Consider the following 55851-nt stretch of genomic DNA (forward strand, 5'->3'; position numbering starts at 1 on the left):
AAAACGCCCCGGCTTTTCCCCCCGTAGTCCGTGGTGAGCGCGAAGCCGAACTGCGGCCCTCAGCGCTTGCGAAGGCCCAAGGCCACCACCGCCCCGACCACCAGCAGCGCCCCACCGACCTGCACCGGCGCGATGCTCTGCCCGAGGATCAGCCAGGCCAGCACCAGCGCGAACACCGGCTCCACGTTCATGATCGCGGAGTTGCCGACCACGCCCAGCCGCGGCAGCACCGTGAACATGATGGTGAAGGCGGTGCCGTAGAGGAAGGTCAGCGCCGCCAGCCCGCCCCAGCCTGCAGGGGCGGTGGGCAGGTGGAAGCCGCCTTGCAGCGCCACGGTCACCAGCGCCACCAGGCTGGCCATCGTCATCGTGGTGGCGGTCCGCACGCGGCCGTCGACGTCGCCCGCTTCGTGCTGCGTCAGCACGAGCGCCAGGCCGAACGTGCCCGCGGCCGCCAGCGCGAAGGCCACGCCGGCGCCGATGCGCGCCCACTGGCCGGACGCGCCCAGCCCGGAAGCCGCGCCGAACACGTCGAGCGCCAGCGCCAATCCGACCAGGATCACCGGCATGGCCACCAGCATCGGCTTCTCCGGCTGCTGGCGGTACACCACGAAGGACCAGAGCGCCGTCCAGATCGGATAGGTGTTGAAGGCCAGCAGGGCCAGCGCCACCGGCAGGCGCGCCACGGCGGAATACAGGCACAGGCTCTGCACGCCGATCAGCAGCCCGATGACGGGCAGCACTTTCCTGTGGCGGGCACTGAATTTCACGCGCACGCCTTGCGCCGCCAGCAGCGCGACGATCACCAGCGCCGTGACCGTGCTGCGGAACACCACCGCCGTCGCGACGTCGGCGCCGTTGTTGAAGGAGATGCGCGCGGCGACGTGGTTCGCGCCCATCATCAGCGCGATCAGCAGCAGCGTGGCAAAGGCCGTGCCGGTGATGGCGCGCGCCGGCGCCGGGATGGCCGCCATGCGCTAGTACAAGCCGTGCACGCGGGCGTGCAGGCGGCTCAGGCCCAGCAAGGCGTCGGTGAAGGGCGTGGCGACGCCGGTCAGCGTGCCCAGCTCCTTGACCACCGTGACCAGCGCATCGAGTTCCACCGGCTTGCCGGCTTCCACGTCCTGCAGCATCGAGGTCTTGAAGGCGCCCAGCTTGCGCGTGATCTGGTGCCGGTCTTCCGGCTGCTGCGCGATCGGGATGCCGATCCGGCCCCCAATTTCCCGCGCCTCCAGCATCACCGCGGAAATGAAGCCGCGCACCAGGTCGTCGTTGAGGATCAGGTCGGTGGTGGCGCCCGTCATCGCGCTGACCGGGTTCACGGTCATGTTGCCCCAAAGCTTGTACCAGGCGTCCTTCTGGATCTGCTCTGAAAGCTCCGTCTCGATGCCGGCCTTCTGCAGCAGGGCCACCAGGTCGCGCACGCGCTGCGTCTTCTCGCCGGAAGGCTCCCCGACGATCAATTTGTTGCCGAAGTGGTGCTGCACGAAGCCGGGCTCGCGCAGGGCAAAGCTCGCGTGCACCACGCAGCCGACCACGCTTTTGGCGGGAATCGCCTCGGCGATGCTGCCCGAAGGGTCCACGGCCTTCAGCCGCGTGCCCTCGTACGCGCCGCCGAAGCCCTGGAAGAACCACCAGGGCACGCCGTTCATGGCGGTCAGCACGATGGTGTCGGGGCCCAGCAGCGGACGGATCGCCGCGGCCACGTCGGCCATCGCCGGCGCCTTTACCGCGACGATCACCAGGTCCTGCACGCCGAAGTCCGCGGGCGAGGCGCTGGCCTTGACCGGTGCCGCCAGCGTTTCGCCGTTGGTATGCAGGCGCAGGCCGTGCGTGCGCAAGGCGTCCAGCGTCGCCCCGCGCGCCACCACGCTCACCTCGCAGCCGGCCTGCGCCAGCCGCACGCCGATCCAGCCGCCGATCGCGCCGGCGCCGTAGATGCAGGCCTTCATGACTTGTAGTCCGTGCCGCTGCGCTTTTCCATCAGGCGTGTCATCGCGTCGAACACGTCCTGGCCCGCGCCGAACTGGGCGTCGAACTGGAAGGAGTCACGCGTGGTCTTGATGGCCACCGGCTCCGGAATGGGGATCGCGCGGCCCAGGGCGGCCTGCGCCACCTGCACATCGCAGGCGCGCTGCAAGGTCCACAGGTTGACGAAGGCCAGCGGCACCGTCGCGCCCAGGCCCAGCAGGCCGTGGTTGCGCAGGATCATCAGTGGCTTCTTGCCCATGCTGGCGAGCAGGCGCGGCGCCTCCTCGGCGTGGATGGTGATGCCCTCGAAGTCGTGGTACGCCACCATGTCGTGCAGCTGCGCGGAATAGAAGTTGTTCTGCGCCAGGCCGCCTTCGGAGCAGGCCACCGCGAGGCCGTTGGTCGTGTGGGTGTGCATCACGCAGTGCGCGTCGGGCACGTGCTCGTGGATGGCGGCGTGGATGGTGAAACCGGCGGGGTTCACCGGCCACGGGTTGTGCTTGTCGAGCTTGTTGCCCTGCACGTCGATCTTCAGCAGGTTGCTGGCGGTCACCTCGGAGTAGTGCAGCCCGAAGGGATTGATCAGGAAGTGCTTGGCGCCGCCACTCACGCTTTCGGGCACGCGCACGGTGATGTGGTTGTAGATCATCTCGGTCCAGCCGAGCATGTCGAAGATGCGGTAGGCGGCGGCGAGTTCGACGCGGGCCTTCCACTCGTCGGGATGGAAGTCGGGCGCGCGGGGTTGCATCACGGCGTTCATGGCGATTCCTCAGTAGTTCTGCGGCTTGGCGGCCGCCGCGGGCTGGGCGCCGCCCTTGAATTTGGCGAGCAGGCCGCTGGTGGCCTTGACCAGCAGGTTGCTGTCGGTGCCCAGCGCGATGAAGTTCGCGCCCATCTCGACGTGCTTGCGCGCCAGGGTTTCGTCGAGGGTCAGGATGCCCACGCCCTTGCCGGCGGCGTGGATGCGGCCGAAGGCGTCGGCGATGATCTCCTGCATCTCCGGATGCCAGGGATCGCCCACGTGACCGAAAGCCGCTGACAAATCGGACGGGCCGATGAAGACGCCGTCCACGCCTTCGGTGCTGGCGATGGCATCGAGGTTCTTCACGCCCTCGCGCGTTTCCACCTGGACCAGCAGGCAGACCTCGCGGTTCGCTTCCTTGGCGTAGTTGCCGTTGCGGCCCCAGCCCGAGGCGCGCGCCGCCGCCATGCCGCGGATGCCCTCGGGCGGATAGCGCATGCAGCGCACCAGCTCGCGCGCCTGCTCCGGCGTATCGACCATGGGCACCAGGATGGTCTGGATGCCGAGGTCGAGGTATTGCTTGATCAGCGCCTGGCCGACGTAGCCGTGGCCCATGGGCACGCGCGCCACCGCGTGCGTGTCCGGGTAGGCCGCGATGCACTGCGCCTGCAGCATCAGGTTCATCGGATCGTTGGGCGTGTGCTCGGCATCGAGCAGCAGCCAGTCGTAGCCGGCGGCGGCGCAGATCTCGGTGGTCAGCGGGCCCAGCAGGCTGCACCACAGGCCGTAGACGGTGCGCTTGTCGGCCAGCGCCTTCTTGAAGGGATTCATGGGGGTCTTCATGCGGGGTCCTAGACGAACTTGAATTCGAAGCGCCCGAGCGGGCCGTAGTCGGCGTCGAACAGGTCGCCCTTCTTCGCGGCAACGGGACGGGTGAAGGAACCGGCCAGCACGACCTCGCCCGCCTCCAGGTGCTCGCCCCAGGGCGCGAGCTTCTTCGCGAGCCAGGCGACGCCGATCGCCGGGTGGCCTTGCACGCCCGCGGCCAGGCCGGTCTCTTCCACCGCGCCGTTCTGCCGCAGGATGGCGCCGCACCAGGGCAGGTCCACCTCGCGCGGGTGCGCCTTGTTGCCGCCCAGGATGATGCCGGCGTTGGCCGCGTTGTCGCTGATGGTGTCGTAGACCTTGCGCATCGCCTTGCTGTGGCGGTCGAACTGCTCGATGCGCGCGTCGATGATCTCGATGGCGGGCGTCACGTATTCGGTGGCGGCCAGCACTTCGTCGACGCTCACTTCGCCTTGCAGCTTGCGCTTGAGGACGAAGGCCAGTTCCACCTCCACCCGGGGTGCGATGAAGCGGTCGGCCGGGATGTCGCCGGGCGCGAAGAACATGTCGTCCAGCAAGGTGCCGTAATCCGGCTCGTCGATCTGGCTGGACAGCTGCATGGCGCGCGAAGTGAGGCCGATCTTGTGGCCGCGCACCTTGCGGCCTTCGGCGATCTTCATCGCGACCCAGGCGCGCGAGATCGCGTAGCCGTCCTCGATGGTCATGCCGGGGAAGCGCTTGGAGAAATGCTCCACCTGCACGCGCGACTTCTCGCTGGCGTGCAGTTCGGCGGCAAGCTGCTGGATGAGTTCTGGATTCATTTGTTGAACAAGGGGTGCAAGGTGCTGTGCTTGGCGTCGTAGACCTGGCCGGGGCTTTCGTCGATCTGCAATGTGACGCCGACCAGTTCCTTCTCGAACATCGGCGCGACGTGCGCCTTCACCACCTCCAGCAGGCGGTCGCCGGCGTTCTTCTGCACTTCGGCGCTGCGGCCCGCACCCATGCGCACGTTGATGTAAATGAAGCCGTAGTCGTCCTCGCCGTCGGCCACGGCGTAATGCGCGGCCGGGTAGGCCAGCACGCGCGTGCCGCCGGTGGGGAAGACCTGCTTGCCGGCCTCGTCCTTGATGGTCAGCATGCGGTCCGCCAGCTTGCGGCACAGCGCGCCCACGTCGGTCTTCGTCTCCAGGTTCGGCGTGTAGAGGATGACGCAATGGGGCATGGAGATCCTCAGGCCGCCAGCGGCGTGACGGGAAAGATGGCGTTGATCTGGCCGGTGCCGGAGCTGCCGAAATAGGGCGTGACGATTTCCACGGGCGCGCGGTAGTCCTTCCAGCCCAGCAGGCCGAGCAGCATGGCGGTGTCGTGCATGTCGCCTTCGCCCCAGCACTTTTCGGCGTACATGGGCAGCATGCCGATGAAGGTCTTCCAGTCGCCCTGCTTCCACAGTTCCACCACGCGGTGGTCCACCTGCTCCAGGAAAGGGTCGTAGACCTTGTGCATGAACTCGGGCGCGCGGCCGTTGTCGGCGAAGTGGTGAGACAGCGACCCGCTCGCGAACACGGCGACGGTGCCGTCGTACTTTTCCTCGATCGCCCGCCGCACGGCGAGGCCGAAGCGGGCCGACTCCTCGAGGTCGTGCCAGTCGCACCAGCCGCTCACGCTGATCACCTTGTAGTGCTGGTCGGCGTTCATGTAGCGCATGGGAACCAGGGTGCCGTATTCGAGTTCCAGCGTGGTGTCGGAGTGCGCGCGGCTCTTCACGCCCATGGCGTTGGCCATGTCGCCGATCAGGTGCCCCAGCGCCGGATTGCCAGGGTACTCGTAAGGCATGTTCTTGATGAAGTGCGGCAGCTCGTTGCTGGTGTAGATGCCGGAGAACTTCGGCCCGCAGTTGATGTGGTACTCGCTGTTCACCTGCCAGTGCACGTCGAACACCACGATGGTGTCCACGCCCAGCGCGCGGCAGCGGCGGTTGATCTCCTTGTGGCCGTTGATCGCCGCATCGCGGCAGCCGAAGTTGGGCCCCGGGAACTCCGACAGGTACATCGAGGGCACGTGGGTGATCTTGGCCGCGAGGGCGAGGGTGCCCATCTCACACTCCCCAATGAGGAATATGGTGCGGCGTGATGGAGACCGCGATGTTCTTCGGTTCCAGGAATACCTCGTAGCTCCAGGTCCCGCCTTCGCGTCCGGTCCCCGACGCCTTGGTGCCGCCGAAGGGCTGGCGCAGGTCGCGCACGTTCTGGCTGTTGACGAAGCACATGCCGGCCTCGACTGCCGCGGCGACACGGTGGGCCTTGCCCAGGTTCTCGGTCCACACGTAGCTGGAAAGCCCGTACTGGATGTCGTTGGCGATGCGGATCGCGTCGGCCTCGTCCTCGAAGGGGATCAGGCAGGCGACCGGGCCGAAGATCTCGTCCTGCGCGATCTTCATGCTGTTGTCCACGTCGGCGAACACGGTCGGCGCGACGTAGTTGCCCTTCTTCACGCGCTGCGCCACGGTCGGGGCGTCGAGGCCGCCGCACAGCAGCGTGGCGCCCTCCTGCGTCCCCAGCTCGATGTAGTGGCGCACCTTGGCCAGGTGCCCCTGCGAAATCATCGGCCCGATGATGGTCTTCTCGTCCAGCGGATCGCCCACGGTGATGCGCTTGGCACGCGCCACGAACTTGTCCACGAAGGACGCGTAGATGGACTTCTGCACCAGGATGCGGCTGCCGGCGGTGCAGCGCTCGCCGTTGTTGGAGAAGATCATGAAGATCGCGGCATCCAGCGCGCGATCGAGGTCGGCGTCGTCGAAGATGACGAAGGGCGACTTGCCGCCCAGCTCCATGCTGAACTTCTTCAGGCCCGCTTCCTTGACGATGCGGTTGCCCGTCGCCGTGGAACCGGTGAAGGAGATGGCGCGCACGTCGGGATGCCGCACCAGCGGCTCGCCGGCTTCCTTGCCGTAGCCATGCACCAGGTTCAGAACGCCGGCCGGGATGCCGGCTTCGAGCGCCAGCTCGCCCAGGCGCGCCGCCGTCAATGGCGACAGCTCGCTCATCTTCAGCACCGCGGTGTTGCCGAAGGCGAGGCAGGGCGCGACCTTCCAGGTGGCGGTCATGAAAGGCACGTTCCAGGGCGACACCAGCGCGCAGACGCCCACCGGATGGAACAGCGTGTAGTTCAGGTGCGTGGGCGTCGGGTAGGTGTGGCCGTCGACGCGCGTGCACATCTCGGCGAAGTAGTAGAAGTTGTCGGCCGCGCGCGGTACCAGCTGCTTGCCGGTCTGCGCGATCACCTGGCCGGTGTCGTTGGTCTCGGTCTGCGCGATCTCCGGCACGTTCTTCGCGATCAGGTCGCCGAGCTTGCGAATCAGCTTGGCGCGCTCGGTGGCGGGCAGGGCGGCCCATTTCGGGAAGGCGGCTTTCGCCGCTGCGACCGCGGCGTTGACTTCCGCTTCGCCGCCGGACGCGACCTCCGCCAGCACTTCCTGCGTGGCCGGATTGACCGTCTCGAAATAGTCCTTGCCGGCGACCTTCTCGCCGTTGATCAGGTGATCGATCCGCATGCTCTAGCCCTGGATGGTGTTCATGAGGGCGCCCAGGCCCTCGATCTCGGTGACGACCACGTCGCCCGGCTTGCAGTCGACCACGCCGTCCGGCGTGCCGGTCAGGATCAGGTCGCCGGGCTGCAAGGTCATGAAGCTGGTGAAGTACTCGATGAGGAAAGGCACGTCGAAGATCATGTCCTTCGTGTTGCCCGACTGCGTGACGTCGCCGTTGACGGTGGTCTTCAGTGCAAGCGCCATCGGGTCCGGCACGTCGGCCCGGTCCACCAGCCACGGGCCGACCGGCGTCGCGCCGTCGCGGTTCTTCACGCGCAGGTTGGGCCGGTACCAGTTTTCCAGGTAGTCGCGGATGGCGTAGTCGTTGGCGACGGTGTAGCCGGCGATGAAGTCGTAGGCGTCGTCGCGCTTCACCTTGCGGGCGGTGCGGCCGATCACCACGGCGAGCTCGCACTCGTAGTGCATGAACTCCACGCCCGCGGGCCGGCGGGTGAACTGGCGGTGGCCGGTCAACGCGCGCTCGCCTTTCAGGAACACCAGAGGCTCCTTCGGCGGCTCCTTGAAGGCCAGCTCCTTGGCGTGGTCGGCGTAGTTGAGGCCCAGCGCCAGGATGGTGCGCGGGCGCGGCTGCGGCTTCAGGGGCGGCAGCCAGGTGACGGCGTCGGGGGAGACCAGCTCGCCGTTGTCCAGCAGCAGGCGCCAACCGTCCTGCTCGGTGGCGGCATGGGTCACGCCCTGGTGGATCACGCGTGCGTGCTTCATGCGGCCTCCGCCACGAGGGTGTTGGTGAGCGTGCCCAAGGCGGGCATGAAGATGTCGATGCGGTCGCCCACCTTGGCGCGCGGGCGGTTCGCATCCACGCCCAGCATCAGCATGTCGCCGGTGCCCAGCGTCATGAACTCGCTGACGTCGGCCAGCAGCTGGTCGGCCGAGCGCACCAGCTGCGAGAAGCGCACCGTCTGCTTCAGCTCGCCGTTGATGCGCACCTCCAGCTTGAAGACGGCCGGGTCGCCGGCCTCGTTGCGGGAGCGCACGCGCTCGCCGATGCCGAGGAAGCCGTCCAGGCAATCCAGCTTCACCGGCGGGCGGAAGAAGCTGTCGTGCGGAATCATCAGGTCGTTCATCAGCACGTAGCCCGCGATCTCGGTGGCGGACTTCATCACCATGGCGACGGTGGCACCCACCGCGACTTCGGTGACGCCGGCCGGCACGGGAATGGCGGCGCCGTTCTCGCTCCAGGTATTGGCCGGCTTCACGTACAGCACCGGCGCCTTGGGCGGCGCCTTGTACGGGGCCTCGTCCATCTTCGCGCCCAGTGCGTCGAGCTCGCCGCGGAAATTCATCAGCGTGCCGTACACCGTGCCTCGCGCAACACCGTTCATGGCTGCTCCAGGTCTATGAGTTGATCGAGCAGCTCGTAGAGCTGCGCCAGTTTCTGCTTGCCCAGCGACTGTTCCAGCCACTGGTAATGGGTTTCGATGGTGTCCGACAGGCGCGCGACCATCTTGCGGCCCTTGGCCGTGGCCTCGACGACGGTGCGGCGCTGGTCGGCCGGGTCGCGCTCGCGCTGGATCAGGCCGTCGCGCTCCATGCGCGCCAGCACGCCCGTGAGGCTGGGGCCGAGGATATAGGCCTCGCTCGCCACGCGGCCGGTCTCCACCGCGCCGTGCTCGCCCAGCACCCGCAGCACGCGCCACTGCTGGTCCGACAGGCCGTGCTCGCGCAGGCTGGGCCGCGTGTGCGCCATGACGGACTCGCGCGCCTGCAGCAGCAGGCGCGGCAGGTTGCGGTGGACGAAGGTGGTGGAGGACATGGCCAGTGCTTGCCGTTATTTAACATGTTAAATGACGGCGACGCCGGCCGCAAGCGGGACTTCCAGTCCGCGGTCTACCGCCGAGCTACCCAGTAGATGGCGCCGGCGTCGCCGTAGCGCTCGGCATGCGGCGTTCCGCGCGCCACCTCGAAGCGCCCGCCGGGCAGCAGGTGCTGCGTGCGCCCGTTCACCGTCAGCCACATCTCGCCGGCCACGACCAGCGCATGGGCGTCGAAAGGATGGCTGTGCAGGTCCAGCACCTGGCCCGGCTGCCACTTGCGTTCCAGGACTTCGGAATAACCGAGCTCCCGGGACTCGGACTCGAATTCGGCGTAGCTTGGAAGGGTGTCCATCGTCTCATCTTAGACTCGCCCCATGGCCAAGGACAAGACGATTTACAGCTGCACCGAATGCGGCGGCAGCACGCCCAAGTGGCAGGGCAAGTGCCCGCATTGCAATGCCTGGAACACGCTGGTGGAAAGCGTGGCGGAGCCGGCGGCCAATGCCCGCAACCGCTTCGCCGCGCTGGCGCCGGCTTCCGAGGTCGCCGTCCTCGCCGACATCGAGGCCGCGGAAGTGCCGCGCACGCCCACCGGCATCCCCGAACTCGACCGCGTGCTGGGCGGCGGCATCGTCGAAGGCGGCGTGGTGCTGATCGGCGGCGACCCCGGCATCGGCAAGTCCACCCTCTTGCTGCAGGCGCTGGACGGCCTGCAGCGCGGCGGCGTCCCCACGCTCTATGTCACCGGCGAGGAAAGCGGCGCGCAGGTGGCGCTGCGCTCGCGCCGGCTCGGGCTGGACCGCTCGCAGGTCAGCGTGCTGGCCGAGATCCAGCTGGAGAAGATCCTGGCCACCATCGCCGCGCAGCAGCCGGCGGTGGCGGTGATCGACTCGATCCAGACCGTCTACAGCGACCAGCTCACCTCCGCGCCCGGCTCGGTGGCGCAGGTGCGCGAATGCGCGGCGCACCTCACGCGCGCCGCCAAGGCGGGCGGCACGACCATCGTGCTGGTCGGCCACGTGACCAAGGAAGGCGCTCTCGCCGGGCCGCGCGTGCTGGAACACATGGTCGACACCGTGCTCTATTTCGAGGGCGACACGCATTCCAGCTTCCGGCTGGTGCGCGCCATCAAGAACCGCTTCGGCGCCGTCAACGAGATCGGCGTGTTCGCGATGACGGAGAAGGGCCTCAAGGGCGTCTCCAACCCCAGCGCGATCTTCCTCTCGCAGCACAGCGAGCCGGTGCCGGGCAGCTGCGTGCTCGTGACGCTGGAAGGCACGCGCCCGCTGCTGGTGGAGATCCAGGCGCTGGTGGACAGCGGCGGCCCCAGTCCGCGCCGGTTGTCGGTGGGCCTGGACCGCGATCGCCTGGCGATGCTGCTGGCGGTGCTGCACCGGCACGCGGGCGTGGCCTGCATGGACCAGGACGTGTTCGTCAATGCGGTGGGCGGCGTGCGCATCAGCGAGCCGGCCGCCGACCTGGCCGTGATGCTGGCCATCGCGTCGTCGCTGCGCGGGCGGGCCTTGCCCAAGGGCTTCATCGCCTTCGGTGAAGTGGGCCTGGCCGGCGAAGTGCGGCCGGCGCCGCGCGGCCAGGAGCGCCTGAAGGAAGCCGCCAAGCTGGGCTTCTCGGTCGCGATCGTGCCCAAGGCCAACGCCCCCAAGGGCGGCGGCGGGCGCGACCTCGAGGGCCTGACGATCCATCCGGTGGAGCGGATCGAACAGGCGCTGGAGGTGGTGCGGGGGTTGGCCTGAAGGGCGGGCCGGGGCTGAGACAATCACGCCCCATGAACTTCCGGAAATTCATCCCGCCCATCGTGGGCGTCGTGCTCATCGTCGTGGCCTGGCGCAGCTACGGCTGGATGGGCGTGGGCCTGGTGGTGACGGGCATCGTCACCTGGATGCTGCTGCACTTCACCCGCATGATGAAGGTGCTGCAGCGCGCTTCCAACCGGCCGGTGGGCTTCGTCGACAGCGCCGTGATGCTCAACGCCAAGCTGAAGCCGGGCGTCAACCTGCTGCACGTGATGGCCATGACCAAGGCCATCGGCGAGCAGCTGAGCGAGAAGGAAACGAATCCCGAGATCTACCGCTGGACCGACGGCTCGGCCTCCTCGGTCACCTGCACCTTCGACAAGGGCAAGCTGGTGAAATGGGAGCTGTCCCGGCCCGAAACGCCCGCGCCGTAAAATCGGCGGTTTCCGCGACCCGGTCGCGACCACCCCCCATAAGGAACTCTCATGAGCCCGGTAGTACCTTCGATGGCCGACCGCGACGGCAAGATCTGGATGGACGGCGAGCTCGTCGACTGGCGCGACGCCAAGATCCACGTGCTCACCCACACGCTGCACTACGGCTGCGGCGCCTTCGAGGGTGTCCGCGCCTACAACACGGTCAACGGCACGGCGATCTTCCGCCTGCAGGAACACACCGACCGCCTGTTCAACAGCGCCAAGATCCTGCGCATGCAGCTGCCCTTCTCCAAGGAGCAGGTCAACGAGGCGCAGAAGCAGGTGGTGCGCGCCAACAAGCTGGAAAGCTGCTACATCCGCCCGCTCACCTGGATCGGTTCGCAGAAGCTGGGCGTGAGCCCCAAGGGCAACCAGATCCACCTGATGGTGGCGGCCTGGGCCTGGGGCGCCTACCTGGGCGAGGAAGGCATGCAGCGCGGCATCCGCGTCAAGACCTCCAGCTACACGCGCCACCACGTCAACATCACGATGACGCAGGCCAAGGCGGTCAGCAACTACAGCAACTCGATCCTGGCCAACATGGAAGCGCTGGACGACGGCTACGACGAGGCCCTGCTGCTGGATAGCAGCGGCTTCGTCAGCGAAGGCGCCGGCGAGAACGTGTTCGTCATCAAGGACGGCGTGGTCTACACGCCCGACCTGTCGGCCGGCGCGCTGAACGGCATCACCCGCAACACCGCGATGCACATCTGCAAGGACCTGGGCCTGGAGCTGGTGCAGAAGCGCATCACCCGCGACGAGATCTACATCGCCGACGAGGCCTTCTTCACCGGTACCGCCGCCGAAGTGACGCCCATCCGCGAACTCGACCGCGTGGAGATCGGCATCGGCCGCCGCGGCCCGATCACCGAAAAGATCCAGAGCGCGTTCTTCGACATCGTCAACGGCCGCAATCCCAAGTACGCCCACTGGCTGACCAAGGTCTGATCGCCATGAACACCACTGCGGCCCGCAAGGAAACGGTCATCGAGCTGACCGCCAAGGACCTCAATTCGAACGGCGGCGTCTTCTGCCCCAGCGCCAAGGCCGACATGAAGCTGTGGAACAACCACCCGCGGGTGTACCTGGACGTGGCCGGCAGCGGCTCCGCCAAGTGCCCTTACTGCGGCACCGTCTACAAGCTGAAGGAAGGCGAGCATTTCGGCTCCCACCACTGAAGGCCGCTCCCTCGTCATCGCGCCGCAGTGGATCGGTGACGCGGTGATGACCGAGCCGCTGCTGCGCCGCCTGCGCGCGCGCGGCGAGCGGCTCACGGTCGGCGCGTTGCCCTGGGTGGCGCCGGTCTACCGCGCGATGCCGCAGGTGGACGAGGTCATCGACTTTCCCTTTGCCCACGGCGGCCTCCAGCTCAAGGAGCGCCGCCGCATCGGCCGGCAGCTGCAGGGCCGTTTCGACACGGCCTACGTGCTGCCCAATTCGCTCAAGAGCGCGTTGCTCCCCTTCCTCGCGAGCGTGCCGCGCCGCGTCGGCTACTTGGGCGAAGCGCGCGTCGGCCTGCTGACCCACCGCCTGAAGAACCCGAAGAACAAACCGCCGATGGTCGCCTTCTATTCGGCCTTGAGCGGCGAGGGCGGACTCGAGGCGGACGTGCCGCGGCTCTCGCTGCCCGCGGGCGACATCGATGCCATCCTCACGAAGCATGGACTGGCGCGCGGCGGCTACGTCGTGATGGCGCCCGGCGCCGAGTACGGCCCGGCCAAGCGCTGGCCGCACTTCGGCGCGCTCGCGGCCTTGCTCGATCGGCCCGTGCTGCTGCTCGGGTCGGGCAAGGAATCGGATCTTTGCGAGGACATCCGTTCCCAGGCGCCTGAGCGTTGCCGCAATCTCGCCGGCCACACCTCGTTGCTCGAAGCTTTCGCGCTGATCGCCGGCGCCGGCCACGTGGTCAGCAACGATTCGGGGCTGATGCACGTGGCCGCGGCGTTCGGGGTGCCGCAGGTCGCCTTGTATGGCTCGTCGAGCCCGCTGCACACGCCGCCGCTGAACGAGCGCGCGCAGGTCGTGTGGCTGAAGCAGGACCCCGACTACCAGCCGCCGCTGGATTGCGCGCCGTGCTTCCAGCGCGAGTGCCCGCTGGGGCATTTCCGCTGCCTCACCGATGTGAGCGCCCAGCGCATCCGCGCCCTGGTGTGAGCCCGCACCGCGGACTCATGGAATTCCCGTAGGGTGGGTTCGCGCAAGCGACCTCACCATCCATGGCTCGTACACGGAGACAAGCCATGCCTTTGCACCAGGACCCGCGGCTCGACCTCACCATGGTCGGTGACTGGGGAACCGCCAACTTCCACACCATCTGGGGCTGGGTGTCGGCGCACCTGCGCTGGCGCTCGGCGCGCCTGTCCAAGTTCACCGTGCGCACCGGCAGCGCCTACCGCGACAGCGTGGAGCTGGTCGGCATGGGCGAGGCGGACCTCGCGGTGACGACGCCCATCCACGTCGGCGTGCGCTGGGCGCGCGAAGGCAAGCACTTCTACGGCGGCAAGGCCTTTCTCAACCTGCGCACCCTGGGCCACCTGCCGCAGGACGACCGGCTCACGCTGGCCGTGCGCGCCGACACCGGCATCCGTTCCTTCGCCGACATCCGCGAGAAGAAGCCGGTGCTGCACATCGCCATGCCGCCGCGCGACGACGACTGCCTGTGCAGCTACGTGATCGACCTGGTCTTCCAGGCGCACGGGATAGCTCCCATGGACATCGTGAAGTGGGGCGGCTCCTACTTCGAGCACGAAAATCCGCGCGCGTGCCTGAAGGCCGCGCAGTCGGGCCAGTGCAATGCGGTGTTCAACGAGGCCATCATGGTGTCGAACTGGACCGAGCTGGTCGGCCAGTACCCGATGAACTTCATCCCGATCGAGCCGGAAGCGATGCGCATCCTGGTCGACGAGTACGGCTTGCGTCCGGCGGTGGTGGAGAAGGGGCGGCTGCGCAACGAGCACGACGTGCCTTGCCTGGACTGGTCCAACTGGGGCATCCTGTGCCGCGACGACATGCCCGAGGACGTGGCCTACCGCGTCACGGCGGTGCTGGTGGAGGAGCGCGCGGAGTTCGAGGCCCGCTTCCGGCACATCCCGGTGCACCAGAGTCCGCTGACCTATCCGATCGATCCGAAGCGCATGCCGCATGGCGTCGACGCGCCCCTGCATCCCGGCGCCGAGCGCTATTACCGCGAACACGGCTACCTGTGAAGGAACACGACACCATGCACAAGCTCCTGGATCGCCGCACCGTCCTCGCCGCCGGCGCCGCCGCCGCGCTGGCGCCTTTCGCCCACGCGCAGACCTATCCCTCGCGCGTGGTCAGCATCATCGTGCCCTTCGGTCCCGGCAATGCCTACGACCTGATGGTGCGCTACCTCGCGGACCGCCTGCGCGACGCGACCGGCCAGCCCTTCATCGTGGAAGCCAAGCAAGGCGCGCTGGGCGGCGTCGCGGCCTCGTACGTGGCGCGCGCGCAGCCCGATGGCCACACCTTGCTGTTCGGCGCCAACTCCACGCACGCCGCGAACGTCCACCTGTTCAAGAAGCTGCCTTACGACCCGGTGGCGGACTTCGTGCCGATCACCACGCTGGCGACGATTCCGCAGGTGCTGGTGGTGTCGCCCGCGCTGAAGGTGAACAGCCTGCAGGAGCTGATCGCGCTGGCGAAAAGCCAGCCGGGCAAGCTGAATTACGGCAGCTCCAGCGCCACCGGGCGCATCGCATCGGAGGCCTTCCGGCAACAGGCCGGCATCGATGCCGTGCACGTGCCGTACAAGACCTCGGCGCAGGCGATCACCGATCTGGTCGGCGGGCAACTGCACTTCCTGGTGACCGACGCGGGACTCGGCGTCGCGCAGGCGCAGGGCGGCAAGGTGAAGGCGCTGGCCATCACGTCCTCGCGCCGCGTGCCCGCGGTGCCCGACCTGCCGACGATGGCGGAGGCGGGCTTGCCGGGCTACGAGTTCGTCGCCTGGCTGGCGCTGTTCGCGCCGGCGAAGACGCCGCAACCCATCGTGCAGCGGCTGGCGGAACTCACCAACCAGATCGTGCGCAGCCCGGGCATGGAGGAGTACCTCGCGAAGATGTACGCCTTGCCGTTCCCGGGAGATCCGGAGTCGCTGCGGGCCTTGATTGCGCGCGACACGGCGCGGTGGGGCGCCTTGGTGAAAGCGGCGGGGATCGAGCCGGAGTGAGCCGCGACGGCGCTCCTCGTAGGCCGTGGTGAGCGCGCAGCCGAACCGCGGCTAAGGCAGCAACTCGATCAAGCGCTGCAACGCCGTCGACGGCGCGCCGTGCCACACCAGGTGCGTGCGGTTCCTGCGCACCTTGGCCGGCAATTCGTGCTGCCGCACGTCCTGCGCCGACTTCATGGCCACCAGCAGCGAGCGCGGCACGACGGCGAATCCCGTGCCGGCCGCCACGCAAGCCACCATCGCCTGGTAGGACGCGAACTCGAGCGTGCGCGCCGGCAGCACCGGCCCGGCGCCCAGCCACTCCTCCAGCCGCTTGCGGTACGAGCAGCCGTTGGCAAAGGCGATCAGCGTCATGCCCGCGAGGTCGGCGGCGCGCCGGACTTCCGCCACGTCCTTGCCGGTGACCAGCACCAGTTCCTCCTCGAACACCTTGCGCGACTCCAGCGCGCCGGGCGAGAAGGGCTCGGACACGAAAGCCGCTTCGAGCTCGAAGCTGGCCACGCGTTGCAGCAGGGCGCCGGTGGTTCCGGTCGCCAGCTCCACCACCACGCCGGGATGCTGGCGGTGGAAGCGCGAGAGGATGGGCGCGAGGCGGCTGCCCGCCGTGCTTTCCAGTGAACCGATGCGCAAGATGCCCATCGCCCGGCCGCTGCGCAGTTCGTTCTCGGCCTCGTCGGCGATGCGGAACAGGCGCTGCGCATACGACAGCAGCAGCTCGCCCTCGGGCGACAGCACCAGCCCGCGGCCCTGCTTGCGAAACAGCGACGTGCCCAGGCGCTGCTCCAGCTGCTTGATGCGCGTGGTGACGTTCGACTGCACGCGATTCAGTTTCTGCGCCGCGCGGATCACGCCGCCTTCGGCCACCACGGTGCGAAAGATGTCCAGGCTGTCGAGGTCCAAGCTTCTCATGGCGAGAACGGTGCTCCAGATTTATTCATTTGTGCCTGGAGCCGATTCTGGATTCAATCGAAGGCCATGACAACCACCGAGCGTTCCGTGCCGCACTGGGCCGTGGTGCTGGGCGGCCTGCTGTCGCTGGCGGCGGCGATGGGCATCGGTCGCTTTGCCTTCACGCCGCTGTTGCCGCTGATGGCCCGCGACGGGCAGCTCGGCCTGTCGGCGGGCGGATGGCTGGCGGCGGCCAACTACGTCGGCTACTTCGTCGGCGCCTTGACGGCGGCGCGGCTGCCGGGCAAGGCGACCCGGCTGGCCGGCGTCGCGCTGCTGCTGACGGCCGCGACCACCGCCGCGATGGCGTGGCCGGGCATGGCGTGGTGGCTGCTGTTGCGCTTCGCGGCCGGCGTCGCGTCGGCCTGGGTGTTCGTGGCGACCAGCGTGTGGTGCCTTGGCGCGCTGGCGCGCGACGGCAGGCAGGCCCAGGCAGGGTGGGTGTATGCCGGTGTGGGGACGGGCATCGCCTTGACGGGACTGGTTTGCTGGATCGCGGGCGCGGCCGGCGTGGCAGCACGCGATTTGTGGGTGGGGCTCGGCGTGCTGGCGCTCGCGCTGATGGTGCCCGTGGTCGGCGTGCTGCTGCGGATGCCGCAAGCCGGGGTTGCCACCCCGGCCTACGGTGAAGCCGGGCGCGCCGATGCGGAGATGCGTGGGCTGGTCGTTTGCTATGGCTTGATGGGCTTCGGCTACATCCTCCCCGCGACCTTCCTGCCGGCGCTGGCGCGCAGCGTCGTCGACGACCCGCGGCTGTTCGGTCTGGCCTGGCCATTGTTCGGGGCGACCGCCGCCGCGTCGACGGTGCTGTCCGCATGGATAGTCAGGCACGCGAGCCGGCTGCAGGTCTGGGCCGTGAGCCAGGCGCTGATGGGCGTGGGCGCGCTGCTGCCCAGCCTGTGGTTGAACGGCGCGACCATCGCGCTGTCGGCGCTGCTGGTCGGCGGCACCTTCATGGTCATCACGCTGGCCGGCGTGCAGGAGATGCGGGCGCGCGCGCCGCAGCAGGCGGCCCGCCGGGTCGGGCAAGTGACCGCGGCTTTCGCCTTCGGGCAGATCGCGGGGCCGGTGCTGTCGGCGCTTCTGCTCCAATGGCCGGCGTTGCACGAGCGCGGCCTCGCCCTCGCGCTGCAAGCCGGCGCGCTGGCCTTGCTGGCCAGCAGCGCCTGGCTCGCGCGCCGTGCCTTTTTCGTTTCCAAGGAGATCGTCCATGCCTGAATCCACCGTGCAGGGCTTCGGCCAACCCGGCGGCGAGCGCCTGCCGCTGCCCGCCGACGCCGCCATGACGCCGGCCCAGCGCGCCGCCGCCCAGGCCTTGATCGCCGGTCCGCGCAAGGGCGTCTACGGCCCGTTCCTGCCGCTGCTGCGCAGCCCCGAACTGCTGGAGCGCATGGCGAAAGTCGGCGAGTACCTGCGCTTCGATTCCGTGCTCGACGCCCGCATCCGCGAACTGGTGACCTGCGCCGCCGCGCGCCATGTCGGCAACCAGTTCGAGTGGGTGATGCATGCGCCGCTGGCGCGCAAGGGGGGCGTGGCGGAGGCGACGCTGGAGGCGTTGCGGGCCGGCGCGCGTCCCAAGGGCTTGCCCGTCGAGGAGGAGACCGCGCTGGACTTCACCGCCGAACTGCTGCGCACCAACGGCAGCAGCGACGTCACTTACGCGGAAACGCTGAAGCAGTTCGGCGAGCAGGGCGTCGTCGAGCTGACGGCGTTGATCGGCTACTTCACGATGGTGAACTGGCTGATGAACGTGGCGCGGACGCCAGCACAGCCGAGCGACGAGCCGGGCCTCACCGCGTTCCCGAGTTGAGCGCGCGTCCACGGAGCCAGTTCCCCCTCCGCTAGCGGCACCCGGACCGAGCGGAGCATCGCGCAGTCCGGTCCCCCTTGCGGAGAGGATCCGGCTTCGCCGGTCCTCTTCGCACTGATCAGAACCACTCTGAAATCGCCCCAGCGATTTCAGAGTGAACCAAAAAAAACAGCCACCTTGCGGTGGCTGTATCAAGTCCTTGGAAGGACGTCGTTGGGAGACTTGAATTCTGGTGTCCGGACGATGCGTGACAGTCAGTCCAATGTAGCGAGGCTGTGCGGTTCAGGCATCACTCATTTGGCGGAGGCATCGTTTTCAGGACGGGGAAGTCATCTTCTTCACAATCGCCCGCCATGGCGAGAAATGTTACATTCGATCACAGGCCAAAGTAAGAACAAAGCATGCACCCCCGCCGGGGTTCTCCTCGCAGTGCACCTCGCCGTGGTGGCGCGTGGCGATCGACCGGACGAGGGCCAGGCCCAGGCCCACGCTGCCCTCGCGTTCGCTGGCGCCACGCAGGCGGTAGAAGGGCTCGAAGATGCGTTCGCGCTCGGCTTCCGGCACGCCCGGGCCGCGGTCGCAGACCCGCACTTCCGCTTGGCTGCCCAGGCGCCGCACCGTGATCTGCACCGGCCCGTTGCTGTAACGGCGTGCGTTCTCCAGCAGGTTGCGTAACGCCCGGCGCAGCAGCTTGGCGACGCCCTGGACGACCACCGTACCCTCACCCTCGGCGACTTCCAGGTCTGCACCGGTCCGCGCCGCCTCCTCTGCGGCCAGCCCTGTGAGGTCCACCGATTCGAAGGTGCCGATGTCGCTGGCGCGCGCATCGAGCCGGCTGGCCAGCAGGATCTCGTCGACCAGCTGGTCCAGCTCCGCGATGTTGCGGGTGATCTCGGCCCGCGAGCGCTCCGACGGCTCGGGGTCCATCAGTTCCAGCCCCATGCGGATGCGCGCGAGCGGCGAGCGCAGCTCGTGCGAGGCATTGGCCAGCAGCGAGCGATGCGACTGCACCAGCGTGTCCACGCGTTCGGCCGCCTGGTTGAAGCGCTGCGCCAGGAAAGCGACTTCGTCGTTCCCGCGCTCGGGCACGCGCACGCTCAAGTCGCCCTCGCCCCAACGTTCCACGCCACGGCGCAGGTCTTCCAGCCGCACGGTCAGGCGCCGCACGATGGGATAGCTGCCGATCGCCACGGCCAGGCCCACCATGCCCAGCAGCCACAGGAAACCCTGCGGACCGCGCGGCAGCCAGGGCCGGCCGCCCGGACGCTCGCCGGGCGGACGCGGGCGCGGCGGCAACTGCACCGTCACCACCCGGCCGTCCTTCATCTGCACGTCGAATTCCACGCCCTGGCCCGGCACGCGGGTGGGCCGCACCATGCTCTGGCCGATCACCTCGTCGTTCTGGTCGCGGATGATCACCTCGCGCATCGGCGTCTGCTCGGTATTGACGCGCCACAGGTAGCCGACGGCAATGGTGAGCAGGCCCACCGTCACGATGACGGCGAGCCAGATGCGCAGGTAGAGGGGGAAACGCCAGCCGGCGTTCCAGGCGGTCATGCAGCCACGGGCGGTTGGTCCTGCGTCAGTCCTGCTGCTTGGCGAACACGTAGCCCACGCCGCGCACCGTGAGGATGCGCTTGGGGTTCTTGGCGTCGGCTTCGATGGCGGCGCGGATGCGGCCCATGTGCACGTCGATGGAGCGGTCGAAGGCTTCCAGCTCGCGGCCGCGCACGGCCTCCATGATCTGGTCGCGCGTGAGCACGCGGCCCGCGCGCTCGGCCAGCACCACCAGCAGGTCGAACTGGTAGGACGTGAGGTCGGCCGGCTTGCCGCCCACCGTCACGGTGCGGGCGTCGCGGTCGATCTCCATCGAGCCGAACTTCATGGTCTTGGCCGGCGGCGGCGCGCCTTCGGTGCGGCGGCGCAGGATGGCGCGGATGCGCGCCAGCAGTTCGCGCGGCTCGAAGGGCTTGGGCAGGTAGTCGTCGGCGCCGAGCTCGAGGCCGACGATGCGGTCCATGGGGTCGCCCTTGGCGGTGAGCATCAGCACGGGCACCTTGCCGGTCTCGCCGGGCAGGGCACGCACGCGGCGGCACACTTCGAGGCCGTCGATGTCGGGAAGCATGAGGTCGAGCACCACCAGGTCGGGCGTGGCGCCGGACGGCGGCTCTTCGAGCAGGTGCAGTCCGGCCTTCGCGTCGGGCGCGTGGGTCACGCCGAAGCCGGAACGCTCGAGGTACTCACTCACCATCTGCGCGAGGCGGGTGTCGTCTTCGATCATCAGGAGTTGCTGCATGGGGTCCGATGGTAATGTTTGGGCTCCACCACGGGGGCCCTTGCTTTACATAGTGGTCTGACCGCTTCGCCAACGCACGTAGGGCCCGTAAAGTTAGGTAAATGGCCGTCTCCAATCCGCAGCCCTCCACGCTCCCCGAGGTCCTGCGCCTGCACCCACCGCAAGCTGAGGCATTGCGCTTCGCGGGTCGCGCGTATACCTACGGCGAACTCGATGCGATGGCGATGCGCTGCGCTGCGGTCGCGTGGCACGACTGGGGCGTGCGTCCCGGCGACCGGGTGGCCTGGCTGGGTGCCAACCACGTGCTGCAGCTCGCGCTGCTGTTCGGACTGGCGCGCATCGGGGCGATCCTGCTGCCGCTGAATTTCCGGCTGGCGCCGCCCGAGTGGCAGCGGCTGATCTCCGACTGCACGCCGCGCCACCTGGTGCACGACGCCGACTGGGCGCAGGCGGCCAGCGTGCTCGACCTGCAGCTGCATTCCGTCGACGAACTCGCGCAAGCCGCGGGCCGGGAGGTTCCGGATCACGCGCGACCCGACGCGGCCGCTTTGCTGGTCTACACGTCGGGCACCACGGGCGGACCCAAGGCCGCGGTGCACACGCAGGCGAACCTGCTGGCCAACATGGCGATCGCGGCGCGCACGCAGGAGATGACGCCCGCCGACAGCGTGCTGACGGTGCTGCCGCTGTTCCACGTCGGCGGGCTGTGCATCCAGACGCTGCCCGCGCTGCTGGTTGGCGCGCCCGTGCTGCTGCATGCGCGCTTCCATCCCGGGGAGACGCTGGAGGCGATCGCGCGCGACCGGCCGACGCTGACCCTGCAGGTGCCGGCCACGATGCAGGCCTTGATCGCACACCCGCGCTGGTCCGAAACCGAGCTGGGCTGCCTGCGCGCCGTGTGGGCCGGCTCCAGCCTGCTGCCGGCGCCGCTGGTGCAGGCTTTCCATGCTCGTGGCGTGCCGGTGTGCAACGTCTATGGCGCGACGGAGACCGGCCCGTTCTCCATTGCCCTGCCGCCGGCGCAGGCCTTCGACCATGTCGGTTCCTGCGGCTGGCCCGCTGCGATGGTGCAAGCGCGCCTCGGTGCGCAATACGGGGATGCCGCGGAACTGCTGGTGCGCGGGCCGAACGTCGTCGCGCGCTACTGGCCGGACCTGCCCGCCTGCGACGCCGAAGGCTGGTTCGCCACCGGCGACCTCGCGCAGCAAGCCGCCGACGGCAGTTACAGCATCGTCGGCCGCGCCAAGGACCTGATCATCTCGGGCGGCGAGAACATCCATCCGACGGAGATCGAGCAGGTGCTGGCGGCGCATCCGGCGGTGGCGGAGTGCGCGGCCTTCGGCTTGCCGGACGAGCGCTGGGGCGAGCTGGTGGCGGTGGCGGTGGTGTTGCGCTCGGCGGCGGAGGAAGCCGAATTGACGGCTTATCTCGCCGGGCGGTTGGCCCGCTTCAAGTTGCCGCGCCGTTGGGTGTGGATGGAGGCCTTGCCGAAGACGGCCTTGGGGAAGGTGCAGCGCGGGGTGTTGGCGGAGCAAGCCGCGGTTCCTGCGTCACCACGGCCTACGAAATCCGGCGGCTAAGCCGGGGTTGCCACCCCGGCCTACGGTTCGGCGGATTCGCGAGCCCATCGTAGGCCGTGGTGAGGAACGAACCGCGGCTCCCCCGCGCCGTCACCCGTTCGCCGTCGTCCCGTGCCGCCCCTGGATCTTCCACAGCACCAGGATCAGCAACAGCGGCGGAATCGCCGTCAGCCCGGTCGCGAGGAAGGCGGTCGCATAAGCCCCCAGCAGCCCGTAGCTCGGCGTGAGCGTATCCACCGCCACGCCCGAGAAGCCCTTCAACAGCTTGCCCAGGATCGCGTACGTGGACGACAGCATGGCGTACTGCGTCGCCGTGTAGCCCAGGCTGGTCAGGCTGGACATGTAGGTCACCAGCGCCACGCCGGCAAAGGACTGCGCGAAGGAGTCCAGCGACATCACCACCGCGAAGGTCACCGAGTCGACGTGCAAGGCAAGCAGCGCGAACGCGCAGGTGCCTATGCCTTCCAGGATCAGCCCGACCACCAGCGTGGGCAGCATGCCGATGCGGATCGCGCACAGGCCCGCCGCCGCCAGCCCGACGAAGGTGGCGACCAGGCCGAAGGAGCCGCGCACGAGCGCCACCGTGTCCTTGCTGATGCCCAGGTCGTGGTAGTAGGGGTTGTACATCGGCCCCATGATGAAGTCGGGCAGCCGGTACAGCGCCACCATCAGCAGGATGATCAGGCCCGTGGTCTTGTGCTTGCGGAAGAAGTCGATGAAGGGGCCGAGCAGCGCATCGATCAGGCCCTTGCGGCTCCACAGCGGCGGCTTGGCGTGCAGCACGGCGTCGGCGCGCTGGGGCTCGAAGGCAAAGAAAGTCGCCACCAGCCCGACCCCCATCAGCACCGCCATCGCCACGTACGAGAGCTGCCAGCCGACGCGCTCGGCGGCCGCGATGATCGCGGCATCGGTGACCAGCAGCGCGATGCGGTAGCCGAGTTGGGCGGCCGACGTCATCAGCCCGACTTCCTCCGAATCGTCCGCGGCCTCGATGCGCCAGGCGTCGATCGCGATGTCCTGCGTGGCGGACGCGAAGGCGACCAACAGCGCGAGCGCGCCGATGACGACCAGTCCCGGTGTCACGCCCACCAGCGCCATGCCGAGCAGCCCGATGGCGACCAGGATCTGGCAGAACATCATCCAGCCGCGCCGCCGCCCGAGTTTGCCGAGGATGGGCACGTCGAGCCGGTCGACCAGCGGCGACCAGTACACCTTGAACGCGTAGGCGAAGCCCACCCAGGAGATGAAGCCGATTGCCTTGAGGCTGGTGCCTTCGTCGCGCAGCCAGTAGCCGAAGGTGTTGGCGGTGAGCAGGAAGGGCAGTCCCGACGAGAAGCCGAGGGCCAGCATCACCGCGACCTTGGGCTGGCGCAGTTCGCGCAGCACCTGCAGGGCGGATCTCTTCTTGCGGGGAGGGGGATCGGCAGGCGCCGTCTGAGCTGTGTTGGCGGTAGGGTCTGACATGCTGGCAGGGGATTGTTTGTAGTATTCAACCATGTGCCAGCTCTGCGATGCGAAACAGACGATCTGGAATGGCCGCCGGGCCTTCCTCCTGGCGGCGGGTGCCGCTGCTGCCCCGCCCGTGCTGGCGCAGGTGGACGTGGGCCAGTCCTCGCGTTTGCGATCGCTGGTGCCGGCCAACGAGCTCGAGGTCGCCGCGGCCCAGCAATACGGCCAACTGCTCGAGCAGGCCCGCGCCAAGCACGCGTTGGCGCCGGAAAGCCATCCGCAGCTGCAGCGGCTGCGCAAGATCGCGAGCAACCTGATCGCCGACACGCCGCGCTGGAATGAACGCGCGCGCAGCTGGAAGTGGGAGGTGAACCTGATCGGCAGCCAGTCGATCAACGCCTTCTGCATGCCGGGCGGCAAGATCGCCTTCTTCACCGGCATCCTCGACAAGCTGCAGCTGAGCGACGACGAGGTGGCGATGGTGATGGGCCACGAAATGGCGCACGCGCTGCGCGAGCATGCCCGTGAACGCATTGCCAAGAGCCAGGGAACCGGCGCGCTGCTGTCGCTGGGCGCGGCGCTGTTCGGACTGGGCCAGCTCGGCGACCTGGCCGCCAACGTCGGCACGCAGCTGCTGACGCTCAAGTTCAGCCGCGACGACGAGGTCGAAGCCGACCTGGTCGGCCTGGAAATGGGCGCGCGCGCGGGCTACAACCCGGAAGCGGCCGTGTCCCTGTGGCAGAAGATGGAAAGGGCCGGCGGCGGCGCCAACGGCGGCTTCCTGTCCACGCACCCGAGCGGCAGCGATCGCATCAACCGCCTGGAGCAGAACGTGCCGCGCGTGCGCGGCCTGTACCAGCAGGCGGTCGCCCGGCGCTAGGCCGGCGCTGAGTCGGCGACGTAGGGGTTCGTCCTGCGCTCGCGCCCGAAGCTGCTTTCCGGCCCGTGGCCCGGGATGAACACCGTGTCATCTCCCATGGGCCACAGCCTCTCCTTGATGCTGGCCACCAGCTGCGCCTGGTTGCCCTGCGGGAAGTCGGTGCGGCCTATGCTGCCCGCGAACAGCACGTCGCCGACGAAGGCCCGCTTCATTTCGGGGGAGTGAAAGACCACGTGCCCCGGCGTGTGGCCCGGGCAATGCCGCACGTCCAGCACGTGGCCCGCGAGTTCCACCGTGTCGCCATCGGCCAGCCAGCGCGTGGGCGTGAAGGGCTCGGCCGGCGGGAAGCCGAACATCGCCCCCTGCTGCGGCAGGCCCGTGATCCAGAACTGGTCGCCGGGATGCGGCCCGACGATGGGCAGCCCCAGGCGCTTCGCCAGTTCGGCCGTGCCGCCCGCGTGGTCGATGTGCGCGTGCGTGAGCCAGATCTGTTCCAGCTTCAGGCCGCGGCGTCCGACTTCGGCCAGCAGCGCGTCGAGGTCGCCGCCCGGATCGATGACGGCGGCCTGCTTGCTCGGGTCGTCGTAGACGACGGAGCAGTTCTGCTGGAAGCGGGTGACGGGGAAGGTGAAGTACTGCAGCACGAGCGCGATTATTCCTCGAAGGTCTCGTGCACCGCGGAGTCGCCGCGCCGCCAGTAGCTGCTGGCGCGCACGCGCTTCTTGTCCACGCCGCGCTCCTGCACCAGGTGCTGGTGCAGCGCGCGCATCTCGGCCGATTCACCGGCGGCCCACCAGTAGGTTTCGCCTTCCGGCAAGGGCAGGGCGCGCACGGCATCGAGGAGGCTGCCCTCGACCCAGCGCACGTCCAGGCCTTCGGCTTGCGGCAAGGCCATCGGATCCGCGGCGACCAGCGCGATGACGCGCGCCCGGCCTGCCAGTTCTTCCAGCCTGCGCGCGATCGCCGGCAGCGCCGACGCGTCCCCGATCAGCACATGGGTGTCGAAGCCGGCCGGAATCACGAAGGAGCCGCGCGGCCCGCCGACTTCCAGTGCATCGCCTGCCTTCGCGGCCGCGGCCCATTCGGTGGCCGGGCCTTCGCCGTGCAGCACGAAGTCGATGGCCAGCTCGCGGCGCGCGGTGTCGAAGCGGCGCGGCGTGTAGTCGCGTTTCGCCGGCTCGGCGCCTTCGGGGGCGGGGAAGAAGACTTTCACGTGGTCGTCGAAGGAAGCGGAGACGAAGTCCGCCAGCTCCTCGCCTTCGAGCGTGACGCGCACCATGTGGGGCGCGAGGCGCGCCACGTCGCGCACGCGCAGCTTGCGGCGCTTGATCTCGTGGCGCACGCGCCGCACTTCCAGGGTTTCCTGTTCTGCCATGGGGTTCCTTCAGTTTGCGTTGATCTCGCGCACGGCGCGTTCCAGGATGGCGGCCACGCGTTTCTGTTCGGCCGGCGGCGCATCGCTCTTCATCAGCAGCGCGCGCTTCAATGCGCGGCGCGCGGCCACGAACTCGGGCAGCCACACGTCTTCGCCTGCCTCTTCGGCCAGCGCGCCGCGCAGGTGGCGCATCTTGCGGGCCATGTGCGCGAGTCCCGCCAGCAGTTCGTCGGCGCGGTCGCGCTCGGTCGCCAGCCGTTGCTCGCCTTCCGGCGTGAGCCGGTAGGACTTGCGGTTGCCTTCGGCCGCGCCGACCACGTCGCCGCGTTCCTCGAGGAAGGTGAGGGCCGGATAGACCACGCCGGGGCTGGGCGCGTAGAAGCCTTCGGAGCGCGCTTCCAGCGCCTTGATCAATTCGTAGCCGTGGCCGGGCTTGGCAGCCAGCAGGGCCAGCAGCATCAGCTGCAGCTGCTCGCCGGCAAAGCGGCGGCCGCGGGTGAAACCGCCGCCGGGGGCTTCGGGATCGTGGTGCCGATGGTGGCTGTGCATGAGATGGTTATTCGTTCGAAAAACATATCGTACGATATATCAACAGCCCTTGCCGCCGGCGGGACAATGCGCCCATGACGACCGATGACTCCCTCCAGGCCCCGCGTCGGCTGGAGACGGCGCGCCTGGTGTTGCGCCCCTTCACCCTGGCCGACCATCCCGCTTACGCACGCATCTGCGCCGACCCGGAAGTCATGCGCTACATCGGCACGGGCGGGCCCAACGCACCGGAGGTCACCTGGCGGGTCATGGCCGGCACGCTGGGCCACTGGGAGATGCTCGGCTACGGCATCTACGCGATGCAGCTGCGCGACGGGCCGGTGATCGGCCACGCCGGCTTCATCGACGTGCCCGGCTGGCCCGGCTTCGAACTCGCTTACCTCGTGGACCGCGCGCACTGGCGCCAGGGCTATGCCGGCGAAGCCTGCCGGGCCTTGCTGGATGTCGCGCGCCACACCCTGCGCAAGCCGCGCATCGTGAGCCTGGTGCGCCCGGCCAACGAACCGTCGAAGCAGCTGGCGCGTTCGCTCGGGGCGCTGCCGGAAGGCACCGTGGACCTGCTGGGAAGCCCCGCCGAAGTCTTCGTCTACCCCTGAGCGGCCGCTGTCCGCGTTGCCGCGCGGACACCCCGCGGACAGCCCCGGACACCCGGCGGACGGCCGCGGCCCCAATGAAATCAAGCACTTGCGGCAGGCACGCAAGCTGCAATGCCAGTCGCGATGATCCGCGACACCTCCGCCCAGGACCAGGCCCTTGCCGTCCCCCGCCACCGCCGCTGGACGCGCTGGGGCGCGGCAGCTGCCGCCGCCGGCCTGCTGGTCGCGGTGGCCGCGTCGCTGCTGGCCGGCTGGAACGCCGGCGCCACCTCGGTCAATGCTTCCCGGCTGCGCATCGCGCCGGTCACGCGCGGCCCGCTGGTGCGAGACGCCGCCGTCAGCGGGCGCGTGGTGGCCGCGGTCAGTCCCACGCTCTATGCGGCCGCGCCGGCAACCGTGCTGCTGAAGGTCAACGCCGGCGACACGGTGAAGAAGGGCCAGGTGCTGGCCGAACTCGCGTCGCCCGACCTCGCGGGCGCGCTGCAGCGCGAACGCTCCGCCTACCAGGAGCTGGCCGCCGAGATCGAACGCCAGCAGATCATCGCCAGCAAGCAGAAGCTGATCGCGCGGCGCGACGCCGACCAGGCCGAGATCGAACGCGCGGCCGCGCAGCGGGCGCTGGAGCGCATCCAGCACGCCGGCGTGGAAGGCGTGATCGCCAAGAACGATTTCGAGAAGGCGCAGGACGCGCTCAAGTCCGCCGAGATCCGCCGCCGCCACGCCGCCGAAGCCGCGACGCTGGAGAACAGCGACGTCGCCTTGCAGATCCGCACCCGGCGCGAGCAACTCGCGCGCCAGCACCTGCAACTGCAGGAGGCGCAGCGCCGGGTCGAGGAACTGACCTTGCGCGCACCCATGGACGGCCTGGTCGGCAGCCTGGCGGTGGCCGACCGCGCGGTGGTCGCCGCCAATGCGCCGCTGCTGACGCTGGTGGACCTGGCGCGACTCGAAGTGGAACTGGAAATCCCCGAGACCTACGTCGCCGACCTCGGCCTCGGCATGAACGTGGAGATCACCGCCGGCGACATCCGCGCCGTCGGCAAGCTGTCGGCGATCTCGCCCGAGGTGGTGAAGAGCACGGTGCTGGCGCGGGTGCGCTTCAGCGGCGCCCAGCCCGCCGGCCTGCGCCAGAGCCAGCGCATCAACGCGCGCCTGCTGATCGACGAGAAGCCCGACGCGCTGGTGCTGCCGCGCGGCCCTTTCGTCGACACGCAAGGCGGCCGCTTCGTCTACGTGGTGGAAAACGGCATTGCGTGGCGCCGGCCGGTGACCCTGGGCGCCACCAGCGTCGGAGCCGTCGAAATCCTCGCCGGGCTCAAGCCCGGCGACCGGGTGGTGGTGGCGGGCGCGGAAGCGTTCGACAACGCCGCGCAAGTGAAGATCAACGAGTGAAGGAAAGGGCAACAAAGATGCTGCGCATGGAGAACCTGGCCAAGGCCTACCGCACCCACATGATCGAGACGCACGCGCTGCGCGGCATCGACATCGAGGTGCGCGAAGGCGAGTTCGTCACCGTCACCGGGCCCTCGGGCTCGGGCAAGACCACCTTCCTCAACATCGCGGGACTGCTCGAAGACTTCGACGACGGCGACTACGTGCTCGATGGCGTCAGCGTCAAGGGCCTGGGCGACGACGCCCGCTCGCGCCTGCGCAACGAGAAGCTGGGCTTCATCTTCCAGGGCTTCAACCTGATTCCCGACCTCGACATCTTCGACAACGTGGACGTGCCTTTGCGCTACCGCGGCTTCTCCGCCGCCGAGCGCAAGGAACGCATCGAGAACGCGCTGGCCGAAGTCGGCCTGGGTTCGCGCATGCGCCACTACCCGGCGGAGCTCTCGGGCGGCCAGCAGCAGCGCGTGGCCATCGCCCGGGCGCTGGCCGGCACACCGCGCCTGCTCCTGGCCGACGAGCCCACCGGCAACCTCGACACCCAGATGGCGCGCAGCGTGATGGACCTGCTGGAGCAGATCAACGCGCGCGGCACCACCATCCTGATGGTGACGCACGACCCCGAGCTGGCGCAGCGCGCGCAGCGCAACGTGCACATCATCGACGGCTTCGCGAGCGACCTGCGGCGCGAGCGCACGTTGGTGGCGCCGGCGGCCGAAGCGCAGCCGGCCTGAGGGAGCGCGCATGTTCCAGTACTACTTCCGCCTGGCGCTGCGCAGCCTGCGCCGCAACCCGGTGCTGACGGGGCTGATGGTGCTGACGCTCGCGATCGGTGTCGCGGCCAGCATCGCCACCCTGACCATCCTGCACGTGATGTCCGGTGACCCGATCCCCGGCAAGAGCGACCGCCTGATCGCACCCCTGCTGGACGTCGCTCCGGCCAGGAGCTACGTCCCGGGCAAGCGCGAGCCCTACGGCAACCAGACCACCTACAAGGACGCGATGGCCTTCCTGGCCAGCGGCCAGGGCGTGCGCCGCACCGTGCTGTACGACGTGAACGGCTCGGTCGAAACCGGCAAGCCCGGCCAGCCGGTGGTGGACCTGCAGGGCATCGCCACCACGCGCGACTACTTCGCCATGTTCGAGGCGCCCCTGCTGCGCGGCACGCCCTGGAGCGTGGAGGACGAGAAGCGCGCCGCGACGGTCGCCATCCTGAGCAAGCGCAAGGCCGAAGCGCTGTTCGGCAACGCGGACCCCGTGGGCCAACGCCTGCGCGTCTGGGGCCGCGACTTCACCGTCGTCGGCGTCGTCGACGACTGGCGCCAGTTGCCGCGCTACACGCACCTGGTCAACGCCACCGGCGGCGAGTTCGCCGGCGAGGAAGACGTCTACATCCCCTTCGCGACGGCCATCGCGCTGGAGTTCCCCAACTACGGCAGCACCACCTGCTCGCACGAGAGCGGCGTCGGCTTCCAGGGCCTGCTGGCCTCGGAATGCATCTGGCTGCAGCCCTGGTTCGAGCTTTCGTCGGCCGCGGACCGGCCCGCCCTGCAAGCCTGGATCGACGACTATGCGCGCGAGCAGCAGCGCCTGGGCCGGCTGGAGCGCAAGGCGCCCAATCGCCTCTTCAACGTGCGTGAGTGGCTGGAGTGGATGGAAGTGGTGCGCAACGACAGCCGCGTGGCGGTCTGGCTGGCCTTCGGCTTCCTGCTGCTTTGCATGGTCAACACGATGGGCCTGCTGCTGGCCAAGTTCTCGGTGCGTTCCGCGGAGGTCGGCGTGCGGCGCGCGCTGGGCGCGACGCGCGGCGCGATCTTCCGGCAGTTCCTGGTCGAGGCCGGCGTGATCGGCCTGGCCGGCGGCGTGTCGGGCCTCGTACTGGCGGCCGGCAGCCTGTGGCTGATCCGCGGCGCCTCGCGCGACCTGGCGGTGGTGGCCCACATGGACTGGGCTATGCTTGCCGCCACCTTCGCGATCGCGGTCGGGGCCAGCCTGGTCGCCGGGCTGCTGCCCACGTGGCGCGCCACCCAGGTGACGCCCGCGCTCCAACTGAAGTCGCAGTGAGGTCCACGATGGAAATCCGTCCTATCCTTTCCGCCCTGCTGCGCCAGAAGACCGGCCCGCTGCTGGTCGCGGTCCAGGTCGCCATCAGCCTGGCCATCCTGGCCAACGCGCTGTTCATCGTGTCGCAGCGCATCGCCACCGCCGACCGCCCCAGCGGCGTGGCGGACGAGGCCAACGTCGGCTACCTCGCCGTGCGGCCGCTGGAGAAGCGACCGCATGCCGAGGTGCTGGCGCGGCAACAGGAAGTGGTGCAGGCGCTGCGCGCCCTGCCCGGCGTCGAGTCCGCCGCCTGGACGTCGCAGATGCCGATGTCGCGCTCCGGCTCCTCCGGCAGCGTGCGCGCCAGCCTGGCGCAGACCCAGGAAACGGCCAACGTGGCGCTGTACTTCGCGCACGAAGGCTTCGTGAAGACGCTGGGGCTGAAGCTGGTGGAAGGCCGCGATTTCCAGCCGGACGAAATCATCGACAACGACCCCGACACCGCCGCGTCCGCTGAGGACATCCCGCGCAACACCATCGTCTCGCTGGCGCTCGCGCGCCTGTTGTTCCCGGACAGCGCGTCCTTCGTCGGCAAGACCTTCTACTTCGGCATGGGCCAGGCGCGGCCCTCGCGCATCGTCGGCGTCGTCGAGCGGCTGCAGGGCCCGCAGGCGCATACCGGCCCCTCCGCCGAGTACTCGGCCATCCTGCCGCTGCGCATGTCGCTGCCGATGTCGCGCTACGTGGTGCGCACGGCGCCGGGCCAGCGCGACGCCGTGATGCTGCGCGCGCAGGAGGTGGTGCGCAAGCTGCACCCGATGGCGCTGAAGGAGCAGGTCCGCTCGGTCAGCGACGACCGCTACACCCGTTACCGCAACGAACGCGCGATGGCCTGGATGCTGATCGCAGTCAGCGTGCTGCTGCTGCTGGTGACGGTGAGCGGCATCGTCGGCATGACCGCGCTGCGCGTCGCCCAGCGCCGCAAGCAGATCGGCGTGCGGCGGGCCCTGGGCGCGCGCTGGCGCGACATCGTGCGCTACTTCGTCACCGAGAACCTGCTGATCACCAGCGCCGGCATCGCCGCCGGCCTGCTGCTGGCGCTGGCGCTCAACGGCCTGTTGCGCCGCACGCTGGAGATGGGCCAGCTGCCCGTCGCCTACCTCGCCGCCGGCGCCGGCGTGCTCTGGCTGCTGGGCGTCGCCGCGGTCTGGGGCCCGGCTTCGCGTGCCGCGAGCACGCCGCCCGCCATCGCCACGCGGACCGCCTGACGCATGGCGACGGTGCTGGTCATCGACGACAACCCGGCCATCGCCACCGCGCTGGACGTCCTGCTGTCGCTGAACGACATCGCCACGGTGCATGCCGATTCGCCGGCGGCAGGGCTGGTAGCGTTGGCACGGCAACGCATCGACCTCGTCATCCAGGACATGAACTTCGCCGCCGACACCACCTCGGGCGAAGAGGGGCGCGAACTGTTCCGCGCGATCCGCGCGCGCCAGCCGGACCTGCCGGTGATCCTGCTCACTGCCTGGACCCACCTCGACATGGCGGTCGCCCTCATCAAGGACGGCGCCGCCGACTACCTGGCCAAGCCCTGGAACGACGAGCGCCTGGTGACCACCGTTCGCAACCTGCTGGAGCTCGGCGAAACCAGCCGCGCCTTGCGCGACCGCGCGCAGGGCGACGCGGGGCGGCGCGATGCGCTCGAGCGGCAGTTCGACCTGCGCGGCATCGTGTGGCGCGACGCCGCCACGCAGCGCGTGCTGGAGCTGGCCTGCCAGGTGGCGCGCGCCGAGGTGCCGGTCCTCATCACCGGGCCGAACGGCAGCGGCAAGGAGCGCATCGCCGAGATCATCCAGGCCAACTCCGGCGTGAAGGACGGCCCCTTCGTCACCTTGAACTGCGGCGCGCTGCCCTCCGAGCTGATCGAGGCGGAACTGTTCGGCGCCGAAGCCGGGGCCTACACCGGCGCCGGCAAGGGGCGCGCCGGCAAGTTCGAAGCGGCCGACCGCGGCACCCTGTTCCTCGACGAGATCGGCAACCTGCCGCCCGCGGGCCAGGTCAAGCTGCTGCGCGTGCTGGAAACCGGCCGCTTCCAGCGCCTGGGCTCCAACGAGGAGAAGAGGGTGAAGGTGCGCGTGCTGAGCGCCACCAACGCGGACCTGCAGGCGATGATCCGCGCCGGCACTTTCCGCGAAGACCTGTACTACCGGCTGAACGTGATCGAGCTGGCGCTGCCGCCGCTGGCCCGGCGCCCCGGCGACATCCTGCCGCTGGCCCAGCACTTCCTGGGCGCCGGCCGCATGCTGCAGGCCGACGCGCAGCAGGCCTTGCTGCAGCACGGCTGGCCGGGCAACGTGCGCGAGTTGAAGAACGTGATGCAGCGCGCCGGCCTGCTCGCGCGCGGCGACGCGATCTCGGCCGCCGACCTGGGACTGCCAATTGCCGCCGCACCCGAAGCGGAGACGGCGTTGACGCGCGAAGCCATCGAACAGGTGCTCGCCCGTCACGGCGGCGTGGTGGCGCAGGCGGCCGCCGAACTGGGCTTGAGCCGGCAAGCCCTGTACCGCCGCATGGAGCGCCTGGGCATCGCGCGCGGCGGCAACTGATGGCGGCGGCGGAGCGCCTTCGCATTCCGCTGGCGCTGCGCCTCGCGCTGGGCGCGAGCGTGCTGGCCGCGATCGCACTGGCGGTCGCCTTCGGTTTGCAGCGCTGGCTGTTGCCGGCGCCGTGGGCGGCGGCGCTTGCGGCCCTGGCGATCACCGTTCCGCTGGCCGTCGCCTGGGCCCGCCATGAACTCGCGCCGCTGCTGGCCATGTTCCGCGCGCTGGTCGGCACCGTCACCAGCTACCGCGACGGCGACTTCTCCTTCGGCCTGCACTGGGAGCGCAACGACGAGATCGCCGACCTGGTGCAGGCGCACAACGCGCTGGGCACCGTGCTGCGCGAGCAGCGGCTGGGCCTGGTGCAGCGCGAACTGCTGCTCGACACCATGGTGCAGAACACGCCGGTGGCCATGCTGCTGGTGCAGGCCGACGGGCCCATCGTCTTCGCCAACATCGCCGCGCGGCAGCTGCTGAACGACGGGCGCCGCATCGAAGGCCTGGCGCTGGACCAGCTGCTGCGCCGCACTTCGGCGTCGCTGCGCGAGGCCATGGCCCGCGGCGGCGATGCCCTGTTCACCGTGCGCCATGCCGGCGAGCGCGACGCCGAGGACGAGATCTACCACCTGGCCCGCCGCGCCTTCACCCTGAACGGCAAGCGGCACGAGCTGCTGCTGCTGCGCCACCTCACGGCGGAACTGCGGCGCCAGGAAGTGCAGACCTGGAAGAAGGTGATCCGCGTGATCAGCCACGAGTTGAACAACTCGCTGGCGCCGGTCGCTTCGCTCGCGCATTCGGCCACCGAGCTGGTGCGGCGCGGGCAGGTGGAGCGGCTGCCCGAGATCCTCGCGACGGTGGAGGAGCGCGCGCGGCATCTGGAAGGCTTCATCGAAGGCTATGCGCGTTTTGCCAAGCTGCCGGCGCCCCGCAAGGCCCCGCTGGACTGGCGGCCCTTCCTCGAAGCGTTGACTTTGCACGTACCCTTCACCGTTGCCGGTGAGTTGCCCGAGCATGCGGTGCAAGCCGACGCGGCCCAGCTGGAGCAGGCGCTGCTGAACCTGCTGAAGAACGCGCACGAGTCCGGCTCGCCGCCGCAGCAGGTGCAAGTCGCGGTGCGCCGTTCCGCCGATGCGATGGCGGTCGAAGTCCTCGACCGGGGTGCTGGCATGAACGAGCAGGTGATGTCGAATGCGCTGGTCCCCTTCTATTCCACCAAGCGCAGCGGCACCGGCCTGGGCCTGGCGCTGGCGCGCGAGATCGCCGAGGCCCACGGCGGCCGCATCGCCCTGCACAACCGCGAGGGCGGCGGGCTGGCAGTGACATTGATCCTGCCGCTGTAGGACAAGGCCGCGCGAACCGCCACTTCGCTGGGCCCCGCATCGGTCCGGCAGCGATACTCCCGGGTCCACCCCGTTTCCGGAGGTCGCCATGACCGTTCTCACGCGCAACAACGTCCACGTCCAGGGCAAGGGTCCGCCGATGGTGTTCGTGCACGGTTTCGGCTGCGACCAGAACATGTGGCGGCTGCTGGCCCCGCACTTTGCCGAAAGCCACCAGTGCATCCTGCTGGACCTGGTGGGCAGCGGGAATTCCGAGCACCAGGCCTATGACCGCGACAAGTACGCGACGCTGCAAGGCCACGCCGACGACCTGTGCGAGGTGCTGGAGGCGGTGACCTCGGCGCCCGCGATCTGCGTCGGCCATTCCGTCAGCGCCATGATCGGCATGCTGGCCAACGTGCGCTGCCCCGACGCCTTCGCCGCCCAGGTGATGGTGGGGCCGTCACCCTGCTACGTGAACGACCGCGACTATGTCGGCGGCTTCGAGCTGTCCGACATCGAGTCTCTGCTGGAGACGCTGGAGAGCAACTACCTCGGCTGGTCCAGCAACATGGCGCCGGCCATCATGGGCGCGCCCGACCAGCCCGAGCTGGCGGTGGAGCTCACCAACAGCTTCTGCCGCACCGATCCGGAGATCGCCAAGCATTTCGCGCGCGTCACCTTCCTGTCGGACCACCGCGCCGAGCTGCCCCGGCTGCAGGCGCCCACGCTGGTGCTCCAGTGCAGCGAGGACCTGATCGCGCCGTTGGCCGTCGGCGAGTACATGCGGCGCGTCATCCCGAACTGCACCTTGCGCGTCATCGAGAACGTCGGGCACTGCCCGCACCTGAGCGCGCCCAGCGCCAGCGTCCAGGCGATCGAAGATTTCCTGAAGACCCTCTGAGCGCGCGATGGCGGTACCGGGGGCTGAAGAACTGTACGAATCCGCCCCCTGCGGCCTGCTCGTGGCCGCCAGCGGGGGACTGCTGCTGCGCGCGAACGCCACGGCCTGCGGCTGGCTCGGCTTCCCGGTCGACGAACTGGTCGGCAAGCTGCGCCTGCAGGACCTGCTGACCGCCGGCGGCCGCATCTTCTTCGCCACCCACCTGCAGCCGCTGATCCGCCTGCAGTCTTCCGTGTCGGAAGTGAAGCTGGAAATGCGGCGGCGCGACGGCAAGCCGGTGCCGGTGATCGTCAACATCGCGGAGCGCACCGTCGAAGGCATGCTGATGTGGCAGGTGGCCCTGTTCATCGCCGAAGACCGCCACAAGTACGAGCGCGAGCTGATGGCGCAGCGCCGGCGCGCCGAGGAACTGCACGCCCAGCACATGAAGGACGAACAGGAACTGTCGCAGGCCCGCGCGCAGGCCGAGGTGCGGGCCCAGTTCGCCGAGCAGCTGGTCGGCGTGGTCAGCCACGACATCCGCAATCCGCTGTCGGTCATCCACATGAGCGCGGCCATGCTGCAGAAGGGCGTGTCCGCCGAACAGCAGGCGACGGTGGTGGCGCGCATCGAGCGTTCGGTCGGGCGGGTGCAGCACCTGGTGTCGGACCTGCTGGACTTCACCGAAGCCCGCCTGGGCCGCGGCCTGCGCGTCCAGCCGCGCCCGGTCGACCTGCACCATGCGCTGGCGGAAAGCGTCGGCGAGCTGGGGATCGCCTTTCCGGACCGCACGATCGTGCATCAGCCGCTCGGGCCGGGCGAGTGCCGGGCCGACCCGGACCGCATCGCGCAGGCGGTGGGCAACCTGGTGGCCAATGCGCTGAACCACGGCGCGCAGGACCAGCCGGTCACCGTGCGATCGCAGGGCGGGGAAGGCAGCTTCCGCATCACGGTGCACAACCACGGCCCGGCGATTCCGGCGGCGCAGATGCCGCTGCTGTTCGAGCCGATGGTGCGCGGCGCCGACGTCCTGGCGCAGGGCGTGGGGCTCGGCCTGTTCATCGTGCGCGAGATCGCGGCGGCGCATGGCGGCAGCGTCCGCGCGACCTCCTCGCCGGAGGACGGCACGGCCTTCATCATCGAATTGCCGCGCGAGTGACCGCGCTTAGCCGCGCAAGGTCCGCGCGAGGTTCGCCGCCGTCCACGGCTTCGGCAGCACCGTGTACCCCTGCCGCGTGATCTCCTCCAGCTGCGCGGCATAGCCGGTCATCACCACCAGCCGCAGCTGCGGATGCTTCTCGCGCACGTGCCGCGCCAGCGCCACGCCATCGAGCTCGCCCGGCATCACCACGTCGGTCAGGACGGCATCGAATTCCCCCGCATGCGCATCCAGCCAGGCGATGGCCGGCGCCGCCGTGGCGAAGTGCGTGACCTGGCAGCCGAAGGTCTCCAGCACCGGGCGGATCGCCGCCGACACTTCGACGTTGTCTTCCACCAGCAGCACGCGCAGGTTCAGCGCCGCCTGCCCGGCGTCGTCGTCGCCGGCGTCGACATCCGCGGGGCCGTCGATGGCGGGCAGCAGCATCTCCACGGTCGCTCCTTCGCCGGGGGCGCTGCGGATGCGGGCCTCGCCGCCCGAGCGCTGGCAGAAGCCGTAGACCTGGCTCAGGCCCAGGCCGGTGCCTTCGCCGACCGGCTTGGTGGTGAAGAAGGGCTCGAACACGCGGGCCAGCACTTCGGGCGCGATGCCGCTGCCGGTGTCGCTGGCGGCGATCAGCACGCCCGGGCGCGCGTCCACGCCGAGGGTGGCGTTGTGGGCGCTGAGGCGGAAGCGGCCGCCGGACGGCATGGCGTCCTTGGCATTCACGGCGAGGTTCAGCAGGGCCAGCTCGAGCTCCGCCTGGTCCACCTTCACCGGCGCCGTCGCGGCATCGACATCGATCTCCAGCTCCACCGGCCGCCCGAGCACGGGCGCGAGCAGGTCCTTCATCTGCGGCAGCCGGTCCTGCAGGCGCAGCACCTGCGGCAACAGGGCCTGGCGGCGCGAGAAGGCCAGCAGCTGGCGCGTGAGCTTGGTGGCGCTGTCGACCGCGCGGGCGATCGCTTCGGTCTGGCGCGTGCCCACGCCCGGCTGCGTCAGCTTGAGCATGTGCAGGTTGGCGCTGATCACCATCAGCGCGTTGTTGAAGTCGTGCGCGACGCCGCCGGTGAGCCGGCCCACGGCTTCCATCTTCTGCGCCTGCCGCAGCGCTTCCTCGATCTGCACGCGGGCCTGCGATTCCTCCCGCAGCTGGCGCGCTGCTTCTTCCGCCTGGCGGGCGCGCTTCATGGCCGCGAGGCCCGCGATCAGCACGCCCAGGACCGGCAGGGTGGCGAAGGCCGCGAGCAGGGCCATCTCGCGCAGCCAGGCCCGCAGCACGCTCTCGAGCGCCAGCGAGCTGCCCAGGAAGACGGGATAGTCGCCGACCTGCTGGAACTGCGCGAGGCGCGTCGAACCGTCCAGGGAGGAAACGCCGCGCACGAGGCCCGAGCGCTCGCCGGCCTGGATCCGGGCCATCACGGCGCCGGCGGGCGCCACGGCCTTGGCCGGCGGCTGCGGCCAGCGTGCATAGACCGCCCCGTCGCGCCGGAACATGGTGATTGCCAGGCCCTGTTCGTTGGCCGCGAGATCCGCGTAGAAGCGCGCGAAGTAGTCGGGTCGCAGGCTGACGTTGACGACGCCGCGGAATTCCCCGTTGCGTCCCCGGCGGGCGCGGCTGACGTCGAAGAACGGAGAGCGGGTCGCGCGGCCCACCAGCACGTCGGAGAAGAACAGCCCGTCCCGCCGGCTGCCCTCGCGGTGCCAGCGGAAGTACGCGCGGTCGCCGAACTGCAGGTCGGGCGGCGGCTCGGCCACGAAGCTCGACGTCACCGGCCGCCCCTCGGCGTCCAGCACCCAGATCGACTGGATCTGCGGCTTGCCCGCGGCCAGCGCCTGCAGCTGGTGGTGCAGCTGCGCGCGGCGCTGCGGGCTGTCGCCCCCTTCCTCCGCCAGGTCGGCCACGTGCCCCAGCATGGTGGCATTGATCTCCAGCACCTTGAGGGCATGTTCGTGCGCGATGCGCAGGGCGCGATCGAGGCGGACTTCGGCCTCGTCGTGCATCTGCGCGTAGCGGTAGGCGGCGAAGGCGGCAAAGATCGCCAGCGGCAGCAGCGCGCACAGCAGCAGCAGGATGCGCAGCGACCGCACGCTGGCGGCGGCCTGCCGCTCGCTGCTGTCGGCGGCGAGTCCCAGGGCCTGCAGCGTGGGCCGCTTCACGTGCGCTGCTCCAGCTGCAGGGTGCGCAGCATCTGCTCCAGCACCGCCAGGTCGACCGGCTTGGTGAGGTGGTGGTCGAAGCCGGCCGCCAGCGCGCGGCGCCGGTCGTCCTCGGCCCCCCAGCCGGTCAGCGCGATCAGGGTCACGCGTCCCAGCCGCGGCTCGCCGCGCAGCGCGCGCGCCACCTCGTAGCCGTCCATGCCGGGCAGGCCGATGTCCAGCAGCACCACCTCGGGCCGGAACTCCAGCGCCGCCGCCAGCACGCCCTCGCCGTCGTGCACCTGGCGCGTCTGCAGGCCCAGCATGTCCAGCAAGGTGGCCAGCGTGTCGGCCGCATCGAGGTTGTCGTCGACCACCAGCACGCGGCCGGGCGCCGCCGAGCCGGGCAGGGTGCGGTCGTCTTCGCGCGGCGGCACCGGCGCCGGCGCCGCCGCGGGCGGCAGGCAAGGCAGGCGCACGAGGAAGGTGCTGCCCTGGTTGTCGCCGCCGCTGCTGGCTTCGACGGTGCCGCCATGCATCTCCACCAGCCCGCGCACCAGGAACAGGCCGATGCCGAGGCCGCCGCCCGAGGTGCCCGCATGGCCGTCGACCTGCGCGAACAGGCTGAACACGCGGTCCAGCATCTCGGGAGGAATGCCGATGCCGCTGTCCTGGATCTCCACGCAAGCCTGCTGGCCGTCCTGCCAGGCACGCAGCGCGATGCGGCCGCCGCGCGGCGTGTACTTCGCGGCGTTGTTCAGGAGGTTGCCGAAGGCCTGCGCGAGGCGCGTCTCGTCGGCGTGCAGGGCGATGTCGGGCTCGGGCAGCTGCACTTCGAGGACGTGGCCGGCGCTGTCCATGGCGGGCCGCGCCAGTTCCAGCGCCGTCTGCAGCGCCGCGCGCAGCGAGCTGCGGGCGAGCTCCAGGCGGATCTTGCCGCTGTTGATGCGCGAGATGTCCAGCAGGTCGTCGATCAGCCGCACCATGTGGGTCAGCTGGCGGTCCATCGTGACCAGCGTGCGCTTCTGGATGCCTTCGGCCACGTCGGGCCGCTTCAGGATCTGCAGCCCGGTGCGCAGCGGCGCCAGCGGGTTGCGCAGTTCGTGCGCCAGCGTGGCCAGGAATTCGTCCTTGGCGCGGTTCGACTGCTGCAGCAGGATCTCGGTCTGCTTGCGCTCGGAGATGTCGATCAGCGAGCCGGCCATGCGGAAGGCGCGCGCCTTCTCGTCGCGCAGCGCCATCCCGGTCACCAGGAACCAGCGCCAAGGTCCGCGCTTTTCCTGCAGCCGGCATTCCACCTGGAACGGCGTGTCGTGCGAGAGGTGCGAGCGCAGCGCGGCCTGCACCGGCTGCCTGTCGTCCTCGTGCATCACGTTCAGCAGCGAAGTCGGCAGGTCGGGGAACTCCTCCTCCGAATACCCCAGCAGCGCCTTGAAGCGCGGCGAATAGAACATGGTGCCGGCGTCCATGTCCCAGTCCCACAGGCCCGCGCTGGAGCCGCGCGCGGCCAGCTGGTAGCGCGCGTCGCTCGCGGAGAGGGCGCGGTTGGTTTCCTGCTGCATGCGCGAGCGGCGTCCGAGCTCGTCGAGCATGGCGTTGAAGGCGTCGACCAGGCGGCCGACTTCGTCCTGGCTGCGCTTGGTGGCGCGCAGGTCGTAGTTGCCGTGCTCCAGCACCCCGCGCGCCACCGCGCTCACGTCCTCGATCGGCTCCGTCAGCGCCGGCTGCAGGCGGCGCGCGAGCAGCAGCGCACCGAACAGGCTGACCAGCACCACCAGCACCAGCCAGCCGACGTACTCGGCGACTTCGGCCAGCAGCCCGTGCTGCAGCTGCACGTAGACGCGCCCGATCTGCTCGCGGTTGGAAATCACGGGCCGCACCACGGTCGCCGTCGACAGCCCGAAGTGCATGCCGAGCGGCGGCGCCTGTGCCGGCACTTCGGCGCTGCCGTCCTCGCCGGAGAGGAAGTGCGCGAACAGCCGGCCGCGGATGTCGTAGAGCGCGCCGGCGATCACTTGCGGCTGCGCCTGCAGCACGCGCAGGTTCTGTTCGCCGACCTTCGCATCGCCGAAGGTCAGCGCCGCCTCGCTGGCCAGGCCCACCACGTCGGCCTGCACCACCAGGTCCTGGCGCGCGTTGCGGTATTCCTTGCGCAGTTCCACCAGCAGCAGCGCGCTGGCGGCGAGGAACAGCGCCAGGCCGATGGTGGCCAGCAGGATCAGCGTGAGCTTGCGCTGCAGGGTGCGGGCGGTGGCGAGGCGCAGCATCAGCGGCTCTCCACCTGCAGGGCCACCGCGAGCAGCTTGGCACTGAGCTTGAGGTTGCGCGCCGCGGCGGCGGACACCGACGCATTGAAGCGCACGCGGCCATCGTCGCGCGTGAAGTGCAGCACCGGCCCGGGATTGCCGCCGACCGGCACGTCGGCCACGGTCAGCACCGGCCCGCGCACGGCGGCCAGCACGTCGCGGATGCGGCCCTCGCGCGGCCCGCCGGCAAAGAGGATGTGCAGCGGATTCGCGTCTTCGGCCTCGCGCAGGCGCAGCACCTTCACCGGATGGCCTTCGATGCTGCGGCCGCGCGCCAGCTGGTCGAGCTCGGAGGCGACGGCGTCGTCGCCCCAGACGCCGATCACCAGCGGGTCTTCGGGTCCCCGGAACGTGCCGGGCGGCCACTCGACGAAGCTGCCGAACTTGTACAGGTAGGCCGCCTTGACGGCGCTCTCGCGGGCCGCGCCCAGCGGCTGCGCCCAGGCGCCCGCCATCGCTGTCGCGAGGGACAGCGCCAGGAACAGGGCGCGCCGCGCGTTCACAGCTGGAACACCGCCCGCAGGAAGATGCGCCGGCCGAACTCGCTGGCCACGGCGGCGGCATTGAACTCCGCGTGCCGCTCGTCGAGGATGTTCTTCGCCAGCAGCGACAGCTCGATGCGCGGCGTGACCTGCCAGCCAAGGCGCAGGTCGACGGCGGTATAGGCCGGCACGGCCGGCGCGGGCAGGGCGCCGACGCGGCGCGCGAGCACGTCCAGCTCCAGCCGGTGCGGCAGGTCGAACTGCGCGCGCAATTTCCATTCCGAGCGCGGGTCGTTGCCGAGCGAGGCGATGCTGTTGGGATTCTCCGGCGGCGCGCTGAAGCGCAGGTCCTTGTGCAGCCCGAGGTAGCCCAGGCCCAGGCGCGCGAAGTCCGCCGGCTGCCACTGGGCCCAGGCCTCGATGCCGTCGACGTCGCCTTCGATGCGGTTGGCCACCTGGGGCGGCGAGCCGGCACCGCCGCGCAGGCGCTCGTAATGCTGGCGGAAGACGGTGGCCGAATACGAGAGGTTGCGGCCCCACTGGCCCTTGTGCCCCAGCTCCGCCACGGTCGCCACCTCGGAGACGAAGCCCTCGCCGCCGCCGCGGATCTGGAAGGGCGGATTGGCGGGGAAGTTGAAGTCGCGGTCGATGCGCGCCGGCGCCCGCACCGCGCGCGACAGGGCACCCCAGGTCGTCGCCGTGCTGCCGTGGCCATAGGCGACACGCAGGCTGGGCAGGAATTCGACGCCGGTGTAGCTGTTGCGCTCCACCTTGGCGCCCAGCGTCAGCTGCCAGGCACCCGCCTGCAGCTGGTGCTGCGCGAATACGTTGGCCCAGGAAAGGGTCCGCTCGGCGGGGATGAAGACCAGCGCGGGGCTGGGTGCGTTGACGTCGCGGCCGCTGCGGTAGCCCGCGCCCCACAGCAGCTGCTGGCCCTGCGGCAGCCGCGGCTCGTGCGTGAATTGCACGTCGATGGTGTGGGCGTCGTTGCGGAAGGCGGTGGTTTCGTCGCGCGACTGCGCGTCGTAGTAAGCCTGCACGCGATACGGGCTGCCGTTGGCGAAGCGGCTTTCCCAGCGCGCCAGCAGGTTGCCGCCGTGCAGCTTGGGCGCGAGGTTGCTGGCGGGGTCGTCTCCGCCGCGGTAGAGGTCGCCCTGCACGGTGAGCTGGCCGCCTTCCAGGCCGAAATCGCTGCGGAACCCGAACTGGTGCTTGCTGGCGGCATCGGCGCGTTCGACGCCGTCGGCGCGCCGCGTGTTGTCGCGGTCCAGCGCCAGTGCGTACACGCGCAGGTGGCCCACCTCGCCCAGCTTGCCGCCCCAGCGCAGGGCCTCGGTGCCCCCGCGGTCCGAGCGCGTCACGGACACGAGTCCGCCCTGCGTGGCCACGGTGGATTTCGTGATGATGTTGATCACGCCGTTGACGGCGTTGGCGCCCCACAGCGTGCCGCCGGGGCCGCTGATCACCTCGATGCGCTCGATGTCCTCCAGCACCACGTCCTGGGTGTCCCAGAACACGCCGGCAAAGAGCGTCGAATAGACCGTGCGGCCGTCGATCAGCACCAGCAGCTTGTTGGCCAGCGCGTTGTTGAAGCCGCGCGCGCTGATCGCGTACTGGCCGGCATTGAGGCGCGCCACCTGCAGGTTGGGGGCGAGGCGCAGGGCCTCCGCCAGCGTGGTGGCGGTGGAGCGCCGGATGTCCTCGCCGGAGATCACGAACACCGAGGCCGGCGCGCTGCGCAGGCTTTCGGGCCGGCCGCTGACCGAGGTCACGGCCACTTCGCTCAATTGCTCCAGGCTCAGGTCGGCGAGGCCGGTGGCCGCGTGCTGCGCGGGTTGCGACCACGCCGGCAGGGCGCCGGCGGCCAGCGCCAGCACGCCCAGGCGCCAGCGCGCGCACCCCTTGCACCATCGTTGCGGCATACACCTCTCCGGGCGAAAGGCGCATCTTAGGGGCGCCCACTCGGCCGCAGAGGCCGGCGAACTCATCTGTCGGTGCCGTCCTACACCTTGGAGCCGGTGCCGAAGCGCGCCCTGGCCTCGTTCAGCAACACGATCAGGGCGTCGAGCTCCACCGGCTTGGTCAGGTGGGCGTCGAAGCCGGCGCCGCGGGTGCGGCGCTTGTCGTCCTCGTTGCCGAAGCCGGTCATGGCGACGAAATAGATGTCCTGCGGCTGCAGTGCGGCCGTCGCGAGCAGGCCCTTGCGAGTCTGGTAGCCGTCCAGGCCCGGCATGGCCAGGTCCAGCAGGATCATCTGCGGACGGAAGCGCTGCGCGATGGGGATGGCGGAGTGGCCGTCGTACGCCGTCTCCACCCGGTTGCCCAGCAGGCGCAGCACGTCGCTGGCGCTGTCGGCGGAGTCGCGGTTGTCGTCGATCACCATCACGCGCAGGCCGCCCGTGTCTTCGTCCTCGGACTGTTCCTCTTCCGCCTGGGGCGCCGGCGCTTCCTGCGCCACCGCCAGCCGGACGATGAAGGTGCTGCCCTGGCCCAGGCCGGGGCTGTGCGCCTCGATGCTGCCGCCGTGCATTTCCATCAGCGAGCGTGCCAGCGTGAGCCCGATGCCGAGCCCGCTTTCCACCGGCGACGAGAGGCCGGCCTCGGCCTGCATGAACAGCTGGAAGATCTTCTCCAGGTTCTCCGGCGCGAGACCGCGGCCGTTGTCGGCCACGCTGATCTCGGCAAAGCCGCCGCTCGCCCGCACGCCCAGCCGGATGTGCCCGCCGTCGGGCGTGTACTTGGCCGCGTTGACCAGCAGGTTCTGCAGCACCTGGGACAGCCGCGTGGCGTCGGCATGCACGTAGACCGGTTCAGCCGTAGCGTCGACGTCGAGCGTGTGGTGCCGCGCCGCGATCACCGGCCGCGCCGTTTCGACGCTGCGCGCCACCACGTCCGCCACGCGCACCAGTTCCTTGCGCAGCTTGATCTTGCCGGTGGTGAGGCGCCCCACGTCGAGCAGGTCGTCGACCAGCCGCGTCACGTGCGTGAGCTGCCGGTCGATCACGTCGCGGCAGTTGCGCAGGACCGGGCTTTGCAGCTGCTCCAGCTGCATGATGGTCACCGCGTTGCGGATCGGCGCCAGCGGGTTGCGCAGCTCGTGCGCGAGCATGGCCAGGAACTCGTTCATGCGCCGGCTCGACTGCTCGAGTTCCTCGAGCCGGCGGCGCTCGCTCATGTCGCGCGTGACCTTGGCGAAACCGAGCAGCTGGCCTTCGGCGCCGTGCACCGCGCTGATCACCACGTTGGCCCAGAACAGGCTGCCGTCCTTGCGCACGCGCCAGCCCTCGTCTTCCACGCGGCCTTCGGCGCGGGCCGTCGCCAGTTCGGCCTCCGGCTTGCCGGCCTCCAGGTCCTGCGGCGTGTAGAACACGGTGAAGTGGCGTCCGATGATCTCGTCGGCGCGGTAGCCCTTGATGGCCTGGGCGCCGGCGTTCCAGCTGCGGACCTTGCCGTCCGGGTCCAGCATGAAGATGGCGTAGTCGCGCACGCTGTCCACCAGCAGCCGGAAGCGCTCCTCGCTCGCGCGCAGCGCCTCCTCGTGCGCGCGGCGCTCGGTCAGGTCGCGGGTGATCTTGGCAAAGCCGGTGAGCTCGCCCTGGGCGTCGTACAGCGCGGTGATGACCACGTTGGCCCAGAACCGGGTGCCGTCCTTGCGCAGGCGCCAGCCTTCGTCCTCGAAGCGGCCGCGTTCGCGGGCGAGCTTCAGCTCCTCCTGCGGCCAGCGCCGGTCGATGGCCTCCTGCGGATAGAACACCGAGAAGTGCCGGCCCAGGATCTCCTCGCGCGAATAGCCTTTGAGCTTCTGCGCGCCGCTGTTCCACGACTGGATGTGGCCTTCGGGGTCCAGCACGAAGATGCCGTAGTCGGTGACCGCCTCGATCAGCAACTGCAGGCGCTGTTCGATGCTGGTGGTCGAAAGGGCAGGCGGCGTGGGCATAGGTCGGGCAAGCGCGATTATTGGCACCGGCCGCGGCCCGCTTCTCCGCGCAGGCCGGCAATCGGGGCCTTGTCCTACAAGGGACCCCTTTAGTTCATGTTGGGGCGACCCAGTCCGCGGCGTCGGCGAGGAAGTCCGCGCAGCGTTCGGCCAGGTCCTCGAGCCCGGCGCCGGCGGCGGCCAGCCGGCCGGCCTGGGCTTCGGCTTCCAGCTGCTTCGCCAGCGCGCGCACCTGCTCCGCGCCGACCATGCCCGAGGAGCCGGACAAGGAATGCAGGTGCCGGTGCAGGTCGGCCTGGTTGCCGGCGGCGAAGGCGGCCCGGGCCGCCTGCAGGACCTTGGGCGCGTGCTCGCGGAAGGAGCCCAGGGCCGCGGCCAGCAGTTCCTCGTCGCCGCCCAGGCGCTCGAGCGCGGCCTGGCGCGCTGGGTTCGCCGGCGCGGCCGGCTCTTGCGCGGGTGCGGCTGCAAGCTCCTCGGCCGACGCGCTCACCGTCCATTCCGCCAGCACCTGCGCCAGCCGGCCGGCGTCGATCGGCTTGGCCAGGTAATCGTTCATGCCGTGCGCGAGGCAACGCTCGCGTTCGCCGGCGGCGGCGTTGGCGGTGAGCGCGATGATGGGGGCGGTGAAGCCGCGTGCACGCAGCTGCATGGTGGCACCGTAGCCGTCCAGCACCGGCATGCGGCAGTCCATCAGCACCAGGTCGAAGTCGCCGGCCATGGCGGCATCCACGGCCTGCTGGCCGTCGTCGGCCAGCGTGACGTCGCGGTAGCCCGCTTGCGCCAGCAGCCCGCGCACCACCACCTGGTTGGTGGGGTTGTCCTCCGCCACCAGGATGCGCGTGGAACGCACCGCGCCGGCGGCGCGCAAGGGAAGGGGCGTCGCGTTGGGCACCGGCTCGTCGGCGGCGCGCAGCGGCAGGTCGCATCGGAACGAGGCGCCGCGGCCGGGTTCGCTTTGCAGCAGCACGCTGCCGCCCATCTGCTCGGACAGCTGCTTCACGATGGCCAGCCCGAGGCCGGTGCCGCCGTACTTGCGGCTGGTGGAGCGCTCGGCCTGCGCGAAGCGCGTGAACAGCTTCTTCTGCACGTCGTAGGGAATGCCGATGCCGGTGTCGTAGACCGTGAAGCGCACCACGTCCGGCCCGAGCGGCCCGTCGGGGCGGCCGACGATCAGGCCGAACTCGCCGCGCTCGGTGAACTTGAAGGCGTTGGACAGCAGGTTGTTGAGGATCTGCCGCAGCCGCCCGGCGTCGCCCGACACGCTGGAGGGCACGTTGGGCGCGACGTCCAGCACGAACTGCAGGCCTTTCTCGCCGGCGCGCAGGCGGTACAGCTCGTTGAGCTGCTGCAGCAGTTCGTCGAGGCGGAAGGGCGCGTCCTCCAGCTCCATGCGGCCGGCTTCGATCTTGCCCAGGTCCAGCAGGTCGTTGATCAGTTCCAGCAGCGAGGCGGCGCTGGCGTCGGCCAGATGCACGTAGCGCCGCTGCTGCTCGCTCAGGGGCTCCGCCAGCAGCAGGCGCGTGAGGCCCAGCACGCCATTGAGCGGCGTGCGGATCTCGTGGCTCACGTTGTCGAGGAAATCGGTCTTGGCCCGGTTGGCCGCTTCGGCCGCTTCCTTCGCCGCGTGCAGTTCCTGGTCGGCCTTGCGCTGCGCGGTGATGTCGTGGAAGGTCCAGACGCGGCCATAGCCCCCGTCGAGGTCGATGCGGCGGCTGTGCCGTTCGAACACGCGGCCGTCGCGCAGCAGGAGTTCATCGAAGGTCTCGAGTTCGTCCGAGTTGTAGATTTGTTCCACGCGGCGCGTGAAGCCGGCCGGGTCCAGCATCTGCGGCGCCACGTGCGGCTGCAGTTGTGGCGCCACCGCGCCTTCGAGCTTCGCGGGGGCGCCCCACATCTGGCTCAGGCGCTCGTTGTGGAAGATCACCCGGCGGCTGGCGTCGACGACCATGATGCCGTCGGCCGCGGCTTGCACCGTGGCGCGGGTGATGGCGGCCGAGCGCGCCAGCTGCAGTTCCGCCTCCTTGCGCGCGGTCACGTCCTGGTTGGTGCCGGTGGCATACAGCGCTTCCCCGCTGGCGGCGCGCCGCGTGACGCGGCCCTCGCTGTGGATCCAGGCATGGCTGCCGTCCTTGCGCCGCACCTGGTGCTCCACCGCATAGCGGTCGGTCTCGCCCTTGAGCATGGCGGTGAGCGCCTGCGTCAGCGCGGGCCGCTGCTCCGCCGGCACCAGTTCGGTGAGGGCGAGCGGCGTGGTGATGGTGGGCGTGGCCGCACCGCCCAGCAGCAGCGACCAGTTCTCCGACAGGTACATCCAGCCGGAGTCCAGGTCCAGCTCCCAGAGCGACAGGCCGGAGGCGTCGAGCGCGCGCTTCTGCCGCTCCTCGCTGTCGCGCAGCGCCTTGTCGGCGGCGGTGGCCTGCGTGACGTCGACGTAGGTGGTGATGAAGCCGCCGCCGGGCAGCGGCGAGCGCCGCATGTCCAGCACGCCGCCGTCCGGGCTCGGGCGCTGGAGGTGCTGGCTGGGCTCGGCGCGGATTTCCTCGACCACGCGCTGCACCTGGTCCTCCGGGTCGCCCGGGCCGTAGTCGCCCCGCGCCGCATTGAAGCGCAGGAAGTCCTGGAAATGCGGCGTGCCGTCGAAGAGATGGTCCGGAAAGGCAAGCATCTGCCGGAATTGCCGGTTGTGCGCGATCAGCCGCAGCTCGCCGTCGAAAACGCTCAGGCCGCAAGGCAGGTTCTCGACCACGCTGGCCAGCAGCTCCATGTCGCCCAGCACGTCGGCGCCGGCCGAGGCCACCTGATGCAGGCGCTCGCGCTGCAGCAGCGCCCATTGGGCGACCGTGGCCAGGTCGCGCAGCGCCGCCAGTTGCCTGGCGTCCAGCTCCCCGGGCCGGCGGTCGATCACGCACAAGGTGCCGATGCGCTCGCCGCCCGGCATCTCGATCGGCGCGCCGGCATAGAAGCGGATGTCGGGGTCGCCGGTGACCAGGGGATTGGTGGCGAAGCGCGCATCGCGCGTGGCGTCCGGCACCTCCATCACCTCGTTGCCGCGGATGGCGTGGTCGCAGAAGGCGACGTCGCGCGGCGTCTGGGCCACGCCCTCCAGCCCCAGGTTGGCCTTGAACCACTGGCGCTCGGTGTCGATCAGGCTGATGAGGGCGATGGGCGTGCCGCAGACGGCGGCGGCGATGCGCACGAGGGCGTCGAACACCGGCTCCGGGGCGGTGTCCAGCACCGCCAGCTCCCGCAGGCGGGCCAGGCGGCGCTGCTCCTCATCTGCGGCGGACGGCGGTTGCGTGGGGCTCATCGGTGCGGCTTGCAGCGGTCGATGATACGTGCGGCCGCGAGTGCGCGGGGGCCGCCTGCTTTCCCCCGGAAAGGGGAGACCCTTGGCATTAACTAAAATTGCGCCATGACATTCCTCTCGAGGCTGCAGGCGGCGCAGCAGCGCCATGACTCCATGCTGTGCGTGGGGCTCGACCCGGAGCCATCGCGCTTCCCGGCGGCCATGAAGGACAACGCGGCGCGCATCTACGACTTCTGCGCCCGCATCGTCGACGCGACCGGCGACCTGGTGATCGCCTTCAAGCCGCAGATCGCCTACTTTGCCGCCCACCGTGCGGAGGAGCAGCTCGAGCAGCTGATGCGCCACCTGCGCGCCAACTGGCCGCACGTGCCGGTGATCCTGGACGCCAAGCGCGGCGACATCGGCTCCACCGCCGAGCAGTACGCGAAGGAGGCGTTCGAGCGTTATGGCGCGGATGCGGTGACGCTGTCCCCCTTCATGGGCTTCGATTCGGTCCAGCCCTATCTGAAGTACCCGGACAAGGGCGCCTTCCTCCTGTGCCGCACCTCCAACCCGGGCGGCGACGACCTGCAGGCGCAAAGGCTGGCGTCGGTGGACGGCCAGCCGCTGCTCTACGAGCACGTGGCCAAGCTGGCGCAAGGGCCGTGGAACCTGAATGGACAGCTGGGGCTGGTGGTCGGCGCGACCTACCCGGCGGAGATCGAGCGGGTGCGCGCGATTGCACCGACGCTGCCGCTGCTGATCCCCGGCGTCGGCGCGCAGGGCGGCGATGCGGTCGCCACCGTGCGGGCGGGCTGGCGGGAGGACGCACCCATCGTGGTGAATTCCTCGCGGGCGATCCTCTATGCGTCGAGCGGCATCGATTTCGCCGATGCCGCGCGGGTCGTGGCCGAGAGCACGCGCGCGACCTTGCAGGCCGCGCGGCCGGCCTGAGGCTTACAGGACGCGGCGGCGGCCGCCGCCGCGCAGCAGGTTCACGATCACCAGCAGCACCATCGCGCCCAGGATCGAGGCGATCCAGCCGGCCGGCTGGCCCGCGGTGTACCAGCCCATGGACTGGCCCAGGAACTGGGCCAGGAAAGAGCCGCCGATACCGACCAGCGTGGTCAGGATGATGCCCATGTTGTCGTTGCCCGGCTTGAGGGCGCGGGCCAGCAGCCCGACGACGAAGCCGACGATGATGGTGATGATGATCGACATGTTTGTGGTTCCCAACGATTCCCTTGATGGGCCGAATCTAGGGGAGTGCGAAAGGCCGCGCTGTAGGTGAGCGTTGAGAAGGCTTGTCATCCCGGCCTCGAGCCGGGATCCAGCGGCGGTGCTTGACCGGCCGCTGTCGCTGGATTGCGGGTCCAGCCCGCAATGACAAGGTCGGGGCTACAGCAATCGCTTCAGGTAGCGCCCGGTATGGCTCTGCGGATGCGCCGCCACCTCTTCCGGCGTGCCGGCGACCACCACCGTGCCGCCGCCGTCGCCGCCTTCCGGCCCCATGTCGATCACCCAGTCCGCCGTCTTGATCACGTCGAGGTTGTGCTCGATGACGACGATGGTGTTGCCGGCGTCGCGCAGCTGGTGCAGCACCTTCAGCAGCAGCGCGATGTCGGCGAAGTGCAGGCCGGTGGTGGGTTCGTCCAGGATGTAGAGCGTGCGGCCGGTGTCGCGCTTGGACAGCTCCAGCGCCAGCTTGACGCGTTGCGCCTCGCCGCCCGACAGCGTGGTCGCGGCCTGCCCGAGCTTGATGTACGACAGGCCGACGTCGAGCAGCGTCTGCAGCTTGCGCGCGATCGCCGGCACCGGCTTGAGGAACTCGTGGGCGTCCTCCACCGTCATGTCCAGCAGTTGCGCGATGTTGCGGCCCTTCCACTGCACTTCCAGCGTCTCGCGGTTGTAGCGCTGGCCGCGGCAGACGTCGCAGGGCACGTACACGTCGGGCAGGAAGTGCATCTCCACCTTCACCACGCCATCGCCCTGGCAGGCCTCGCAGCGGCCGCCCGCGACGTTGAAGGAGAAGCGCCCGGGCCCGTAGCCGCGCTCCTTGGCGGTCGCGGTCTCCGCCATCAGCTCGCGGATCGGCGTGAACAGGCCGGTGTAGGTCGCCGGGTTGCTGCGCGGCGTGCGGCCGATCGGCGACTGGTCGACGTTGATCACCTTGTCGAAGTGCTCGATGCCCTCGATCGCCTGGTGCGGCGCCGGCTCCTCGTGGGCGCGGTACAGCTCGCGCGCCACCGCCGTGTAGAGCGTGTCGTTCACCAGTGTCGACTTGCCGGAACCCGAAACGCCGGTGACGCAGGTGAAGAGGCCGACCGGCACTTCCACGGTCACGTCCTTCAGGTTGTTGCCGCTGGCGCCGGCGATGCGGATCACCTGCGGGTCAGGCTGCTCGTCGAGGCGGTTGCGCTTTGCCGGCACGGGGATCTTCACCGCGCCCGACATGTACTGGCCGGTCAACGAGGCCGGGTTAGCCAGCACTTCGTCCGGCTTGCCTTGCGCGACGACCTGGCCGCCATGGATGCCGGCGCCCGGGCCCATGTCGACCACGTAGTCGGCGGCGCGGATCATGTCCTCGTCGTGCTCCACCACCAGCACCGAGTTGCCGAGGTCGCGCAGGTGCTGCAGCGTGGCGATCAGGCGGTCGTTGTCGCGCTGGTGCAGGCCGATGCTGGGTTCGTCCAGCACGTACATCACGCCGGTGAGGCCGCTGCCGATCTGCGAGGCCAGGCGGATGCGCTGCGCCTCGCCGCCGGACAGCGTCTCGGCGCTGCGATCGAGCGACAGGTAATTGAGGCCGACGTCGTTCAGGAAGCGCAGGCGGTTGCCGATCTCGCGCACCACCTTGTCGGCGATCTCGCCCTTGGCGCCGGCCAGGTGCAGCTGCTCGAAGTAGCCCAGGCTGTCGCGCAAGGTCATGCGGCCGATCTCGTAGATCGCCAGGGACTGCGCGCTGTCGCCCAGCTTCACGTGGCGCGCTTCGCTGCGCAGCCGCGTGCCTTCGCAGGTGGGGCAGGGCTGCAGGCTGCGGTAGCGCGCGAGCTCCTCGCGCACCGCGGCCGAATCGGTCTCGCGGTAGCGCCGCTCCATGTTCGGCAGGATGCCTTCGAAAGCGTGCTTCTTGCTGACCTTGCGGCCGGCCGAGGCGCCCGATTCCATCGTGTACGAGAAGCGGATCTCCTCCTCGCCCGAGCCCTGCATCAGCGCCTTGCGGACTTCCGGCGGCAGGTCCTGGAACGGCTTGTCGACGTCGAACTTGTAGTGCTTCGCCAGGCTTTCGATCATGGCGAAGTAATACGGGTTGCGCCGGTCCCAGCCCTTGATCGCGCCGCCGGCCAGCGACAGCTCGGGGAAGGCGACCACGCGCGCGGCGTCGAAGAACTCCATCGTGCCGATGCCGTCACAGCTGGGGCAGGCGCCCACCGGCGAGTTGAACGAGAACAGACGCGGCTCGAGCTCCGAGATGGAGTAGTGGCACACCGGGCAGGCGAACTTGGCGTTGAACAGGTGTTCCTTGCCCGTGTCCATCTCGAGCGCCAGGGCGCGGCCTTCGGCCAGGCGCAGCGCCGATTCGAAGCTTTCCGCCACGCGCTGCTGCATGTCGGCGCGCACCTTGAGGCGGTCGACGACGACGTCGATGTCGTGCTTCTCCGCCTTCTTCAGCTTGGGCAGGTTGTCGAACTCGAAGACCTCGCCGGCGACGCGGAAGCGCACGTAGCCCTGGCCCTGCATCTCGGCGAACAGCTCGGTGAACTCGCCCTTGCGCTCGCGCGCCACCGGCGCCAGGATCATCAGCTTGGTGTCTTCCGGCAGCGCCAGCACCGCGTCGACCATCTGCGAAACGGTCTGGGCCTGCAGCGGGATCTCGTGCACCGGGCAGAAGGGCGTGCCCGCGCGGGCGTAGAGCAGCCGCAGGTAGTCGTGGATCTCGGTGACCGTGCCGACCGTGGAGCGCGGGTTGTGGCTGGTGGCCTTCTGCTCGATCGAGATCGCGGGCGACAGGCCCTCGATCACGTCGACGTCGGGCTTGTCCATCAGCTGCAGGAACTGGCGCGCATACGCCGACAGGCTCTCGACGTAGCGCCGCTGGCCCTCGGCGTAGAGCGTGTCGAAGGCGAGCGAGGACTTGCCGGAGCCGGACAGGCCGGTGATCACCACCAGCTGGTAGCGCGGCAGGTCCAGGTCGACGTTCTTCAGATTGTGCGTGCGCGCTCCGCGGATGCTGATCCGCTGGCCCAGGGCCGCGTGCAGGTACTTGCCGTCGGTGGCTTTGTCCAAGATTCGGGAAAGTTCGGGAAAACCCGGCATCTTAGCCCGGGCAGGCGGGCCGCGCACCCCATTCCGGCCGATGCCGGAGAATGCGGGGTTTGCCGGCCCGCCCGGCGTGCTTTTTGCCTGCTTCCCGCTCCGTGACCCCCTCCCCCTCCCAAGCCCCTTCCAGCCGGATGACCCCGCTGGAGCGCCGCGCCAGCGGTTCGCTGGCGACCATCTTTGCCGCCCGCATGCTGGGCCTGTTCCTGGTGCTGCCGGTGTTCGCGCTGGAGGCGGCCCGGTATCCGGGCGGCGGCGATCCGGCCCTGATCGGCCTGGCCATGGGCATCTACGGCCTGACGCAGGGCCTGCTGCAGATCCCCTTCGGCCTGGCCAGCGACCGTTTCGGCCGCAAGAAGGTGATCGTGATCGGCCTGCTGGTATTCGCCGCCGGCAGCTTCGTGGCCGCGGCGGCGCCCACGCTGCACTGGCTGATCGCCGGCCGTGCGCTGCAGGGCGCCGGCGCCGTGTCGGCTGCGGTGACCGCGCTGCTGGCCGACCAGACGCGCGACAGCGTGCGGACCAAGGCGATGGCGCTGGTGGGCGCCAGCATCGGCCTGATGTTCGCGCTGTCGCTGGTGGCGGCGCCCGTGCTGGCGGCGCACATCGGCCTGCACGGCCTGTTCGTCATCACCGGCGCGCTCGCGCTCGCCTGCATCGCCGTGGTGATGTGGTGGACGCCGCCCGCGCCGGTGGAACATTCGGGCGTGCCGCGGGGGCGCCTTTCCGAAGTGCTGCGCCACGGCCCGCTGCTGCGGCTGGACGTCGGCGTGCTGGTGCTGCATGCGGTGCAGCTCGCGATGTGGGTGGCGGTGCCGGCGCTGCTGGTGCAGGCGGGCCTGGACAAGGCGCTGCACTGGCAGGTCTACCTGCCGGCGGTGCTGGCCTCCTTCGTCCTGATCGGCGGCCTGTTCGCGCTGGAGCGGCGCGGCTACCTGCGGGCCGTGTTCCTGAGCGCGATCGGGCTGGTGCTGCTGGTGCAGCTGGGGCTGCTGGCGGCGGCTTCGCATCCGACCCTGCCGGTGCTGGCGCTGCTGCTGTTCCTGTTCTTCTGCGGCTTCAACATCCTGGAGGCCACCCAGCCCAGCCTGGCCTCGCGGGTGGCGCCCCCGCATGCCCGCGGCGCGGCGCTGGGTGTGTACAACACCCTGCAATCCCTGGGATTTTTTGCCGGCGGCGCGGTCGGCGGCTGGCTGGCCAAGAACGTTGGTTTGGCAGGCCTGTTCACTGCCTGCGCGGCCCTGATGTTGCTGTGGCTGGTGGTGGCCTGGCCCATGCGGGCGCCTTCGTCCCGGCCGACGGCCGAGGACATGCTGGCGGACGAAGCCGAGGCGACATAATCGGTCCATCTACGGAGAGCAACATGGCATCGGTCAACAAGGTCATCATCGTCGGCAACCTCGGGAAAGACCCCGAGACCCGCACCTTCCCCAGCGGCGGTCGCGTCTGCAACGTCACCATCGCCACGTCCGAGCGCTGGAAGGACAAGAACACCGGCGAGATGAAGGAGCTCACCGAGTGGCACCGGGTGGTCTTCAACGACCGCCTGGCCGAGATCGCCGGTGAATACCTGCGCAAGGGCTCGCAGGTCTACGTCGAAGGCAGCATCCGCACCCGCAAGTACACGGACAAGGACGGCGCCGAGCGCTACACCACCGAGATCCGCGCGGACGAAATGAAGATGCTGGGCAAGCGCGAAGGCATGGGCGGCCCGGGCGGCGGCGACGACGACGGCGGCTACGACAGCGCACCCCGTTCGCGCGCGCCCGCGCCGCAACGCTCCGCCCCCAGCGGTGGTGGTGGTGGCGCTGCGCGTCCCGCGGCCTCGAAGCCCGCCAGCGGCTTCGACGACATGGACGACGACATTCCGTTCTGATTCCCCCTGCGGCTTGGGACCAAGGTCCCATTCCGCCGGCGCGCCCCGTGGTTCCAGAATGACCGGTGGCATTTCCCCGGCCTGCCGATCGACCGCTGCGTGCTTTCCTCCTCGCCCTGGCCTGTGCTGTGCCGGGCAGCGCCTTCTTGCCGGATCCGGCCATCGCGGCCGAGGCGACGGCGGAAGCCGGCGCCAGGCCGGAGAAGCCTTCGCGCATCCGCGGCGATGACGGCTGGCTCGACATCAGCGGCTTCCTCGACGAGGCCTACGGCTTCATCCCGCTGGTCATCCCCATCACCGAACCGGCGGTCGGCGTGGGCGGCGTCGCGGCCCTGGCCTTCATCGACAAGCCGCCGGGCGAGGCGGCGGCCGGCTTCGGCCGCCCCAACATCTCCGTGGTGGGGGCGTTGGGCACCGACAACGGCACCCGCGGCGCCTTTGCGGGCGACATGCGCCATTGGGCCGGTGACCGCGTGAAGACGCTGGTCGGCGTCATCCGTGCTTCGGTGAACCTCGACTTCTACGGCGCCGGCCGCGACCCGGTGTTGCGCGACCATCCCAACTCCTACAACCTGGACACGACGGCCCTGGTGGCACAGGCGCGGTACCGCGTCGGCAGCTCGCAGGCCTGGGTGGGCCTGGGTTACGCGGTGGCTGCGACCAAGGTCAGGTTCAATGCGCCGGTCGACGCCGATGTGCAGCCTTCGCGTGAGCACGAGTCGCGGGTCGGCGGCCTGTTGCCGATCGTCAGCTTCGATTCGCGCGACAACGTGTTTACGCCGAACGCCGGCACCTACCTGGAGCTTTCCGCCGGCCTGTTCGACAAGGCGCTGGGCAGCGACACCAACTTCCAGCGCGTCAACCTGACCGGCATCCAGTACTGGCCGGTGTCGCGCGACCTCACCGTCGGCGTCATCGCCAGCTCGGTGGCCAGCGCCGGCGACGTGCCCTTCTACCTGCGGCCTTACATCGCCCTGCGCGGCGTGCCCGTCATGCGCTACCAGGGCGACATGACGGCCCAGGCCGAGGCGGAAGTGCGCTGGCGCTTCTGGCAGCGCTTCAGCCTGGTGGCCTTTGCCGGCGCCGGCGGCAGCCGCAACGAAGGCGCGCGCAACCGCGCGACCCAGAACGTCACCGCGGGCGGCGTCGGCTTCCGCTACGAGATCGCCCGGAAATACGGGCTGCACCTGGGCATCGATGCCGCCACCGGCCCGGCCGGCCCTGCCTATTACGTGCAGTTCGGGAGCGCCTGGGCGCGGCCCTGAGGTCACGGGCGTCGAGGCGGTGTTGCGGCCACGCCGCAGGGCACCCGCTATCCTTGGC

General features: G+C 69.7%; 51 protein-coding genes. 24 read left to right on the plus strand and 27 right to left on the minus strand.

Annotated elements, in window-relative coordinates:
* Window positions 1-59 precede the first annotated feature (59 nt).
* The 12 genes from LZ009_RS22830 to LZ009_RS22885 form a co-directional block, all read right to left on the minus strand.
* Window positions 60-974, minus strand: a complete 915-nt coding sequence (locus LZ009_RS22830; protein WP_275700297.1) for a DMT family transporter — start codon at window positions 972-974, stop codon at window positions 60-62.
* Window positions 975-977: 3 nt separating this feature from the next.
* On the minus strand, window positions 978-1952 hold the full coding sequence (locus tag LZ009_RS22835; protein ID WP_275700298.1) for a 2-dehydropantoate 2-reductase: 975 nt from the start codon (window positions 1950-1952) through the stop codon (window positions 978-980).
* Window positions 1949-2731, minus strand: a complete 783-nt coding sequence (locus LZ009_RS22840; protein ID WP_275700299.1) for a class II aldolase/adducin family protein — start codon at window positions 2729-2731, stop codon at window positions 1949-1951. Before LZ009_RS22840 ends, LZ009_RS22835 begins: the two co-directional genes overlap by 4 nt.
* Before the next feature lie 9 nt (window positions 2732-2740).
* Entirely contained in the window at window positions 2741-3556 is an 816-nt protein-coding gene (locus tag LZ009_RS22845) for an HpcH/HpaI aldolase family protein (protein WP_275700300.1), read from the minus strand.
* 8 nt (window positions 3557-3564) lie between these two features.
* Window positions 3565-4359: a 2-oxo-hept-4-ene-1,7-dioate hydratase gene (hpaH, locus tag LZ009_RS22850; RefSeq protein WP_275700301.1), complete on the minus strand. Its 795-nt coding sequence runs from the start codon at window positions 4357-4359 to the stop codon at window positions 3565-3567.
* Window positions 4356-4760, minus strand: a complete 405-nt coding sequence (locus LZ009_RS22855; RefSeq protein WP_275700302.1) for a 5-carboxymethyl-2-hydroxymuconate isomerase — start codon at window positions 4758-4760, stop codon at window positions 4356-4358. Before LZ009_RS22855 ends, hpaH begins: the two co-directional genes overlap by 4 nt.
* 8 nt (window positions 4761-4768) lie before the next feature.
* On the minus strand, window positions 4769-5632 hold the full coding sequence (hpaD, locus tag LZ009_RS22860) for a 3,4-dihydroxyphenylacetate 2,3-dioxygenase (protein ID WP_275700303.1): 864 nt from the start codon (window positions 5630-5632) through the stop codon (window positions 4769-4771).
* Between the two features lies 1 nt (window position 5633).
* Window positions 5634-7091, minus strand: a complete 1458-nt coding sequence (gene hpaE, locus LZ009_RS22865; RefSeq protein ID WP_275700304.1) for a 5-carboxymethyl-2-hydroxymuconate semialdehyde dehydrogenase — start codon at window positions 7089-7091, stop codon at window positions 5634-5636.
* Between the two features lie 3 nt (window positions 7092-7094).
* On the minus strand, window positions 7095-7850 hold the full coding sequence (locus tag LZ009_RS22870; RefSeq protein ID WP_275700305.1) for a fumarylacetoacetate hydrolase family protein: 756 nt from the start codon (window positions 7848-7850) through the stop codon (window positions 7095-7097).
* On the minus strand, window positions 7847-8470 hold the full coding sequence (locus LZ009_RS22875; protein ID WP_275700306.1) for a fumarylacetoacetate hydrolase family protein: 624 nt from the start codon (window positions 8468-8470) through the stop codon (window positions 7847-7849). The genes LZ009_RS22870 and LZ009_RS22875 overlap by 4 nt, the downstream gene beginning before the upstream one ends.
* A complete protein-coding gene (gene hpaR, locus LZ009_RS22880; protein WP_275700307.1) occupies window positions 8467-8901 on the minus strand; it encodes a homoprotocatechuate degradation operon regulator HpaR in 435 nt (144 codons plus the stop codon). Before hpaR ends, LZ009_RS22875 begins: the two co-directional genes overlap by 4 nt.
* A gap of 74 nt (window positions 8902-8975) precedes the next feature.
* Window positions 8976-9254: a cupin domain-containing protein gene (locus tag LZ009_RS22885; RefSeq protein ID WP_275700308.1), complete on the minus strand. Its 279-nt coding sequence runs from the start codon at window positions 9252-9254 to the stop codon at window positions 8976-8978.
* A gap of 22 nt (window positions 9255-9276) precedes the next feature.
* Between LZ009_RS22885 and radA the strand changes: the two genes are divergently transcribed.
* From radA to LZ009_RS22920, 7 genes are all read left to right on the plus strand, one after another.
* A complete protein-coding gene (gene radA / locus LZ009_RS22890) occupies window positions 9277-10656 on the plus strand; it encodes a DNA repair protein RadA (protein WP_275700309.1) in 1380 nt (459 codons plus the stop codon).
* Window positions 10657-10688: 32 nt separating this feature from the next.
* On the plus strand, window positions 10689-11090 hold the full coding sequence (locus tag LZ009_RS22895; protein WP_275700310.1) for a glycerate kinase: 402 nt from the start codon (window positions 10689-10691) through the stop codon (window positions 11088-11090).
* A 51-nt stretch (window positions 11091-11141) separates the two neighbouring features.
* Complete coding sequence (locus LZ009_RS22900; RefSeq protein ID WP_275700311.1) at window positions 11142-12080, plus strand: branched-chain amino acid transaminase; 939 nt, start codon at window positions 11142-11144, stop codon at window positions 12078-12080.
* 5 nt (window positions 12081-12085) lie between these two features.
* Window positions 12086-12310, plus strand: a complete 225-nt coding sequence (locus tag LZ009_RS22905; RefSeq protein WP_275700312.1) for a zinc-finger domain-containing protein — start codon at window positions 12086-12088, stop codon at window positions 12308-12310.
* The gene (gene waaF, locus LZ009_RS22910; RefSeq protein WP_275700450.1) at window positions 12291-13286 is read left to right on the plus strand and encodes a lipopolysaccharide heptosyltransferase II; all 996 of its coding nucleotides are present in this window, start codon (window positions 12291-12293) and stop codon (window positions 13284-13286) included. The genes LZ009_RS22905 and waaF overlap by 20 nt, the downstream gene beginning before the upstream one ends.
* An 86-nt stretch (window positions 13287-13372) precedes the next feature.
* Entirely contained in the window at window positions 13373-14338 is a 966-nt protein-coding gene (locus LZ009_RS22915; RefSeq protein WP_275700313.1) for a TAXI family TRAP transporter solute-binding subunit, read from the plus strand.
* 14 nt (window positions 14339-14352) lie between these two features.
* Window positions 14353-15324: a Bug family tripartite tricarboxylate transporter substrate binding protein gene (locus LZ009_RS22920; RefSeq protein WP_275700314.1), complete on the plus strand. Its 972-nt coding sequence runs from the start codon at window positions 14353-14355 to the stop codon at window positions 15322-15324.
* A gap of 51 nt (window positions 15325-15375) precedes the next feature.
* Here LZ009_RS22920 and LZ009_RS22925 read toward each other — a convergent pair whose 3' ends face one another.
* On the minus strand, window positions 15376-16233 hold the full coding sequence (locus LZ009_RS22925) for a LysR family transcriptional regulator (protein ID WP_275700315.1): 858 nt from the start codon (window positions 16231-16233) through the stop codon (window positions 15376-15378).
* 66 nt (window positions 16234-16299) lie between these two features.
* Between LZ009_RS22925 and LZ009_RS22930 the strand changes: the two genes are divergently transcribed.
* Both LZ009_RS22930 and LZ009_RS22935 read left to right on the plus strand, forming a co-directional pair.
* Window positions 16300-17490 carry a YbfB/YjiJ family MFS transporter gene (locus LZ009_RS22930; RefSeq protein ID WP_275700316.1) on the plus strand — a complete coding sequence of 397 codons (1191 nt, stop codon included), beginning with the start codon at window positions 16300-16302 and terminating at the stop codon, window positions 17488-17490.
* Window positions 17483-18082 (plus strand): carboxymuconolactone decarboxylase family protein, encoded by a 600-nt coding sequence (locus tag LZ009_RS22935; protein WP_275700317.1) that lies wholly within the window; start codon window positions 17483-17485, stop codon window positions 18080-18082. Before LZ009_RS22930 ends, LZ009_RS22935 begins: the two co-directional genes overlap by 8 nt.
* A gap of 366 nt (window positions 18083-18448) precedes the next feature.
* On the opposite strand, the gene LZ009_RS22940 is transcribed toward LZ009_RS22935, so the two are convergent.
* Together LZ009_RS22940 and LZ009_RS22945 are read right to left on the minus strand one after the other, a co-directional pair.
* Window positions 18449-19639 (minus strand): HAMP domain-containing sensor histidine kinase, encoded by a 1191-nt coding sequence (locus LZ009_RS22940; protein WP_275700318.1) that lies wholly within the window; start codon window positions 19637-19639, stop codon window positions 18449-18451.
* Window positions 19640-19664: 25 nt separating this feature from the next.
* Complete coding sequence (locus LZ009_RS22945; RefSeq protein ID WP_275700319.1) at window positions 19665-20378, minus strand: response regulator; 714 nt, start codon at window positions 20376-20378, stop codon at window positions 19665-19667.
* A gap of 101 nt (window positions 20379-20479) precedes the next feature.
* On the opposite strand from LZ009_RS22945, the gene LZ009_RS22950 reads away from it, so the two are divergent.
* The gene (locus LZ009_RS22950) at window positions 20480-21958 is read left to right on the plus strand and encodes a class I adenylate-forming enzyme family protein (RefSeq protein WP_275700320.1); all 1479 of its coding nucleotides are present in this window, start codon (window positions 20480-20482) and stop codon (window positions 21956-21958) included.
* 90 nt (window positions 21959-22048) lie between these two features.
* Here LZ009_RS22950 and LZ009_RS22955 read toward each other — a convergent pair whose 3' ends face one another.
* Window positions 22049-23422 carry an AmpG family muropeptide MFS transporter gene (locus LZ009_RS22955; RefSeq protein ID WP_275700321.1) on the minus strand — a complete coding sequence of 458 codons (1374 nt, stop codon included), beginning with the start codon at window positions 23420-23422 and terminating at the stop codon, window positions 22049-22051.
* Between the two features lie 31 nt (window positions 23423-23453).
* Here LZ009_RS22955 and LZ009_RS22960 point away from each other — a divergent pair, with 31 nt between their 5' ends.
* Window positions 23454-24287, plus strand: a complete 834-nt coding sequence (locus LZ009_RS22960) for a M48 family metallopeptidase (protein ID WP_275700322.1) — start codon at window positions 23454-23456, stop codon at window positions 24285-24287.
* Here the strand turns inward: LZ009_RS22960 and LZ009_RS22965 are convergent.
* The 3 genes from LZ009_RS22965 to LZ009_RS22975 are packed head-to-tail and all read right to left on the minus strand — an operon-like array spanning window position 24284 to window position 26211.
* Window positions 24284-24931, minus strand: coding sequence for an MBL fold metallo-hydrolase (locus tag LZ009_RS22965; protein WP_275700323.1), 648 nt, complete (start codon window positions 24929-24931; stop codon window positions 24284-24286). The genes LZ009_RS22960 and LZ009_RS22965 overlap by 4 nt on opposite strands.
* 8 nt (window positions 24932-24939) lie before the next feature.
* On the minus strand, window positions 24940-25662 hold the full coding sequence (locus tag LZ009_RS22970) for a siderophore-interacting protein (RefSeq protein ID WP_275700324.1): 723 nt from the start codon (window positions 25660-25662) through the stop codon (window positions 24940-24942).
* A gap of 9 nt (window positions 25663-25671) precedes the next feature.
* A complete protein-coding gene (locus LZ009_RS22975) occupies window positions 25672-26211 on the minus strand; it encodes a PadR family transcriptional regulator (RefSeq protein ID WP_275700325.1) in 540 nt (179 codons plus the stop codon).
* 74 nt (window positions 26212-26285) lie between these two features.
* On the opposite strand from LZ009_RS22975, the gene LZ009_RS22980 reads away from it, so the two are divergent.
* From LZ009_RS22980 to LZ009_RS23020, 9 genes are all read left to right on the plus strand, one after another.
* Window positions 26286-26807, plus strand: a complete 522-nt coding sequence (locus LZ009_RS22980) for a GNAT family N-acetyltransferase (protein ID WP_275700326.1) — start codon at window positions 26286-26288, stop codon at window positions 26805-26807.
* A 123-nt stretch (window positions 26808-26930) separates the two neighbouring features.
* A complete protein-coding gene (locus tag LZ009_RS22985) occupies window positions 26931-28199 on the plus strand; it encodes an efflux RND transporter periplasmic adaptor subunit (RefSeq protein ID WP_275700327.1) in 1269 nt (422 codons plus the stop codon).
* Between the two features lie 17 nt (window positions 28200-28216).
* Window positions 28217-28930, plus strand: a complete 714-nt coding sequence (locus LZ009_RS22990; protein ID WP_275700328.1) for an ABC transporter ATP-binding protein — start codon at window positions 28217-28219, stop codon at window positions 28928-28930.
* 10 nt (window positions 28931-28940) lie between these two features.
* Window positions 28941-30260 carry an ABC transporter permease gene (locus LZ009_RS22995; RefSeq protein ID WP_275700329.1) on the plus strand — a complete coding sequence of 440 codons (1320 nt, stop codon included), beginning with the start codon at window positions 28941-28943 and terminating at the stop codon, window positions 30258-30260.
* 8 nt (window positions 30261-30268) lie between these two features.
* Entirely contained in the window at window positions 30269-31507 is a 1239-nt protein-coding gene (locus LZ009_RS23000) for an FtsX-like permease family protein (RefSeq protein WP_275700330.1), read from the plus strand.
* A 3-nt stretch (window positions 31508-31510) separates the two neighbouring features.
* Window positions 31511-32848 (plus strand): sigma-54-dependent transcriptional regulator, encoded by a 1338-nt coding sequence (locus LZ009_RS23005; RefSeq protein ID WP_275700331.1) that lies wholly within the window; start codon window positions 31511-31513, stop codon window positions 32846-32848.
* A complete protein-coding gene (locus tag LZ009_RS23010) occupies window positions 32848-34182 on the plus strand; it encodes a sensor histidine kinase (RefSeq protein ID WP_275700332.1) in 1335 nt (444 codons plus the stop codon). The genes LZ009_RS23005 and LZ009_RS23010 overlap by 1 nt, the downstream gene beginning before the upstream one ends.
* Window positions 34183-34270: 88 nt before the next feature.
* Window positions 34271-35065, plus strand: a complete 795-nt coding sequence (locus tag LZ009_RS23015) for an alpha/beta fold hydrolase (RefSeq protein WP_275700333.1) — start codon at window positions 34271-34273, stop codon at window positions 35063-35065.
* Window positions 35066-35072: 7 nt separating this feature from the next.
* On the plus strand, window positions 35073-36203 hold the full coding sequence (locus tag LZ009_RS23020; RefSeq protein WP_275700334.1) for a PAS domain-containing sensor histidine kinase: 1131 nt from the start codon (window positions 35073-35075) through the stop codon (window positions 36201-36203).
* 6 nt (window positions 36204-36209) lie between these two features.
* On the opposite strand, the gene LZ009_RS23025 is transcribed toward LZ009_RS23020, so the two are convergent.
* The 6 genes from LZ009_RS23025 to LZ009_RS23050 form a co-directional block, all read right to left on the minus strand.
* Window positions 36210-38342: a hybrid sensor histidine kinase/response regulator gene (locus LZ009_RS23025; RefSeq protein WP_275700335.1), complete on the minus strand. Its 2133-nt coding sequence runs from the start codon at window positions 38340-38342 to the stop codon at window positions 36210-36212.
* On the minus strand, window positions 38339-40588 hold the full coding sequence (locus LZ009_RS23030; RefSeq protein WP_275700336.1) for a sensor histidine kinase, YfiR-like protein-associated: 2250 nt from the start codon (window positions 40586-40588) through the stop codon (window positions 38339-38341). Before LZ009_RS23030 ends, LZ009_RS23025 begins: the two co-directional genes overlap by 4 nt.
* Window positions 40588-41130, minus strand: coding sequence for a TOL_0243 family YfiR-like periplasmic protein (locus LZ009_RS23035; protein WP_275700337.1), 543 nt, complete (start codon window positions 41128-41130; stop codon window positions 40588-40590). The genes LZ009_RS23030 and LZ009_RS23035 overlap by 1 nt, the downstream gene beginning before the upstream one ends.
* A complete protein-coding gene (locus LZ009_RS23040) occupies window positions 41127-43031 on the minus strand; it encodes a TOL_0244 family TonB-dependent receptor (RefSeq protein ID WP_275700338.1) in 1905 nt (634 codons plus the stop codon). Before LZ009_RS23040 ends, LZ009_RS23035 begins: the two co-directional genes overlap by 4 nt.
* 80 nt (window positions 43032-43111) lie before the next feature.
* Entirely contained in the window at window positions 43112-45046 is a 1935-nt protein-coding gene (locus tag LZ009_RS23045) for a PAS domain-containing hybrid sensor histidine kinase/response regulator (RefSeq protein WP_275700339.1), read from the minus strand.
* Window positions 45047-45140: 94 nt separating this feature from the next.
* Window positions 45141-48353 carry a PAS-domain containing protein gene (locus LZ009_RS23050; RefSeq protein WP_275700340.1) on the minus strand — a complete coding sequence of 1071 codons (3213 nt, stop codon included), beginning with the start codon at window positions 48351-48353 and terminating at the stop codon, window positions 45141-45143.
* Window positions 48354-48458: 105 nt separating this feature from the next.
* Between LZ009_RS23050 and pyrF the strand changes: the two genes are divergently transcribed.
* Window positions 48459-49286, plus strand: coding sequence for an orotidine-5'-phosphate decarboxylase (pyrF, locus tag LZ009_RS23055; protein WP_275700341.1), 828 nt, complete (start codon window positions 48459-48461; stop codon window positions 49284-49286).
* Window positions 49287-49289: 3 nt separating this feature from the next.
* Here the strand turns inward: pyrF and LZ009_RS23060 are convergent, their stop codons facing one another.
* Together LZ009_RS23060 and uvrA are read right to left on the minus strand one after the other, a co-directional pair.
* Window positions 49290-49553 (minus strand): GlsB/YeaQ/YmgE family stress response membrane protein, encoded by a 264-nt coding sequence (locus tag LZ009_RS23060; protein WP_275700342.1) that lies wholly within the window; start codon window positions 49551-49553, stop codon window positions 49290-49292.
* Between the two features lie 177 nt (window positions 49554-49730).
* Window positions 49731-52649: an excinuclease ABC subunit UvrA gene (gene uvrA, locus LZ009_RS23065; protein WP_275700343.1), complete on the minus strand. Its 2919-nt coding sequence runs from the start codon at window positions 52647-52649 to the stop codon at window positions 49731-49733.
* 137 nt (window positions 52650-52786) lie between these two features.
* Between uvrA and LZ009_RS23070 the strand changes: the two genes are divergently transcribed.
* The 3 genes from LZ009_RS23070 (at window position 52787) to LZ009_RS23080 (ending at window position 55793) form a co-directional block, all read left to right on the plus strand.
* Window positions 52787-53992, plus strand: a complete 1206-nt coding sequence (locus LZ009_RS23070; protein ID WP_275700344.1) for an MFS transporter — start codon at window positions 52787-52789, stop codon at window positions 53990-53992.
* A 23-nt stretch (window positions 53993-54015) separates the two neighbouring features.
* Window positions 54016-54528 (plus strand): single-stranded DNA-binding protein, encoded by a 513-nt coding sequence (gene ssb, locus LZ009_RS23075; RefSeq protein WP_275700345.1) that lies wholly within the window; start codon window positions 54016-54018, stop codon window positions 54526-54528.
* 65 nt (window positions 54529-54593) lie between these two features.
* Window positions 54594-55793, plus strand: coding sequence for a BamA/TamA family outer membrane protein (locus tag LZ009_RS23080; RefSeq protein ID WP_275700346.1), 1200 nt, complete (start codon window positions 54594-54596; stop codon window positions 55791-55793).
* Window positions 55794-55851 lie beyond the last annotated feature (58 nt).

It is taken from the genome of Ramlibacter paludis, from assembly GCF_022012305.1.
Classification (GTDB): domain Bacteria; phylum Pseudomonadota; class Gammaproteobacteria; order Burkholderiales; family Burkholderiaceae_C; genus Ramlibacter; species Ramlibacter paludis.

Bases quoted from the DNA above. Each gene is read 5' to 3' on its own strand.
- LZ009_RS22830 (WP_275700297.1), bottom strand. From the start codon at position 974: ATGGCGGCCATCCCGGCGCCGGCGCGCGCCATCACCGGCACGGCCTTT.
- LZ009_RS22835 (WP_275700298.1), bottom strand. From the start codon at position 1,952: ATGAAGGCCTGCATCTACGGCGCCGGCGCGATCGGCGGCTGGATCGGC.
- LZ009_RS22840 (WP_275700299.1), bottom strand. From the start codon at position 2,731: ATGAACGCCGTGATGCAACCCCGCGCGCCCGACTTCCATCCCGACGAG.
- LZ009_RS22845 (WP_275700300.1), bottom strand. From the start codon at position 3,556: ATGAAGACCCCCATGAATCCCTTCAAGAAGGCGCTGGCCGACAAGCGC.
- hpaH (WP_275700301.1), bottom strand. From the start codon at position 4,359: ATGAATCCAGAACTCATCCAGCAGCTTGCCGCCGAACTGCACGCCAGC.
- LZ009_RS22855 (WP_275700302.1), bottom strand. From the start codon at position 4,760: ATGCCCCATTGCGTCATCCTCTACACGCCGAACCTGGAGACGAAGACC.
- hpaD (WP_275700303.1), bottom strand. From the start codon at position 5,632: ATGGGCACCCTCGCCCTCGCGGCCAAGATCACCCACGTGCCCTCGATG.
- hpaE (WP_275700304.1), bottom strand. From the start codon at position 7,091: ATGCGGATCGATCACCTGATCAACGGCGAGAAGGTCGCCGGCAAGGAC.
- LZ009_RS22870 (WP_275700305.1), bottom strand. From the start codon at position 7,850: ATGAAGCACGCACGCGTGATCCACCAGGGCGTGACCCATGCCGCCACC.
- LZ009_RS22875 (WP_275700306.1), bottom strand. From the start codon at position 8,470: ATGAACGGTGTTGCGCGAGGCACGGTGTACGGCACGCTGATGAATTTC.
- hpaR (WP_275700307.1), bottom strand. From the start codon at position 8,901: ATGTCCTCCACCACCTTCGTCCACCGCAACCTGCCGCGCCTGCTGCTG.
- LZ009_RS22885 (WP_275700308.1), bottom strand. From the start codon at position 9,254: ATGGACACCCTTCCAAGCTACGCCGAATTCGAGTCCGAGTCCCGGGAG.
- radA (WP_275700309.1), top strand. From the start codon at position 9,277: ATGGCCAAGGACAAGACGATTTACAGCTGCACCGAATGCGGCGGCAGC.
- LZ009_RS22895 (WP_275700310.1), top strand. From the start codon at position 10,689: ATGAACTTCCGGAAATTCATCCCGCCCATCGTGGGCGTCGTGCTCATC.
- LZ009_RS22900 (WP_275700311.1), top strand. From the start codon at position 11,142: ATGAGCCCGGTAGTACCTTCGATGGCCGACCGCGACGGCAAGATCTGG.
- LZ009_RS22905 (WP_275700312.1), top strand. From the start codon at position 12,086: ATGAACACCACTGCGGCCCGCAAGGAAACGGTCATCGAGCTGACCGCC.
- LZ009_RS22915 (WP_275700313.1), top strand. From the start codon at position 13,373: ATGCCTTTGCACCAGGACCCGCGGCTCGACCTCACCATGGTCGGTGAC.
- LZ009_RS22920 (WP_275700314.1), top strand. From the start codon at position 14,353: ATGCACAAGCTCCTGGATCGCCGCACCGTCCTCGCCGCCGGCGCCGCC.
- LZ009_RS22925 (WP_275700315.1), bottom strand. From the start codon at position 16,233: ATGAGAAGCTTGGACCTCGACAGCCTGGACATCTTTCGCACCGTGGTG.
- LZ009_RS22930 (WP_275700316.1), top strand. From the start codon at position 16,300: ATGACAACCACCGAGCGTTCCGTGCCGCACTGGGCCGTGGTGCTGGGC.
- LZ009_RS22935 (WP_275700317.1), top strand. From the start codon at position 17,483: ATGCCTGAATCCACCGTGCAGGGCTTCGGCCAACCCGGCGGCGAGCGC.
- LZ009_RS22940 (WP_275700318.1), bottom strand. From the start codon at position 19,639: ATGACCGCCTGGAACGCCGGCTGGCGTTTCCCCCTCTACCTGCGCATC.
- LZ009_RS22945 (WP_275700319.1), bottom strand. From the start codon at position 20,378: ATGCAGCAACTCCTGATGATCGAAGACGACACCCGCCTCGCGCAGATG.
- LZ009_RS22950 (WP_275700320.1), top strand. From the start codon at position 20,480: ATGGCCGTCTCCAATCCGCAGCCCTCCACGCTCCCCGAGGTCCTGCGC.
- LZ009_RS22955 (WP_275700321.1), bottom strand. From the start codon at position 23,422: ATGTCAGACCCTACCGCCAACACAGCTCAGACGGCGCCTGCCGATCCC.
- LZ009_RS22960 (WP_275700322.1), top strand. From the start codon at position 23,454: ATGTGCCAGCTCTGCGATGCGAAACAGACGATCTGGAATGGCCGCCGG.
- LZ009_RS22970 (WP_275700324.1), bottom strand. From the start codon at position 25,662: ATGGCAGAACAGGAAACCCTGGAAGTGCGGCGCGTGCGCCACGAGATC.
- LZ009_RS22975 (WP_275700325.1), bottom strand. From the start codon at position 26,211: ATGCACAGCCACCATCGGCACCACGATCCCGAAGCCCCCGGCGGCGGT.
- LZ009_RS22980 (WP_275700326.1), top strand. From the start codon at position 26,286: ATGACGACCGATGACTCCCTCCAGGCCCCGCGTCGGCTGGAGACGGCG.
- LZ009_RS22985 (WP_275700327.1), top strand. From the start codon at position 26,931: ATGATCCGCGACACCTCCGCCCAGGACCAGGCCCTTGCCGTCCCCCGC.
- LZ009_RS22990 (WP_275700328.1), top strand. From the start codon at position 28,217: ATGCTGCGCATGGAGAACCTGGCCAAGGCCTACCGCACCCACATGATC.
- LZ009_RS22995 (WP_275700329.1), top strand. From the start codon at position 28,941: ATGTTCCAGTACTACTTCCGCCTGGCGCTGCGCAGCCTGCGCCGCAAC.
- LZ009_RS23000 (WP_275700330.1), top strand. From the start codon at position 30,269: ATGGAAATCCGTCCTATCCTTTCCGCCCTGCTGCGCCAGAAGACCGGC.
- LZ009_RS23005 (WP_275700331.1), top strand. From the start codon at position 31,511: ATGGCGACGGTGCTGGTCATCGACGACAACCCGGCCATCGCCACCGCG.
- LZ009_RS23010 (WP_275700332.1), top strand. From the start codon at position 32,848: ATGGCGGCGGCGGAGCGCCTTCGCATTCCGCTGGCGCTGCGCCTCGCG.
- LZ009_RS23015 (WP_275700333.1), top strand. From the start codon at position 34,271: ATGACCGTTCTCACGCGCAACAACGTCCACGTCCAGGGCAAGGGTCCG.
- LZ009_RS23020 (WP_275700334.1), top strand. From the start codon at position 35,073: ATGGCGGTACCGGGGGCTGAAGAACTGTACGAATCCGCCCCCTGCGGC.
- LZ009_RS23030 (WP_275700336.1), bottom strand. From the start codon at position 40,588: ATGCTGCGCCTCGCCACCGCCCGCACCCTGCAGCGCAAGCTCACGCTG.
- LZ009_RS23040 (WP_275700338.1), bottom strand. From the start codon at position 43,031: ATGCCGCAACGATGGTGCAAGGGGTGCGCGCGCTGGCGCCTGGGCGTG.
- LZ009_RS23045 (WP_275700339.1), bottom strand. From the start codon at position 45,046: ATGCCCACGCCGCCTGCCCTTTCGACCACCAGCATCGAACAGCGCCTG.
- LZ009_RS23050 (WP_275700340.1), bottom strand. From the start codon at position 48,353: ATGAGCCCCACGCAACCGCCGTCCGCCGCAGATGAGGAGCAGCGCCGC.
- pyrF (WP_275700341.1), top strand. From the start codon at position 48,459: ATGACATTCCTCTCGAGGCTGCAGGCGGCGCAGCAGCGCCATGACTCC.
- LZ009_RS23060 (WP_275700342.1), bottom strand. From the start codon at position 49,553: ATGTCGATCATCATCACCATCATCGTCGGCTTCGTCGTCGGGCTGCTG.
- uvrA (WP_275700343.1), bottom strand. From the start codon at position 52,649: ATGCCGGGTTTTCCCGAACTTTCCCGAATCTTGGACAAAGCCACCGAC.
- LZ009_RS23070 (WP_275700344.1), top strand. From the start codon at position 52,787: ATGACCCCGCTGGAGCGCCGCGCCAGCGGTTCGCTGGCGACCATCTTT.
- ssb (WP_275700345.1), top strand. From the start codon at position 54,016: ATGGCATCGGTCAACAAGGTCATCATCGTCGGCAACCTCGGGAAAGAC.